49 protein-coding genes and 1 pseudogene (2 of these 50 running past the window's edge) are annotated in these 57671 nt (G+C 41.8%); 32 read left to right on the top strand and 18 right to left on the bottom strand.

The features are described from left to right. A protein-coding gene (locus tag KXD93_RS17000) for a family 20 glycosylhydrolase (RefSeq protein WP_258138486.1) crosses the window boundary here: on the bottom strand, positions 1 to 891 show its start. 1647 nt of this gene lie to the left of the window's left edge; the window shows 891 of its 2538 coding nt (coding positions 1–891); the start codon lies at positions 889 to 891; the stop codon falls past the left edge of the window. Between the two features lie 370 nt (positions 892 to 1261). Between KXD93_RS17000 and KXD93_RS16995 the strand changes: the two genes are divergently transcribed. From KXD93_RS16995 to KXD93_RS16985, 3 genes are all read left to right on the top strand, one after another. Next, positions 1262 to 1870 carry a GIN domain-containing protein gene (locus KXD93_RS16995; protein ID WP_258138485.1) on the top strand — a complete coding sequence of 203 codons (609 nt, stop codon included), beginning with the start codon at positions 1262 to 1264 and terminating at the stop codon, positions 1868 to 1870. A gap of 244 nt (positions 1871 to 2114) precedes the next feature. Continuing rightward, the gene (locus KXD93_RS16990; protein ID WP_258138483.1) at positions 2115 to 5243 is read left to right on the top strand and encodes an AsmA family protein; all 3129 of its coding nucleotides are present in this window, start codon (positions 2115 to 2117) and stop codon (positions 5241 to 5243) included. A gap of 79 nt (positions 5244 to 5322) precedes the next feature. Then, positions 5323 to 5787 (top strand): response regulator, encoded by a 465-nt coding sequence (locus KXD93_RS16985; protein ID WP_258138482.1) that lies wholly within the window; start codon positions 5323 to 5325, stop codon positions 5785 to 5787. 4 nt (positions 5788 to 5791) lie between these two features. Here KXD93_RS16985 and KXD93_RS16980 read toward each other — a convergent pair whose 3' ends face one another. From KXD93_RS16980 to KXD93_RS16955, 6 genes are all read right to left on the bottom strand, one after another. Next, a complete protein-coding gene (locus tag KXD93_RS16980; RefSeq protein ID WP_258138481.1) occupies positions 5792 to 6217 on the bottom strand; it encodes a response regulator in 426 nt (141 codons plus the stop codon). Next, positions 6217 to 7302: a hybrid sensor histidine kinase/response regulator gene (locus tag KXD93_RS16975; protein WP_258138480.1), complete on the bottom strand. Its 1086-nt coding sequence runs from the start codon at positions 7300 to 7302 to the stop codon at positions 6217 to 6219. The genes KXD93_RS16980 and KXD93_RS16975 overlap by 1 nt, the downstream gene beginning before the upstream one ends. Positions 7303 to 7522: 220 nt before the next feature. Next, positions 7523 to 9664 carry a sensor histidine kinase gene (locus KXD93_RS16970; RefSeq protein ID WP_258138479.1) on the bottom strand — a complete coding sequence of 714 codons (2142 nt, stop codon included), beginning with the start codon at positions 9662 to 9664 and terminating at the stop codon, positions 7523 to 7525. 9 nt (positions 9665 to 9673) lie between these two features. After that, positions 9674 to 10438, bottom strand: a complete 765-nt coding sequence (locus KXD93_RS16965) for a methyltransferase domain-containing protein (RefSeq protein ID WP_258138478.1) — start codon at positions 10436 to 10438, stop codon at positions 9674 to 9676. Between the two features lie 20 nt (positions 10439 to 10458). Next, on the bottom strand, positions 10459 to 11265 hold the full coding sequence (locus tag KXD93_RS16960; protein ID WP_258138477.1) for a hypothetical protein: 807 nt from the start codon (positions 11263 to 11265) through the stop codon (positions 10459 to 10461). A 341-nt stretch (positions 11266 to 11606) separates the two neighbouring features. Further along, positions 11607 to 12533, bottom strand: a complete 927-nt coding sequence (locus KXD93_RS16955; protein ID WP_258138476.1) for a BtuF-related (seleno)protein — start codon at positions 12531 to 12533, stop codon at positions 11607 to 11609. Positions 12534 to 12642: 109 nt separating this feature from the next. On the opposite strand from KXD93_RS16955, the gene lepB reads away from it, so the two are divergent. Continuing rightward, the gene (gene lepB, locus KXD93_RS16950) at positions 12643 to 13752 is read left to right on the top strand and encodes a signal peptidase I (RefSeq protein ID WP_258138475.1); all 1110 of its coding nucleotides are present in this window, start codon (positions 12643 to 12645) and stop codon (positions 13750 to 13752) included. Positions 13753 to 13755: 3 nt separating this feature from the next. Here lepB and KXD93_RS16945 read toward each other — a convergent pair whose 3' ends face one another. Further along, positions 13756 to 14340: a DUF4142 domain-containing protein gene (locus KXD93_RS16945; RefSeq protein WP_258138474.1), complete on the bottom strand. Its 585-nt coding sequence runs from the start codon at positions 14338 to 14340 to the stop codon at positions 13756 to 13758. 152 nt (positions 14341 to 14492) lie between these two features. Here KXD93_RS16945 and gcvH point away from each other — a divergent pair, with 152 nt between their 5' ends. From gcvH to KXD93_RS16880, 13 genes are all read left to right on the top strand, one after another. After that, entirely contained in the window at positions 14493 to 14873 is a 381-nt protein-coding gene (gene gcvH, locus KXD93_RS16940) for a glycine cleavage system protein GcvH (RefSeq protein ID WP_258138472.1), read from the top strand. A 59-nt stretch (positions 14874 to 14932) separates the two neighbouring features. Further along, positions 14933 to 15268, top strand: a complete 336-nt coding sequence (locus KXD93_RS16935) for a VanZ family protein (RefSeq protein WP_258138471.1) — start codon at positions 14933 to 14935, stop codon at positions 15266 to 15268. A gap of 334 nt (positions 15269 to 15602) precedes the next feature. Continuing rightward, on the top strand, positions 15603 to 18431 hold the full coding sequence (locus tag KXD93_RS16930) for a TonB-dependent receptor (protein WP_258138470.1): 2829 nt from the start codon (positions 15603 to 15605) through the stop codon (positions 18429 to 18431). Between the two features lie 84 nt (positions 18432 to 18515). Continuing rightward, positions 18516 to 18731, top strand: coding sequence for a FeoA family protein (locus KXD93_RS16925; RefSeq protein ID WP_258138469.1), 216 nt, complete (start codon positions 18516 to 18518; stop codon positions 18729 to 18731). 10 nt (positions 18732 to 18741) lie between these two features. Then, on the top strand, positions 18742 to 20856 hold the full coding sequence (gene feoB, locus KXD93_RS16920; protein ID WP_258138468.1) for a ferrous iron transport protein B: 2115 nt from the start codon (positions 18742 to 18744) through the stop codon (positions 20854 to 20856). Between the two features lie 127 nt (positions 20857 to 20983). Next, entirely contained in the window at positions 20984 to 21595 is a 612-nt protein-coding gene (locus KXD93_RS16915; protein WP_258138467.1) for a SprT-like domain-containing protein, read from the top strand. A gap of 7 nt (positions 21596 to 21602) precedes the next feature. Then, positions 21603 to 22247 (top strand): HD domain-containing protein, encoded by a 645-nt coding sequence (locus KXD93_RS16910; protein WP_258138466.1) that lies wholly within the window; start codon positions 21603 to 21605, stop codon positions 22245 to 22247. A gap of 192 nt (positions 22248 to 22439) precedes the next feature. Beyond that, complete coding sequence (locus KXD93_RS16905) at positions 22440 to 23750, top strand: carbohydrate porin (RefSeq protein WP_258138464.1); 1311 nt, start codon at positions 22440 to 22442, stop codon at positions 23748 to 23750. 120 nt (positions 23751 to 23870) lie between these two features. Continuing rightward, positions 23871 to 24401, top strand: a complete 531-nt coding sequence (locus tag KXD93_RS16900; protein ID WP_258138463.1) for a YceI family protein — start codon at positions 23871 to 23873, stop codon at positions 24399 to 24401. A 484-nt stretch (positions 24402 to 24885) separates the two neighbouring features. Further along, the gene (locus KXD93_RS16895; protein ID WP_258138462.1) at positions 24886 to 25950 is read left to right on the top strand and encodes a sensor histidine kinase; all 1065 of its coding nucleotides are present in this window, start codon (positions 24886 to 24888) and stop codon (positions 25948 to 25950) included. A gap of 49 nt (positions 25951 to 25999) precedes the next feature. Continuing rightward, positions 26000 to 26650, top strand: a complete 651-nt coding sequence (locus KXD93_RS16890; RefSeq protein WP_258138461.1) for a DUF47 domain-containing protein — start codon at positions 26000 to 26002, stop codon at positions 26648 to 26650. A gap of 6 nt (positions 26651 to 26656) precedes the next feature. Continuing rightward, positions 26657 to 27670 (top strand): inorganic phosphate transporter, encoded by a 1014-nt coding sequence (locus KXD93_RS16885; protein WP_258138460.1) that lies wholly within the window; start codon positions 26657 to 26659, stop codon positions 27668 to 27670. A 77-nt stretch (positions 27671 to 27747) separates the two neighbouring features. Beyond that, on the top strand, positions 27748 to 28476 hold the full coding sequence (locus KXD93_RS16880; RefSeq protein WP_258138459.1) for a DUF4197 domain-containing protein: 729 nt from the start codon (positions 27748 to 27750) through the stop codon (positions 28474 to 28476). Here KXD93_RS16880 and KXD93_RS16875 read toward each other — a convergent pair whose 3' ends face one another. Together KXD93_RS16875 and KXD93_RS16870 are read right to left on the bottom strand one after the other, a co-directional pair. After that, on the bottom strand, positions 28477 to 29802 hold the full coding sequence (locus tag KXD93_RS16875; RefSeq protein ID WP_258138458.1) for a carboxypeptidase-like regulatory domain-containing protein: 1326 nt from the start codon (positions 29800 to 29802) through the stop codon (positions 28477 to 28479). Then, positions 29795 to 30364, bottom strand: coding sequence for an RNA polymerase sigma factor (locus tag KXD93_RS16870; protein WP_258138457.1), 570 nt, complete (start codon positions 30362 to 30364; stop codon positions 29795 to 29797). Before KXD93_RS16870 ends, KXD93_RS16875 begins: the two co-directional genes overlap by 8 nt. Before the next feature lie 34 nt (positions 30365 to 30398). Here KXD93_RS16870 and KXD93_RS16865 point away from each other — a divergent pair, with 34 nt between their 5' ends. The 3 genes from KXD93_RS16865 to KXD93_RS16855 all read left to right on the top strand — a co-directional run bounded on the left by KXD93_RS16865 (position 30399) and on the right by KXD93_RS16855 (position 32068). Then, positions 30399 to 30665, top strand: coding sequence for a hypothetical protein (locus KXD93_RS16865; protein ID WP_258138456.1), 267 nt, complete (start codon positions 30399 to 30401; stop codon positions 30663 to 30665). Between the two features lie 163 nt (positions 30666 to 30828). Continuing rightward, positions 30829 to 31251 carry a response regulator gene (locus tag KXD93_RS16860; RefSeq protein ID WP_258138455.1) on the top strand — a complete coding sequence of 141 codons (423 nt, stop codon included), beginning with the start codon at positions 30829 to 30831 and terminating at the stop codon, positions 31249 to 31251. Between the two features lie 64 nt (positions 31252 to 31315). Beyond that, positions 31316 to 32068 carry a UDP-2,3-diacylglucosamine diphosphatase gene (locus tag KXD93_RS16855; protein WP_258138454.1) on the top strand — a complete coding sequence of 251 codons (753 nt, stop codon included), beginning with the start codon at positions 31316 to 31318 and terminating at the stop codon, positions 32066 to 32068. 2 nt (positions 32069 to 32070) lie between these two features. Here the strand turns inward: KXD93_RS16855 and KXD93_RS16850 are convergent, their stop codons facing one another. Continuing rightward, entirely contained in the window at positions 32071 to 35766 is a 3696-nt protein-coding gene (locus KXD93_RS16850; RefSeq protein ID WP_258138453.1) for a carboxypeptidase regulatory-like domain-containing protein, read from the bottom strand. Positions 35767 to 35782: 16 nt separating this feature from the next. Next, positions 35783 to 39433 carry a carboxypeptidase-like regulatory domain-containing protein gene (locus KXD93_RS16845; RefSeq protein ID WP_258138452.1) on the bottom strand — a complete coding sequence of 1217 codons (3651 nt, stop codon included), beginning with the start codon at positions 39431 to 39433 and terminating at the stop codon, positions 35783 to 35785. 144 nt (positions 39434 to 39577) lie between these two features. On the opposite strand from KXD93_RS16845, the pseudogene KXD93_RS16840 reads away from it, so the two are divergent. Continuing rightward, positions 39578 to 40630: pseudogene (locus KXD93_RS16840) on the top strand (YifB family Mg chelatase-like AAA ATPase); the annotation flags it as partial. Here the strand turns inward: KXD93_RS16840 and KXD93_RS16835 are convergent. Continuing rightward, positions 40605 to 42104 (bottom strand): recombinase family protein, encoded by a 1500-nt coding sequence (locus KXD93_RS16835; RefSeq protein WP_258138451.1) that lies wholly within the window; start codon positions 42102 to 42104, stop codon positions 40605 to 40607. The pseudogene KXD93_RS16840 and the gene KXD93_RS16835 sit on opposite strands and share 26 nt — an antisense overlap. 226 nt (positions 42105 to 42330) lie before the next feature. Between KXD93_RS16835 and KXD93_RS16830 the strand changes: the two genes are divergently transcribed. Next, entirely contained in the window at positions 42331 to 43362 is a 1032-nt protein-coding gene (locus KXD93_RS16830; RefSeq protein WP_258138450.1) for a hypothetical protein, read from the top strand. Positions 43363 to 43421: 59 nt separating this feature from the next. Here the strand turns inward: KXD93_RS16830 and KXD93_RS16825 are convergent, their stop codons facing one another. The 3 genes from KXD93_RS16825 to KXD93_RS16815 form a co-directional block, all read right to left on the bottom strand. Next, positions 43422 to 43892, bottom strand: a complete 471-nt coding sequence (locus KXD93_RS16825) for a RuvC family protein (RefSeq protein ID WP_258138448.1) — start codon at positions 43890 to 43892, stop codon at positions 43422 to 43424. A 356-nt stretch (positions 43893 to 44248) separates the two neighbouring features. Continuing rightward, complete coding sequence (locus KXD93_RS16820; RefSeq protein WP_258138447.1) at positions 44249 to 44533, bottom strand: helix-turn-helix transcriptional regulator; 285 nt, start codon at positions 44531 to 44533, stop codon at positions 44249 to 44251. A 149-nt stretch (positions 44534 to 44682) separates the two neighbouring features. Next, positions 44683 to 45909, bottom strand: coding sequence for an alpha/beta hydrolase (locus tag KXD93_RS16815; RefSeq protein ID WP_258138446.1), 1227 nt, complete (start codon positions 45907 to 45909; stop codon positions 44683 to 44685). A 378-nt stretch (positions 45910 to 46287) separates the two neighbouring features. Here KXD93_RS16815 and KXD93_RS16810 point away from each other — a divergent pair, with 378 nt between their 5' ends. The 6 genes from KXD93_RS16810 to KXD93_RS16785 all read left to right on the top strand — a co-directional run bounded on the left by KXD93_RS16810 (position 46288) and on the right by KXD93_RS16785 (position 53675). Beyond that, the gene (locus tag KXD93_RS16810) at positions 46288 to 48525 is read left to right on the top strand and encodes an outer membrane beta-barrel family protein (protein WP_258138445.1); all 2238 of its coding nucleotides are present in this window, start codon (positions 46288 to 46290) and stop codon (positions 48523 to 48525) included. 160 nt (positions 48526 to 48685) lie between these two features. Further along, a complete protein-coding gene (locus KXD93_RS16805) occupies positions 48686 to 48913 on the top strand; it encodes a hypothetical protein (RefSeq protein WP_258138444.1) in 228 nt (75 codons plus the stop codon). A gap of 95 nt (positions 48914 to 49008) precedes the next feature. Next, on the top strand, positions 49009 to 49995 hold the full coding sequence (locus tag KXD93_RS16800) for an ATP-grasp domain-containing protein (protein ID WP_258138443.1): 987 nt from the start codon (positions 49009 to 49011) through the stop codon (positions 49993 to 49995). Positions 49996 to 50208: 213 nt separating this feature from the next. Next, positions 50209 to 51174, top strand: coding sequence for a hypothetical protein (locus tag KXD93_RS16795; protein ID WP_258138442.1), 966 nt, complete (start codon positions 50209 to 50211; stop codon positions 51172 to 51174). Then, a complete protein-coding gene (locus KXD93_RS16790) occupies positions 51161 to 53395 on the top strand; it encodes a peptidase domain-containing ABC transporter (RefSeq protein WP_258138441.1) in 2235 nt (744 codons plus the stop codon). The genes KXD93_RS16795 and KXD93_RS16790 overlap by 14 nt, the downstream gene beginning before the upstream one ends. A gap of 61 nt (positions 53396 to 53456) precedes the next feature. Next, positions 53457 to 53675 carry a hypothetical protein gene (locus KXD93_RS16785; RefSeq protein ID WP_258138440.1) on the top strand — a complete coding sequence of 73 codons (219 nt, stop codon included), beginning with the start codon at positions 53457 to 53459 and terminating at the stop codon, positions 53673 to 53675. A 134-nt stretch (positions 53676 to 53809) separates the two neighbouring features. Here the strand turns inward: KXD93_RS16785 and KXD93_RS16780 are convergent, their stop codons facing one another. Continuing rightward, on the bottom strand, positions 53810 to 53941 hold the full coding sequence (locus KXD93_RS16780; protein WP_258138439.1) for a hypothetical protein: 132 nt from the start codon (positions 53939 to 53941) through the stop codon (positions 53810 to 53812). Between the two features lie 446 nt (positions 53942 to 54387). On the opposite strand from KXD93_RS16780, the gene KXD93_RS16775 reads away from it, so the two are divergent. Next, complete coding sequence (locus KXD93_RS16775) at positions 54388 to 54864, top strand: hypothetical protein (protein ID WP_258138438.1); 477 nt, start codon at positions 54388 to 54390, stop codon at positions 54862 to 54864. On the opposite strand, the gene KXD93_RS16770 is transcribed toward KXD93_RS16775, so the two are convergent. After that, positions 54861 to 55064, bottom strand: a complete 204-nt coding sequence (locus KXD93_RS16770) for a hypothetical protein (protein ID WP_258138437.1) — start codon at positions 55062 to 55064, stop codon at positions 54861 to 54863. The genes KXD93_RS16775 and KXD93_RS16770 overlap by 4 nt on opposite strands. Positions 55065 to 55167: 103 nt before the next feature. Between KXD93_RS16770 and KXD93_RS16765 the strand changes: the two genes are divergently transcribed. The 3 genes from KXD93_RS16765 to KXD93_RS16755 form a co-directional block, all read left to right on the top strand. Continuing rightward, positions 55168 to 55422 carry a hypothetical protein gene (locus KXD93_RS16765; RefSeq protein ID WP_258138436.1) on the top strand — a complete coding sequence of 85 codons (255 nt, stop codon included), beginning with the start codon at positions 55168 to 55170 and terminating at the stop codon, positions 55420 to 55422. Positions 55423 to 55778: 356 nt separating this feature from the next. Then, the gene (locus tag KXD93_RS16760; protein ID WP_258138434.1) at positions 55779 to 56996 is read left to right on the top strand and encodes a hypothetical protein; all 1218 of its coding nucleotides are present in this window, start codon (positions 55779 to 55781) and stop codon (positions 56994 to 56996) included. 37 nt (positions 56997 to 57033) lie between these two features. After that, positions 57034 to 57671, top strand: partial view of a hypothetical protein gene (locus KXD93_RS16755; RefSeq protein WP_258138433.1) — the 5' portion only. It continues 91 nt past the right edge of the window; the window shows 638 of its 729 coding nt (coding positions 1–638); its start codon is at positions 57034 to 57036; the stop codon falls past the right edge of the window.

Below are 57671 nucleotides of genomic sequence, written 5' to 3'. Positions count from 1 at the left end.
TTGAATTTCTTTTTGCGGATGAGCCCAAGCGGAAGGTGAAATCAGTGTTTTGAGAGATTGAATTCCATAAAACATACCAGTGGAATCAGATGCATTGATGGTAATTCCCGTTGGAGATACATGTAACTCATAACCTCCTGGTTTTATTTCAGGGCCTATTTGTAAAAAAATATCGTAGCCAATTTTTGGTCTTTTTTTAATTTCAGATGGAGCGGGAAGAATCGATTTTCCAAATAATATTGCTAATTGTTCTGCAAGATAATCTGTTTGGTCAACCGAACTATGACTGGTAATCCATACTCTATTATGTAAGGTAAAAAATCCCCCCGTCTCCTTATAACTCACCGGCGTAGGAAATACCTTGGTTAACTGTGCTTCAGGTACATCGGTTATATTTTTATTCAGATCATAAATTATAGCAGGTGTTATCAGTCCTTTATAATTGGGTTTAAAAGGCTTGATGATAAATGCCCCTGTATTGTAGCCTTTGTCCGGTTGGGTATCCCAAACTACATAAAAACCCTCGGGGCCGTCTGTTACGGTAATTACCGGGTCCTCGTCAATAAACTCTACGCGCACGGATTGGCCAGGTTTGATATCGCCAAAAGTTGCGGTAGGTGTAAGGCTGAAAAGGTCACCGTTTACGAATTTGATGGTGGCGTTGCCCGTAACAGCTTGTTCTGCAATTAGTCGTGCCGAGTTGAAATACATTTTCCAGCCGGTAGCAGGAAAGGTTGTTTTTCCATTATTTGTAATGGTGATGGCATTCAGCGCCTGCGCCTTGCCCTGGTAATCATTTTGCAGCGCTTCCCAGGTTATACTAAGATCGTGCGTATTGAATTTTGGTTCGTCTTTGGGTTTGGCAGCGGTACTTAAACAAAATGCTGCCATAATAATAACAAGGAATTGCCGCATAGGATAAATTATCAGGTTGTTAATGAGGTAGTAAATATAAACTATTTATGAAAAATCAATAACTTTTTAAAATATTTTAAGAAGTTATTGATAAGATGCTTAACAGATGGAAATAGCTACTTATAGTCGATGTAGGGCGGTTTAGCGCCGATAAGTCGCGAATTTTAACCGATAAATCGAAATAAATCCGCTGTAAATCAACAAAATAGATTTTGTCGACTGTGGTTTATGGTTTGTCTATAACTCGCGTTCCGGGGTCTATTTCGTTTTTACACGCGGCAAAAAGGTTGTTGCTTTGAACATTGAAAACAACAAACACAAAATCAACCATTAAAATATTACGACAATGAAAACATCACTTTTAACCATCGCTATCGCTATCGCAACCACATTTGGTTTCAGTAAATCAACTTTTGCAGCAACTGGTAACAATACTGAAGAAAGTACTGTATTAACCAATGTAAATAATATCACTGAAATAGAAATTCACGGAAATGTTGAACTTTATTTATCAAGCGGCGATGCCGACCGGGTAAAGGTTTATAACAAATACTATTCAGACAATGCATTGGTGCAGGACGAGAACGGCGTATTGCGTATAACATCATACACCACACAAAAATTAAAAGTGTGGGTTACCGTAGCCCAGCTTCAAAAATTGAGCGTTTATGATAATGCCGATGTAAGATCATTCGGAAAGTTCTCAGCTATCGAACTTGACGTTAAATTATACAACACCGCATCGGCTAAGTTAAATATGGATGCCTTTACCGCCAGCGTTACCTTAAATGACAATACGAAAGCCGAGCTTATGGGCAACGTTAACGAAGGGGAACTAAAATACAGCCGCGCAGCATATGTTAATATCGATAATTTAAAGGCAGAGCACCTTGTTAAATCCGAAAAAATGCACAGGCCGGAATTTAACCATGCCGATGTGTTTGCTGTTATTTAATTCCTAGCCCCTATATATATCATTACCTGAAGGAGCGGCCTCTTGAGTTAATCAATGAGGTCGCTTGCTTTTATGCCGGTTTTTCAGCCTGATTAAAAAATGAAACTATAATTGTTTCACGGGTTAACCGAATGTTAAATATTGACGCTTTTTGCCGGGTTACCTTTCAAATCGTTATTTTAGCTGTGTTTAATCTTAAACATAAAGATTTCGCTAACCTTTTTTGCCGCTCACAATTAAGTCTATGAGTATATCCATCAGGAAAACCATTATTAAAACCCTAAAAATAACCGGTATAACCATCGGTACGCTGCTGATACTTTTATTCGCGCTGCCCATTTTATTCCCTCAAACAGTTAGTAATAAAATAAAACAGTGGGCTAACGGGAGTATAAATGGCCAGTTGGAGTTTTCTAAAACAGGATTATCGTTCTTTAAGCACTTCCCAAATCTTACGCTAACCCTGTACGACCTGGACTTAAAAGGCAGCGCCCCCTTTCAAAAAGACACGCTGGTGGCAGCCAAGGAAGTTTCGTTCGGGATTGATTTGAGTACATTGTTTGAGAAAAAGCTTACCATCAACAAGATCTTTTTGAGCAATGCCTTTATCAATATCCAATCGGACACTGCAGGGCATGTAAACTATAACGTTTATAAATCTGCTGCCAACAAAGGCGCGGGAGCTGCAGATACGAGCAGTGCATCGCTGGGGATAGACCAGATCCTGATTGAAAACAGCAGGTTTGTTTATAATGATCCGTCGATACCAGTGAAGTTTGTTGCCCGCGGTGTAAATTATACCGGCCAGGGTGATTTGACAAAGGACGTATTTGACCTCCACACCCACACCGAAATGCAGTCGGTTGATTTTTATTATAACGATGTTCCTTACGTGCTATCGAAAAAGCTGAATGCTGATCTGATAACGCAGATAAATACCAAATCGCTGGCATTTGTCTTCCAGAAAAACGACCTGCTGTTAAATACCCTGCCTGTTAATTTCATCGGAAAATTTGCTTTCCTGAAGAAGGGTTACAGCATGGATTTTAACATCAATTCAAAGGATAGCCAACTTCGTGACGTCATAAATGCTTTGCCGCCTGCCTATTTGAAAGGGCTTGATAAAACAGAAATAAAGGGCACCGGAAATATCAAGTTCCGCCTGGCCGGTTTATACAATGCTGCAGACAGCACACTGCCCGATCTGAGCCTGAATATCAAAGTTCGTAATGGTTATATCAATAGCCCAAAAACGCCAACTCCCATCAGTAATTTATATGTTGATTTTGATACCCAACTGCCCGGTCTCGATCCGGATAGCTTGAAGGTGAATCTTGATTCACTGCATTTTAATATGGGCAGGGATTATTTGAATTCGGTAGTAAAAGTTAAAGGGACAAAAGCTCCAATTGTTTACGCCAAACTGAATACAGAAATGGACCTGGAAAAATGGAATACGGCGTTTGGCAAAATGCCCGTAAGCCTGAAGGGACAGTATACTTTGCACTTATTAGCCCAGGGAAAATATGCAACTGTCATCCATCGCATAAAAAAACATAAGGCGGACACCGTTATTACGAGTATTCCAAAATTCAATGTACAGTCTACATTCAGGAACGGCTATATTAAATACGCAAGCGTGCCCGAAGCTGTAAAAAATATCAGCTTTGACATGAGCGTGGTTTGCCCGGATAATAATTACCAGCATACCAGTTTCTCAATAGATAATTTGAACGCCAACGTGCTTGAAAATTTTATAAAGGGACACTTTAAAATGAATGCCGAACCGGGTTTTCCGATGGATGCCGATTTAAAGGCAAAGTTCAATATGGCTGACATCAAAAAGGTTTACCCGATAGACAGTTTGGGCGTATCCCTTGCCGGAAACCTGAATGCTGATCTGCAAACCAAAGGCAAATACCTGCCCGCGAAAAAGATCTTTCCAACTACAAAAATTAACGTTCAGCTTAAAGACGGGGTAATCCAGACAAAGTATTATCCGCATCCTATTCAAAACATCCAGGTAAATACCAATATTGTAAATAACAATGGTTCACTGGCAGGAATGAAGGTTAGCATCAAGCCTGTTTCGTTTGTGTTTGAGGGCAAGCCCTTTACCTTTAGGGCCGACCTGAAGAATTTCAATAACATCGAGTACAACATTGCATCGCAAGGCACGCTTGACATAGGTAAAATTTACCAGGTATTTGCAGTTAAAGGCTACAATGTAAAAGGGCAGATAAAAACCAAACTCGCATTAAAAGGCAAGCAAAGCGATGCCGCAGCAGGTAATTACGCAAAACTGAATAACTCCGGCAGTATGCAGGTAAAGGAGCTTGCGGTTACATCTGACCTTTTCCCGAAGCCATTCCTGATTAAGAACGGTACGTTTAGCTTTAAGCAGGATAAGATGAACTTCGACGCATTTACCGCAACTTACGGCAAATCAATAATCACGTTAAACGGCGCATTGTCAAACGTAATTGAGTATGCAACCAAGCCGGGCGCTACGCTCAAAGGCGATCTAAATTTCGGTAGCCCGAACATTGTAGCGGATGATTTTATGGCTTTTGCCAGCTCCTCTCCAACCCAAAGCGGTCACCCGGGCTCAGCTTCAACCGGGGTGATCATGGTGCCTAAAATACTTGATCTGAACCTTACTGCCGATGTGAAGAAGGTAAAATATAACGGACTTGAATTAACTGATGCAAAAGGCCAGATGGCCATTACAAACGGCAACATCGTTTTGAAACAAACGGGCTTTACTATAATTGGCGCGCCCGTAATCATGGATGCAACCTACAGCAGCCAAAGCACGAAAAAGGCCACGTTTGACTACCACATCAGCGCGAAGGAGTTTGATATAAAAAGAGCCTATAACGAAATTAAGCTATTCCATGATATGGCCTCATCGGCCAAAAGTGCGGAGGGGTTGGTATCGCTTGATTACCAATTGAGCGGCAGGTTGAACAGCAATATGTACCCGGTTTATCCTTCCTTAAAGGGTGGTGGTGTGCTTTCGGTTAAAAAGGTATCAGTGCATGGGTTCCATCTTTTCGGCGCAGTAGGCAGTAAGACTGACCATAAAATTGACAGCGGCGATGTATCCAAGGTGAATATTGAAACTACCATCGCCAATAACATCATCACCATAAAGCAAACCAAAATGCGCATGGCCGGCTTTAGGTTAAAGTTTTCGGGGCAGGTAAGCTTTGATAATGTACTGAATTTGCAGTTCCGGTTAGGGCTGCCACCGTTCGGTATTTTCGGTATCCCGATGACCATCACGGGTACACAGGCAAATCCGAAGATCAGGCTGGGCAAAGCGAAAAAGGATGATGAGATAAAGGAGACGGAGGATAATGGGGAGTAAGCAAATATGTTCAAATAAATAAATGGAATAGGCTTATTTTTTATAACTTAGTGTACAGGATGTATTGCAGTTTAATAATATGCCGGCTGATAAAATAACTATACTTTATGTAGATGATGAAGAAAATAATTTATTTTCTTTCAAGGCTACTTTCAGGATAAAATATAATGTACTTACTGCGCTGAGCGGCGACGCGGCTTTAGAGATTTTGGGAAAAAGTTTGGTCCACATTATTATTACTGATCAGCGGATGCCGGAAATGACAGGCGTTGAATTTTTAGAGAAAGTATTAGAAAAGTACCCAGACCCGATGCGGCTCCTCTTAACGGGTTACGCCGATATGGAGGCTGTGGTAGATGCAGTTAATAAGGGAAAAATTTTTCATTACCTCTCCAAGCCATGGAATGAAGAAGAATTGGATCTAACTATACAAGCGGCATATGCAAAATATCTTGAAAGAGCCGAGTTAAAAGAAACAAATAAAAAACTGGAAGTATCTAATGATCAGTTAGAGTTTTTACTTCGACAAAAGCTGCTTTCTTAGGCCTTTATTTAATGCTCCCCATCCTCACTTCGTTGAGTAGCGAGTTTAGTTTATCTTTTGTGAGGGGTTTTTCCACGATGCTGTTTATTTTTCTATAGGTGAAAATTCCGTATAAATCTTTTGGGTCTCTTGAGGGTGATAATACAGTTAATATAATAATTATATAATTCTTTTGAATTTCAGGCGAAAGTTTTTCAAACTCTTCGACAAACTTAAAACCATTCATCCGCGGCATTTGCAAATCAAGTAAAATTATAGTGGGCAGATCTCCCTCCAAACTATGGTTTTTACCGATTGTATCCAGCGCATGTTCTGCATTATTAAAAATCTCAATAACGAAGTTTTTGTTGGTACGCTCCAAAAACTTTTTTGTAACAAAGCAATCAAGCTCACTATCATCAATAATTATAAAAGAAAATTCTGCTTTCATCACGTGGAGGGGATTGTTACTTTAAAAGTTGTTCCCTGGTGCAAAACAGAGTCGACTTCAATATGACCATTTAATTTTACTAATGCACTTTTTACATTGTATAACCCAAAACCAGACCCTACTTCGAGCGAATTTGAGCGGAAGAAAAGGTTAAATATTTCTCCAAGGTGACTTGCTAAAATGCCTATCCCGGTATCTCTTATATAAATTACCGCCTCGCTTTTCTTTATCTCAATGTCTACCTCAACAGATTTATTTTTACTGCTTTTATCCTGGTATTTAAACGCATTTGATAAAAGATTATTTAAAATAAGCCTTAATGGAGCTTTATCGCTGAAAAAAACTTCGTCCTGCTTAACATTCACTTTAAACGTAACATGATTTATTTTTGAGTTTACAGAATATATGGCTTTTAGTTCATCCATAATGTTATTAAAATCAATTTCTGTTATCTTTAACTCTCCTCTTTGCAAGCTATAATAGTCATGCATGCTTAAAACATAGGTATTCAGTTTTGTCACCGATTTTTCCATTAAAAACAGCATCTCTTTCATCTCATCAACATCGTCTACATCCCTTGCAAGATTAATGGCCCCCAAAATCCCCGACAATGGGCCCCTGATATCGTGGCTAACGCTATAGGCAAACTTATTTAGTTCATTATATGCTTTTTGCAACTCATCGTTTTTAATTGCAAGCATTGAATTGGCCATGTAAAACTTATTGGCCTCGTCAATAGCCCAGATGATATCGGCTTCTATCCACGGCTTTCTTACATACCTGAATATGTGCCCTTTATTAATAGCGTCAATTATCGAATCAACATCCGTGTAAGCTGTGAGCATGATCCGTACGGGAAGAGGGTGGGTAATCCGGATTTCTTCAAAAAAATCAACCCCTGTTTTGCCCGGCATTCGCTGGTCACAAAAAATCACCCTTATTTCAGGATCTTTATCCAGGTAACGTATGGCTTCGGGTATATTTACTGCGGTGAAGATTTGATAATCAAGTCTTAATGATGCCTTAAAACCTACCAGGTTCTCAGGTTCATCATCCACATATAAAATTTTTATTTTTTCAGCCACAGTGTCTCAGTTTAGGTAACCCAATTCTAAAGCATTCATTTTATTTATTATCAAATGTAAGATACAATTTGGGGGTAAAAAATGATCGGTATCGGTAAATGAGTGATAGCTGTCAATAATGTAAATGACCGGTGTCACTTAATTGGCTGGTTGTCTGACCTTAACAGTGTTAATACATATTACACGAAAACAATACGTGCTTTATTCAACCCTTTAAAATTTATGTATTTATGGGTATTTGTAAAACAAACTCGGTTCCTTCTCCCGGCACACTATTAACACTTATAGTGCCATTATGTTTTTTAATGGTATTGTATGCAATTGACATCCCTAATCCAGTGCCTTCCCCTACATCTTTGGTGGTAAAAAATGGTTCAAAGATCTTTTTTTGAGTTTTAGCATCCATGCCGGTCCCGTTATCTTTAAATTTTATAAATACATTTTTTTCGTCATGGCTTGTCAGGACAGTTATTTCACCACCTTCATTTTCACCGAATTTTTTATGCACTGCATAAATTGCATTGGCAATAATATTTAAAAATACCTGGTTTAACTTTCCTGCATAGCATTCTACATTTGGCAGATCTCCATATTTTTTAATAACTTTTATTTTATTGTTTAGCATATTATTTGCTATAACCAGGGTTGAGTCAAGACCCTCATTGATATCAGTCTTTTTCAGGTTGTCTTCATCCAGGCGCGAGAAAATTTTCAGGCTTTTAACAATTTCAGCGGTGCGGGTGGCACCTTCATTAATCCCTTTTATAAGGTGCTTGATTTCTACTGTTAGATAATCAAAATCCAATTCTTCTTTGTATTCCCTTATTTGTTTTTGCTTATCAGCAGTGGTAGAATCGGAGAGCCCCACATTTTCAATAACGGTAAGCGCTTCCAATATTAATTCAATATCCCTGTTTAAGGGTTTTATGTTTGAAGTAACAAAGTTTATGGGGTTATTAATCTCATGCGCTATTCCTGCAGTTAACTGGCCAAGAGAAGCCATTTTTTCAGATTCAACCAACTGGCTTTGCGTTTGCTTTAAATCATCAAGCGTTTTATTCAGTTCAAGATTTGATTCGCTTAACTCAACGGTACGTTCATTTACCTTTAATTCCAATACCACATTTTGCTCCCTTATAATGCGTTCATTTTCCATGGCAATATTCAGGGCTTCTGCTTGCGATGCTGCTTTTTCTCTTTTTAAAATGTTTATCCTGTCGGCCAAACCAAAGGATAGCAATGCCATTTCTATTACAGAGGCTCCCTGCATGGAATAGCTGGTAAACGTATTATATGGCAAAATGCCGTTATCTTTTAGGGCAAAGATGATGGCCCCTATGAGTAAAACCGACCATGAAAAGAACACAAACTTTGCCGGCCGATATCCATTTCTCATTACAATAGCAGATCCTATGAGAATACTAAAAGCAAATAAGGTGGTTGACATCTGCATGAGCTGGAACCCAACCTGTACTTTGCCGGCAAGCGTAATTAAAAATGCTATGGCCTGAAGAATAATAACGATGATAAGAACTACGTCAAATTTTCTCGCTCTTTCCCGCGTTAAAAGAAATGACCTGGTAAACAGCGTAGCGGCTATTGCACCTAAGCACGCAAAAAGAATTACACTCTTTAATTCAAATGCCGGAAAGTTTCCCCATAGATACTGAAATGTAAATCCTTTTATGCCAATTTGTGTTAAACCAACAGAGGCTACGTAAACAACATAATATAAATAGCTTTTATCCCTAACTGTGAAAAAGATAAAGAGGTTATACAAAAACATAATTAACACCGCTCCGACAAAGATCCCCGTTAGCTGGTTTTCCTTACTTAGAAATTGCCATAAGTCCGTTTTTTGATTAACCGAAATAGGTAATATTAATTGTTCCGAACTTTTAATTCGCAGGTAATAAGTTTTAGTGGTATTATAAGGAACATTAAGATCAAAAATGTAATCAGGATGTTGGTATTTGCGGGCATTGAAATTCCTGATCTCGCCCATCAAAATACTATTATACTGATTTTGAGCATCCGGCGTAAAAAGTTCCACTTCATCAAGTATAGGGTATGCTATATCCAAAAGAAGATCCGGCGTTTGGGTTTGATTGGTTACAGTAAATCTGATCCAGGTACTAACTGCAGAAAATCCAAGATTAGGAACATCTTTATCATATTTTTTAAACCCTGCCGACGCTATTACATCTTTAAAGGCAAGCTCCTGTTTGCTTTGCAGTACCGAAATTTGCCTGCCGATCATAATTCTGCCTTGAGAATTACTGACAATCACATCAGCGCTTGCACCGGTGCTTAAAAAAAGGAAAGAAAAACAGATCAGTAACCTGAAAAAGTGTTTACACATATTGTTTATCTATTTAATGCATGACGCCAATACGAGATTGATGGAGCAGGCGAAATGGTTTTCATCATCGGCCTTTTGCAATGCTTTATAAAAAGCATGATATTCCTGCTCCTTAATATAGCCTTTTTCAACAGCCTCCTGTATCATCTTTTCAATCCAGAAATATTCATTTGCCTCTTTTAAAGTATTAACAACAAAAGGATGAATTTCGAACTTAATGTCCCTGAAATTGCTCAACTGCAAATAGTTAATAAGCTTTTCTGCAGCAAAGCCATTGTTTACTTTAACATTTGTTAAGTAGGTGTTCACGTTTTTTTGCGTCTCAACAAATTCAGTATAGAAGGATAAGCTGTTCCAATCCGTTTCAATAATTACCAAAGGTTGGTCCTTCTTCAGGATCCTGTTAATCTCGGCGATAACTTTTTCGGGATTCTTGAGATGCTGGATCAGGCGCTCGGTTCTAAGTCCTGATATTGTTCCATCTTCAAATGGCAATGGGCAGGCTTCCGATAGTATGAAATCAACATTGTTGATCTCCTTCGAATCTTCTTTTGCTTTTTGCAGCATAACGGGGTCATGATCAACCCCAATTATTTTAAGATCTTTTCCGGTTATTTTCGCCAGTTCAATAACGTCATTCCCGGCTCCGCATCCCAGGTCAATAATAGTTCCATTATTTATGCTTCTAAAAAACTTATAAGAATGCTCTTTTAAGTTTATCAGCAAACGTCTTGAGTTTTGCAGATAATTGATATCGTAGTGTTTGTTTTCCATGGTTTGATCAAGTAAATTTATTAAAAGCTATTGCTTTCTTCGTGAATTTCCGATTTAAAAAAATTGCTTTCTGCTGCTGCAATAGTCTGGGATAGATCCCATTTATCCAGGTGTGGGATACTAAGTTCAAAATCTATAGTTATCTCTTTTTCCTTTAATTCATGGATCTTTAAGCTATCGGGGTTAGCTCTCATTTGCAATATGGCAAGCTTATCCTCTTCAGCAGCCAGGCTCAAATCCGAAACATCTTTTAAGATCATTGCAGTTGCAATAAGGTCAAGTTTGGGGTAATAAAAGGTTCCATTATTGCCTACACTATCTATTAGCACCATCCCGCAATTTACAACAGGCTTTACCGTATAAGGCGCACATAATGCGAAGAGCGATTGCAAACCAATTTGTGATGAAATTGCAATTAGCGTACGGATCAGCAAAGGTGTTCCTATTCCATATCCGGCAAGTTCCTGCGAATTCCATAAACCGCAGATCTCGCCTGTACCTTGTTTTGAAAATTCCCAAACAAGTTCAAATATCCCCGGATCCATTGTCCCTGTAGCTTGCTCAATAGGTAATGGTTCTGACCCGCCGGCAACGTGTACCCTCGCGCCTCCATATAAAGTTTTTCCATCTATTGATTCTACAACTATTACAAAAACAGCGGGGTTTTTGGCCCATCCATTTTTAGAGGAGGTAACCTTTGTAACCCCTATACTGGTCAAAACAGCTGTATGCCCTTTAATAAATAACTCACAGGTTTCCGGCTCGTCAATTGCCCTGTAGGCCCGAAGCCTTAATTCGGGTCGGCCTTTTTTTACATAGTCTTCCATTTATCGGATTTTTTTCCCAATTCACGATCACCCTCCAAAATCAATAAAATAGACTGATAGACCAGAGTAGCCTCCGGTGCGAAAAAGTAAAATATAACCAGGAAATCTTTGCTTCAGGTTAAATCAACAATGCTATCAGTTAATCAAATCAGCTGTTTTCTTACTGGAAGTAAAAAAATCAGATTAAATCAACTATCAATTAGTTTTAAGTCTTCAATAAGTATTTCTTACGTAATTTGCCGGCAAATAGATATCATTATTTGTTTTGCAGCAAGCGTAGTTAATACCGATCAAATATCGGTAAAATATAACCGAACCAGGAGATAAACAAAACGGTTATTTTACACCCCAAACCTGATCCATCCATCACCCTCATAGCCAAAAATGAATTGCTTTGGATGAATGATCTCGGCAAGGATCTCGATGGAATCAACTATCCTCGGGCCGGGGCGGTTAAAATATTGGTTGCCATCAACAATATAAACGCGGTTGTTTTTTACGGCCTTTAGTTCATTGAAACCTGGTAATTGTAATAAAATATCAACTTCCTTTAATGTACGTTCTATGGAAAAGCCGCAAGGCATTACAAGTATCAGTTCCGGATCGTGCAACCGGATGTTGTCCCAATGTACATAAGGTGAATGTTTGCCGGCCTCGGTCAATATATTTGTCCCGCCGGCTAAACTTACCAGCTCAGGTACCCAATTGCCCGACAGCATCATCGGCTCCAGCCATTCTATGCAGGCAACCGTTGGCTTGCTGTCGCTGAATTTTAATTTATGGCGGATGATGTCGACACGCTCCTGTAACACTTCAATCACTTCATCACCTTGGTGGGTTACATTTAGAGCTGTGGCAACTGTTTTAATATCATTGAAAATATCATCCAGGCTATTGGGTTGCAGGGACACGATCTTTGCTTCTTTGTCCAGGTAATTTTCAAGTGCTTCTTCAACCTCCTGTAGAGACACAGCGCACACCTCGCACTGCGCCTGGGTAATTACTACATCGGGTTCAAGTTCTTTAATTACCTCACGCTTCACGGTATAAACGGATAGGGCATCGGCCAAAATCTCCTTCACCTTTACGTCAATAGCCGCGCTGCTTAAATTGTCAGGAAAATTTGCTTCCGAACATATCGGCAATTGCGTTACCGATTCAGGGAAATCACACTCATGCGACCGCCCCACCAGGTTTTGTTCAAGCCCCAAAAGGCAGACTATCTCGGTTGCCGAGGGAAGCAGGGAAACTATCTTTAACGTACTCATATTTAAAGGCGCTAAGTTATGGATTGTAAATAAAGGGTAGGGGAATAAAATAGCATACCCTGTAACAAAACTTCAATCTCAAAGTCAAATCTCCTACAAAACCCTGGATATGAACTGGAAACTTCCCTTCAAAAAGAAAACCGACAGTAACAAACCGAAAAAATCAAAGACTCGTGAATGGGCCGATGCTATTTTATTTGCACTGGTAGCATCGACTATTATCCGTGGTCTATTATTTTCTGCATATGCGATCCCGTCGGGATCAATGGAGGGTACGTTACTTACCGGCGATTATTTGTTCGTTAGTAAGATAAGTTATGGCCCCAGGATGCCTTTTACCCCGGTTTCGATACCTTTTTTGGAATCGACCATTACAAAATATAACATTAAAACTTACTGGGACGGCATTAAGCTACCTTACTTTCGCCTGCCCGGCCTAACCGAAATTAAGAAGGGCGATATTGTGGTTTTTAACAAACCGGAAGAGGCGGATCCATCGTACAACAGGCCGGTTGATGCCCGCACAAATCTTATTAAACGCTGCCAGGCAATACCGGGCGACAAGCTTACCATTGTAAACGGGCAAGTATTTATTAACGGTAAGGCCGCGCCCAATGCCGAAAAGGCGCAAACATCGTACGATGTGGTGACCAACGGTACTGAAATTAACCCGCAGATTTATCATGATTTGAGCATTGACCTACGGGGCCAGAAGGATGCTAACACTTATGAGATGATTATTCCTAAAGCGAATTTGGCAACCTTTAAAAGTTATTCAAATATAAAAAGCGTAACACCTGTTATTGAACCGGCAGGAAATTATGATGCTTCTGTATTTCCGCATAATGAGAAATTCAAATGGAACCAGGATAACTTTGGTCCCCTGGTGATGCCAAAACGCGGCATGACCGTCCCTCTAAATGATTCGACCATGGCGCTGTACCGCAGAGCGATTGAATTGTATGAGAACAATAAGGTAGCTATAAACGGTAAGGATGTTTTAATAAACGGGAAAAAGGCTGAAAACTATACCTTTAAAATGAACTACTACTGGATGATGGGCGACAATCGCCATAATTCACTCGATTCACGTTTTTGGGGATATGTGCCTGAAGACCATGTAGTGGGTAAGGCGATGATCACCTGGATGAGTATTGATTCAACCGGAACGTTCCTTGACAAGATCAGGTGGAACCGGATCTTAAAACCAATCAATTAAAACTTAATCCATACTTTCTTTTATAGTATTTATAGCATCAAGGTGCGTCTGTAAAATAGGCAGCATTTTTTTAGCGAATGCTTTTATTTCCGGGTCCTGGCAATTTTTTGATGCCGCATCAAATGTGCTGATATCCTTTTCATGATTGGCGATCATGTTTTTAATATACGCTTTGTCAAATTCGCCCCCTGTTTTCCTTGAAAGTTCGATGATTGTTCTTTGTTCATCGGTATTCGGGGCAATTGGGATTGCGATTTTCTTTGTTGCTGCAAGAACTTTTATTCCATCGGTTAATTTGGAATGATTTGCAGCCATCATTTTACCGAAATTTTTAATCCGGAGATCAGTGGCTTTTTGTTGTGCGAGTTTCCCCAGCGCTACTTCTTCCATACCACTGCCGGCGGCATCAACTATAAATTGAGCGTCGCCTTTTTCAACAGCAATATTAAGTTTCGGTGCGGTATCATTTAATGCACTGGCACTGCTGTCAATATCAACCATATCGTCATCATGGCTGGAACTTCTATTACAAGCCTGCGTTGCCAGCATAACCGGTATTACGATTGTCAAAAGCGTTGCTTTATTCATAATTATATTATTCGGAGGTGCCTGATTAACAAACTATATACGGTTTAGTTTCGGATGCCGGATGTTACCATCATTCAATGGAATTTTTATAAGCTGTTATTTATTGCGTTAGCTCAAAGTTTTATTATTTTTGGGCCATAAATTAAAAAACTATGGAGTTTCCTGCAGGATTAAAATACACCAAAGACCACGAGTGGATTAAAGTTGAAGGCGATATCGCTTATATTGGCATCACTGAGTTTGCACAGCGCGAATTAGGAGATATTGTTTACATAGATATCTCTTCGTTAGGAAAGGAAGTTGCCAAAGACGAAGTTTTTGGTACCGTTGAGGCAGTTAAAACTGTTTCAGATCTGTTTATGCCGGTTACCGGGACTATAACTGAGCTTAATCCAGCGCTGGACAAACAGCCTGAATTGGTAAACTCCGACCCTTATGGCGAAGGATGGATGGTTAAAGTTACACTATCAGATGCCTCTGCTGTTGATTCTTTATTATCCGCAGATAGTTATCAATCGCTTGTTGGGGCTTAATGAGTACATTTATTAAATATTACTGGCCCGCTCTTTTGTGGGCCTTATTTATTTTAATAATGTGCACTGCGAAACTGGGAGAGATTTCTGAATCGCCTTTATTTTTTCCTGGTTTTGACAAGCTGGTACATTGCGGTTTCTTTTTTGTAATGATAGTCTTTATTGCCGCCGGTTATATAAGGCAACAATCGGCCTACACGGTGTCGTATAAAACGTTATTGCTGATAACCATTATTGCCATTGTTTACGGCGGGCTCATAGAAATTTTGCAAAAATATTTCTTTACCTGGCGCAGTGCCGAATGGAACGATCTGTTTGCTGATGTTATAGGAACATTAATGGCGGCTTTTAGTATATTTATAACGGTAAACGCTTTAAGTTATGAAAAGAAGTAAACTAATACTAATAGGGCTTTTGGCAACGCTTGCCCTTTCATCATGCGGTATTTTTCATAAAGGCTGCGGCTGTCCTACATTTGGGCAAATAAAATCTCATCCACCCGTACAATCCCCCGAGCTTATTTCGTAAACGTATTGCAGCAATGCACTGCCTTCCTGGTCGCCGCACGGCGGCTGTGCCCCTTTCGGCGTTAAATTCCCGGTCATTTCTTAGTTCATTTTGTTAAAAAATGTTAAAACAAGCATTTTTTACTACGAAATAATCGTAGATATACGATAATTTCGTAATTTAGTTGCTGTTATTTCGCTGCTGAATTTAGTTTTAACATTTATGACAAAAAACCTTTACGCCACAGTTACCGTTCTTGCAATCATTCTATTATCATTCACGACATCTGCCCAACAAATAAAACGGCAGGTAAAGGGAAAACTTGTTGATGAAGCAGGCAAAGCCATTGATTACGCAACAATATCCGTAGTAAACGCCGCAGACTCCTTGCTGGAAAAGAGCGCGGTATCTGATAAGAATGGAGCATTTGAAATAAGCGATCTTAAGAATGGGAGTTACCGCCTTATCGCTTCGCGACTCGGCTTAAAAAACTATGTACGTGCGTTCACTATTACAACAGCCAAGCCAGCTATTGATTTCGGGGCATTAACAATGGTTAAGGATATTCGTAATTTGAACGAGGTTGCTGTTAAGGGCGAAAAGGCGCCTGTCACCATAAAAAAAGATACGGTGGAATTCAACGCGGGCTCGTTTAAAACACAAGCCAACGATAATTTGGAGCAATTGCTTAAAAAGATCCCCGGGATGGACGTTGACAAGGACGGCAAAGTAACCACGGGCGGAAAGGATGTAAAGAAGGTGATGGTTGATGGGCGTGAGTTTTTCGGGAACGACCCTAAAGCGGCAACCAAAAATTTGCCCGCTGATGCAATTGATAAAGTGCAGGTAATTGATGACAAAACCGATAAAACAAAAAACACAGGCATTGACGATGGTCAGCGCGATAAGGTAGTAAACGTTACGTTAAAGGCCGATAAAAAGAAGGGCTGGTTCGGCAATGCGACGGCTGCCGGCGGCACGCAGGATCGTTACCTTGGGCAATTTAACCTCAATCACTTTGATAATAAAAAACAATTGTCGTTCCTGTTCCTGAGCAATAATGTCAACGAATCGGGTTTTAGCTTTGACGACCTGAATAATTTTACCGGCGGTAATGTATTTGATGCGTTCTCAAGTGGAAACGGAAGTACCTCTATTTCGATTAACAGCAGCGGGCGGGCAAATGTAAATGGAGCGTTCTCAGGTGTTAATGACGGCTTGATCACCAACCATAGCGGGGGTATCAACTACTCTGATATTTACGGGAAGAAGGAACAGCTTAAATTTAACGTCAATCTTATTTCAGTGATCTCTTCAAACAAGCTGGTAAAGCTTTCAGATCTGCAGGATAATCCAAATAACCTGTTCACCAAACAACTGACAGGCGGAAACAACACCCTTAACAGCTACCGCTTGAATTTTAGCTTTGATTACAAGATGGATAGTTTAACCAATCTTAAATTTAAGCCAAGCATAAGCACCACACTTAATAAAAATAACTCATCGCTGTTTTCAAATACATTAAATGGGTCCATGGATAGCGTGAATAATATAAGCCAGATGTTGAATGGCCGGAAAACCAGTCCCGCTTATGGCGGCCAGTTCTCTGTAAATCACAAACTACATAACGGAAAGGGCTCGGTAAACTTTTTTGCAAATGGCAATTATTCGAAGTCAGATTACGACTATACCAATATATCTTCCTCGCGGTATTTTGCAAGCGGGCAGCCAAATTCAGATCTTAACCAGCAGGCAAGCCAGGATAATAACGCCACCTTTTTTTCGGGAACGGCATCATACGTGAGGCAATTAAGTGCGAAGCAAAAAGTAAACCTTACGCTTAGCCAAAGCTTTGATTATCGCAAGCAAATTGCCGATCAATATACGCTGGATTATAATGGAGCAACCGGAAAGTACGAAATTATCGACCCCTTGCTTAGCGGCAATTTCAATAACCGCAACTGGCGCTACACAACCACGGCGGGATTAAATAAATCAACAGATAATATTACCGTAAACGTGAACTTTGCCGTTGCTGATCTGGGTTTGCAGGGCGATTTTACAAGCAATAATAAATTCAGCACCGTGAAAAGGGATGCTTTTGCACTGGTGCCAAACGCTACCTTTTCGTACCGCAAACAGAACGGGCCAAATTTGTATTTAAGTGTCGGCACGGATGTTACCCTGCCATCAGCTACTGACCTGCAGCCGGTATTTAATAACACTGACCCGCTTTATATCAAACAGGGAAACCCTAACCTGGTGATGTCACGGTCGTTAAACACCAATGTTAATTACAACTACTTCGACCTGAAGAACAACTACTACTTTAATTTCTACGGAAATTTCACACCCACGTGGAACGGATTTTCTACAGCAAGTACTATTGACGCTAATGGTATAACCACATCAAAACCGATCAACACGGATGGTAATTACAGTTCCAATTTTGGCTTTAATTTTGGCAAGCCTACAAAAATAAAGGGACTGAAGTTAAACATAGGATTAAATGGCAGTGTTAACAGGTTTGTAAATTTCATAAACGATAATGAAAATGCTGTACGCCGTTTCTCGCCCGGCCTAAGCCTTGGAAGTAATTACGATAATGATGTTTGGCAATTGACCTTACGCACATATTCCACCTATAGCAGCGCGAAGAATTCCTTCCAATCGATGGCCGACCAGCATTATTTTACCTATAACAACTCGTTTACTGCAAGTGTAAAACCGATAAAAGATTGGCGGATCTTTAGCGACGTTACCCAGCGCCTGTTCAGGGGAACCCCGGCGAGCGCTAATACTTCGTTCTATATCTGGAATGCCGGGCTGGAGCGTACCTTCCTTAAAAAACAAAACCTTACCTTCTCGCTAAACGCTTTTGATATCCTGAACCAAAACTCCGGGATTCAACGCAACATAACTACTACCGGCATCGTACAAAACGACCAGACCAATACCATAGGACGGTATTTTTATGTGAAGCTTATTTACAAGATAACCAAGGTGGGAGCACCTGCTAAAAGCACCCCCGGCATAATTATCATAAAATAAGTATTCCTCATGTAAATTTCGCTTCTTCTTATTTGGATTTAATTTAAATAAGCAATACATTTGGCCTAAGTTTTAAATAAAGATATGACGCTTTCAGAACTTGTACCAGGCGAAATTGGGATTGTAAAGGAATTTACCGACTTAGAAATGTCAGTAAAATTGATGGAAATGGGATGTTTACCGGGTGAACCGATCACCGTATCGCGTATTGCGCCAATGGGCGACCCTATTGCTATCAATGTTTCCGGCTACCAGCTTAGCCTGCGCAAATTTGAAGCTTCTACAATAATTCTGCAGTAGCACTTTAACATTGAAAGCCGATATAAGAGTTGCACTTGTAGGAAATCCAAACACCGGTAAATCAACTCTCTTTAATACATTAACCGGTTTAAATCAAAAAATAGGAAATTTTCCTGGGGTTACGGTTGACAAAAAAACCGGTTATTGCTCCCTGCCCGATGGCCGCACCGCCGAAATTATAGATCTTCCCGGTACTTACAGCCTATATCCTAAAAGCCAGGATGAGTCTATCGTATTTTCTGTATTGGCCGACAGGTCCAACGCGCACACGCCTGACCTGGTTGTTGTGATTATCGACGCAACAAATCTAAAAAGAAACTTACTGCTCTATACCCAGGTAGCCGATCTGAAGATCCCGGTCATTATTGCACTGAATATGATCGACCTGTCGAAAAAGGCAGGCATTACCATAGATATCGATCTGTTTGCCAAAAAGCTGGGCGTACCGGTGGTTCCTATTTCGGCCCGTAAGGTTGAGGGAATTGATAAGTTAAAACAGACAATAACCTTTGCCAACAAAATTGCCCTGCAAGAGCCATCCATTGATGTGGAAGCTATTGCACCGCAGCTGATAGCTCAGATAAGTGAAGACTTAAAACTTGATAATCCGTACTTTGCCCTGCAGCTTGCCCATCAGCATGAAACCGTAAAGTTTTTAACCCCCGCTGAAAGCGACCGGATAGAAGAACTGGAACATGAATTTTCATTCCATTCGCAGAAATCCCAAGCTACGGAAACCATTGCCAGGTATAACTTTATTAATGACCTGCTTTACGATACGGTGAAAATTCCTGAAACAGCACAGGACGAATCCATAAGCAACAAGATAGATAAGGTACTTACGCATAAGATCTTTGGCTTTGTCATATTCCTCGGAATACTGTTGTTTATGTTCCAGTCGATATTTTCATGGTCGGCTTACCCAATGGAGAAGATTGGCGACCTGTTTGCATGGACGCAAAACTCATTACATCAAATTTTACCCGCCGGCCCGTTAGTGTGCTTGCTGGTTGACGGCGTAATCGGCGGATTGAGCGGCGTAATGGTTTTCATCCCGCAGATCGCTATTCTTTTTGCTTTTATTTCGATATTGGAAGATACAGGCTACATGTCGCGCGTTACGTTTATGATGGATAAGTTGATGCGCAAGGTTGGCCTTAACGGCAAATCAGTAGTGCCGCTTATCGGCGGCTTTGCCTGCGCAGTGCCGTCTATCATGAGTACACGTACCATCGAGAATTGGAAGGACAGGATGATCACCATAATGGTTACGCCATTGGTGACCTGCTCGGCGCGATTGCCTATTTATGTGCTGCTGATTGGCCTGGTAGTGCCTAACAGGAATGTATGGTGGGTATTTAACCTGCAAGGCCTGGCGCTTACCGGGATGTATATCTTCAGCCTGATCTCGGCCATAATAGTAGCGTTTGCATTTAAGCTGATCCTAAAGGGCCGCGAGCGTGGTTACTTTATAATGGAACTGCCGGTTTACCGCATGCCAAGATGGAATAATGTTGCCTTCAGCATGTATGACCGGTCGAAGGCATTTGTTTTACAGGCGGGTAAGGTTATTATAGCCGTATCGGTAATACTTTGGGTATTGGCATCTTACGGCCCCGGCGACCGCTTTGCCCGAATTGAACAAAAATATCAGCAACCCGAGTATACCAAACAGCTTAAGCCGGATGAGCTTACCAAAGCCATCAACTCCGAAAAGCTTGAAAACTCATACGCAGGGGTATTGGGTCATGTAATTGAGCCGGTGATTAAGCCCCTGGGTTTCGACTGGAAGATAGGGATCGCTTTAATCACGTCCTTTGCAGCACGCGAAGTGTTTGTAGGCACTATGGCCACTATTTATAGTGTTGATGGCAATGCCGACAAAATAGAATCGGTACAAAAGAAAATGGGTTCGGCTAAAAACCCGGAAACAGGGAAACCTGTATTTTCATTGGCGGTTGCATTTTCATTGATGATGTTTTATGCCTTCGCTATGCAGTGCGCCAGCACAGTGGCAGTAGTTTACCGCGAAACCAAGAACTGGCGCTGGCCGGCTATCCAGTTTGCTTACATGACGGTGTTGGCCTATGCGGCGAGCTTGTTAGCGTATAATTTGCTGAAGTAAGCTGAAAGCAAAAAGCCTAAGCTTTCCCGTTGCTCTTATAATCAAGTATCTAACTTTTCGCATTTTGCTTTACGCTTTCAGCTTTCGTCTTTCTGCTTTTTCCCCTATCTTTGCAACGAGGTAAAAATTGGATAAAGTAAAAGTTTTAGAAAGGTACCTTCCACCTGATGCTGCCCCGCTCATTGGCCGCTGGATCGACTACTTTAAATGCGAATTTAAAATTTCGCGCAATCGCAACACCAAGTTTGGCGACTACAGGCCACCGCACTCCGGCAAAGGCCACCGCATCTCGGTAAATTTTGATCTGAACCCTTATGCATTCCTGGTTACCACAGTGCACGAATTTGCGCACCTGCATACCTGGAACGAGCATAAACATAAGGCCAAACCGCATGGCACTGAATGGAAGTTGAACTTTAAGCGGATGATGCAGCCTTTTTTTGAAAAGGAGATCTTTCCGGCGGATGTAAAACGCGCCATTGTTAGCTATTTGGATAACCCGGCCGCATCCAGTTGTTCCGATTTGAATCTATACCGTTCACTCCGGCAATATGATGCGCCAAAAGAATCGGCAATTACAGTTGAGAAGCTGCCCATGAAGGCAATGTTCAAGTTAAAAGATGGTCGCATTTTTAGCAAGGAAGAGAAGCTGCGGAAGCGCTATAAATGCATCGAGGTAAGTTCAAAACGTGTATATTTATTTAGTCCGGTTGCTGAAGTTGAAATTATAGCCAATTAATATAAGGATGAATCACGAGGAGATTATTGATAAAACGGTGGCGTTTGTTCGCCAAACGCTTAAAGATGCAGAAGGCGGGCATGACTGGTGGCATATTCAACGTGTTTGGACAAACGCAAAGCTTATCGCCCAGGCGGAGCAGGCTGACTTATTAACCGTTGAACTTGCTGCATTATTACATGATATTGCCGACAGTAAATTCAATAATGGTGACGAAGAGATAGGGCCGAAATTGGCCGGAGATTTCCTGGAAGGTATTAATATTGATGAAGAACGTATTCGGCACGTTCAACAAATAATCAGGCATATCTCCTTTAAATCCAGCTTTGATAAAGCCGCTTTTAAATCAATGGAGCTTGATATCGTGCAGGATGCCGATCGCCTGGATGCGCTTGGCGCCATAGGTATAGCACGCGCCTTTAATTACGGCGGTTTTAAAGGGAGGGAGATTTATAACCCGGAGATTGAGCCGAATCTAACCATGACCAAGGAGGAATACAAAAATACCAATGCGCCATCCATCAATCATTTTTACGAAAAACTGCTATTGCTTAAGGACAAAATGAATACGGCCACAGGTAAAAAGCTGGCTGAACAGCGCCATAACTTTATGCTGGGCTATTTGGAACAGTTTTATTCGGAGTGCCGCTAAGCCTTTTCTTAATTATTTATAAAGAACAATTTGGCTGCAATACAGTTACTTACAGCTGTCGGCACGTTTTTTAAAATAATAAATTTAGACTTGTCTAAATTTATTATTAGATTTGCTTAAATAATTGCAATCGTGTTGCCTTTACATTAATTAAATATCTGCTTTATATCAAAAACTTACTTTTGCCCTTTTATGAAAAAACACATACTATTCTTTTTACTGCTAATTGCTATTGTTAAACTTTCAGCCGCGCAGGATACAGTAAAACAGGAGCGTTTCAGCTTCCACTTTCAGCAGACAATTATAACCCAGTACAAACCCGGGTTTAGCGCCGATTACAGCGGACTTAACAGTTTATCAACTAAAGAGGAAACACAAAGCTCCATAACCTCCACCTTTTTTGGTGCGGCAAGGTTGTGGAAGGGAGCTGAGGCTTACTTTAATCCGGAGATCTCCGGTGGCGCAGGTTTAAGCAAAACTTTGGGTATTGCCGGCTTTCCAAATGGCGAAACTTTCAGGGTTGGGGCCGCCGAACCAAAAATTTATATAGCCCGGCTTTACTTTAAACAAAACTTTGAATGGGGAACTGAAAAAGATACCATAAAAAGTGATGCAAACGTTTTAGGCGGATTTAAAAGCAAGCGTTATTTTTCAATAGCCGCCGGCAAGTTTGGAATGGCTGATTTTTTTGACGGCAATAACTTCAGCCATGACCCGCGTACACAATTTATGAACTGGGCGTTGATGGATAATGGCGCATGGGATTATCCAGCTAATACCCGGGGCTATACGATGGGCGTGGTAACGGAGTTGGGACAGCCCACCTGGACATTGCGATTTGCCTTAACAATGGTGGTTACGCAGGCCAATTCATCTATTTGGGATGCCAAGGTCGGCAAGGCTAATACCCAAACTCTCGAATATGAAAAGCGATATACCCTTAACGGGCAACAGGGCACTGTGCGAATTTTAGGGTTCAGGAACAATGGAAAGTTTGGTAATTATAACCTTGCTATCGCCCAAAACCCTACCGCGCCAAATGTTGACACTACACAAGCATACGGCAGGCACAAATACGGATTCGGCATAAGTGCAGATCAATATTTAAGTAAAGATTTTGGTGTGTTTGCCAAAGCAAGCTATAATGACGGGCACACCCAAACATGGTTCTTTACCGAAATTGACAGATCTGTATCCTTTGGCGGTGTGTTAAAAGGTTCTTCGTGGAAACGAAGCGATGATGAGGTTGGCCTGGCATTTATTGGCAACGGCTTATCAGGGCCGCACCGTAATTATTTAGCAGCTGGTGGTTACGGTTTTTTAATAGGAGACGGGAAACTAAACTACGCTCCCGAAATGATAGCCGAGCTTTATTATAAAGTTAACGCATTTCAAAATAAATTCTTTTTAACGCCTGATTACCAGTTTATTCTTAATCCTGCTTATAACAAGGACCGGGGGCCTGTCAATGTGTTTTCTATAAGAGCGCATGTGGAGTTTTGATTGAGATTTTGCTTTTTGATTTGTTTAATGATCAACTAAACCTTTCTGTTTTTTCATGATCCAACTGTAAAAATCACCTGCGTTTATAATCATTCTAAACAAAATGCGTTAATTAGTACAATGAAAAAATTACTGCTGCCCATATTGCTTATTATAATAACCGCGAGTGCCTTTACTAGTTCAAACAATACGGTTACCCGTTCAGCGATTACTTTTAAAACCAGGAATATGGGGATAGGAGTAGACGGAACTATTGGGGGATTGCAGGCCGATGTGCATTTTGATGCTGCAGATCCTGCGGCAAGCACTATTGAAGCTTCTGTTGATGTCAACACGATTAATACCGACAACTCCAGCAGGGACGAGCATTTAAAAGGCGAAGATTTTTTTGATATAGCACATTACCCGAAGATTACCCTAAAATCAATTTCAATTAAGCACAAGAGCGGCGATAATTATACCGGAAAATTTAACCTCACGCTAAAGGGTAAAACTAAACAGGTTGACATTCCTTTTTCGTTTACTCAAACAGCAACCGGAACAACATTTAAGGGCGGCTTTAAAATAAATCGTCTCGATTATGGGGTGGGCACCAGCAGCCTGGTATTATCTGATGAAGTTACTGTTAATGTTGAAGCGGAGGTCAAGTAACAGGATAATCTTTGGGCTATCTTTATAGAGATTGGATACCTAATGCATCGGTCTGCAATCCTCGCTCTATCATATAAACATATTATTGTTTGGCGTATGGGTTTTTTATATATTTGCCATAAATATTAAAGATATTATTCATCATTCTATTCATTGTTGCAACAATAATAATATTATGAAAAAACCTTTACATTTATTTAAGTCTCTTTTTAAAAAGGAGTTCCGTCTTATCCTCGCCTTTGTACTTTTGCTTGTTTTGCTTTGTTTGGCTGGTAGCATTTAACAATAATAGTTAACCGAACAGGTAATTTGAATAAAACTTTGAGGGATGCCACGCGCCATTAATGTAGTTTAATTGGTGATACACTGACATGTATCTAATTTCTCCTTGCACCTATCGGCCCCCGGCCTCAACCCCGCCTTAACAATTTAATAACCACCTGCTAATTGTCAACCTCGCATCACGAATCGTATCTTTACGATTATGAAACTTCGTATCCTTGTTTTAATCAATGCAGCGGCCGTTGCCGTTACACTTTCGGCTGTAAATTATTATTTTCAGCACAGTTGGTATAATGTTGCCTTAACCTTTTTTATTACCATTATTACCAGCTTCCTGGTTTTCTATTACCTGATAGAAAAATACGTTTATTCCAAGATAAAGCTCATCTATAAGCTGATCCACAATTTAAAGCTTGGCCGCGACCTGCGCGATGCTCTTGGTGAACATGTGAGCGCCGATCCTATCAACGATGTGGAAACCGAAGTAAAGGAGTGGGCCAAGGAGAAAAAGAGCGAGATTGATGAGTTGCGCAAGCAGGAGAAGTTCCGCCGGGATTTTTTATCCAATATTTCGCACGAATTTAAAACCCCATTGTTTGCCATACAGGGGTATATAGAGGCGCTTCAGGACGACGACTTCGAGGACAAGGACATGGCTAAGCAGTTTTTAGCCAAGGCAGCAAAAAATGTAGACAGGTTAAGCTACCTAATCAAGGATCTGGACGAGATCTCCAAGCTGGAATCAGGCGAAATCCCAATAAACCTTACGCGCTTTAAAATAAACGACCTGATCAAGGAGGTTTTTGAATCACTGGAGCTTAAAGCCAGGCAGCATAATATTAAATTAATATTTAAGCAAAAATACGACGAGCCGATATTGGTAAATGCCGATCGTGAAAAGATAAGGCAAGTGTTGGTTAACCTGATCGACAATTCGTTTAAATATGGAAACGAGGGAGGGAACACCTCGGTAAGTTTATTTGAGTTGCATGACCAGGTGCTGGTTGAAGTAACTGACGATGGTATCGGCATTGAGGAAAAGTTTCTTCCAAGGCTGTTTGAACGCTTTTTTAGGACAGACACCAGCCGGTCCAGGCAGATTGGAGGATCAGGTTTGGGGCTTGCAATAGTAAAGCATATTATCGAGGCGCATGAACAAACCATTAACGTACGCAGCACCGAAGGTTTGGGGTCTACATTTGGCTTTACGCTGCAGCGTTCAAAGCAGACTTTACATTTACCTAACATACCAAATCTAAAAAGTTAACATTAACTTAACATTGCAAAGTTACCTTTGCCCAAATTCATAATAAATTATGTCACTAAACAGCATCTTTCAATATTTTGTTCCGAAGGATAAGAAGGTATTTTTCCCGCTATTTGAACAGGCTGCAGCCAACGTTGTAGCCATGGCAACTATACTGGTCGAGGCCGTAAATTCAAATATTCCGGACACCCGCGAAGAGTTGTTTAAACAAATTGATAAATTGGAGAACAAGGGCGACGAAATTACCCACCAGGTACATTTGGAGCTCGGTAAAAACTTTATTACCCCGTTTGACCGTGAGGATATCCACGCGTTATCATCAGCGATTGATGACGTAGCCGATTATATCCAGGGTGCGGCAAACCGCATGAGCCTTTACCGTATTGATGATTATAACGAACACATCCGCAAGCTTTCTGAACTTACCCTGCAGGCCAGCATCGATCTTGAAAAAGCAGTGCGCGAATTGAAGGATTTGAAAAATGTGCGTAATATTGCTGATTCCTGCATCAGGATAAACAGTGTTGAAAACCAGGCCGATTATGTTTTTGATCGTGCGGTCGCTGATCTTTTCCTATATGAAAAAGACGCGATCCGTCTTATTAAGTATAAGGAGATCCTCTCTGCACTTGAAACGGCAACTGATATGTGTGAGGACGCAGCTGATGTTATGGAATCAATTCTGGTTAAAAACGCATAAGCTCCTATGGTTACACCTATACTTATTGTTGTAGTTTGTTTGGCGTTGATATTTGATTATACCAACGGGTTTCATGATGCAGCAAACTCCATCGCTACTATTGTTTCAACCAAGGTATTAACGCCGTTCCAGGCTGTTTTATGGGCGGCTTTTTTTAACTTCCTGGTTTTCTTTTTTATAAAGGAGCATAAAGTTGCCAATACCGTTTCAAAAATTGTTCAGGAAAACTTTATCACCATGCATGTGATACTGGCCGGCTTAATTGCAGCCATAACCTGGAATCTCATAACCTGGTGGTTTGGTATTCCGTCCAGTTCATCACATACGCTTATCGGCGGATTTGCGGGGGCCGGTATTACCAATGCTATTTATATGGGAGCCAGCCCCATGAGCGCTATAAACAGCACCTATATATTTACAATTTTGGCTTATATAGTGCTCGCACCTGTGATAGGCCTGGTTGTGGCTTATATAGTTACGGTGGTGATATTACACATCTGCAAAAACGCCCGCCCTGCGGTAGCTGAACGGTGGTTTAAACGCTTGCAACTTGTTTCATCAGCGGCATTGAGTTTTGCACATGGCGGCAACGATGCACAAAAAGTAATGGGAATTTTATATGTAGCGGTGTTTACGTCGCACATTATAAAACCGGGCGACCCAATGCCTGAATGGATCCCGCTGGCATGTTATTCGGCCATTGCGTTAGGCACCATGTCGGGCGGATGGAGAATTGTAAAAACTATGGGGTCCAAAATTACCAAAATAACGCCGCTTGAAGGTGTAAGCGCTGAAACAGCCGGTGCGCTAACCTTGTTCTTCACCCAGCAATTTGGTATACCGGTTTCAACAACGCACACTATTACCGGGTCAATTATAGGTGTTGGCCTAACCAAGCGTTTATCGGCTGTTAGATGGGGCCTAACCATCAATATTATCTGGGCCTGGATAATTACTATTCCTATCTCTGCTGTTATAGCTGCGGGCATGTTTGCCTTATTAAGAGTTTTAGTTAAATAATTTTTCTGCTGGAAATTTTGTTTATTTTGGTGGCGATAAATTAATCGCTCAAACTACTCTATTTAAAGCTAAGCGTTATGAAAAAAACATTATTATTAATCCCGGTCCTTGTTATATTCGTTACATTATCAAGTTTTGCCCCGGCCCGTCTGGTTGCCGCAGGTACCATTCAAATAAGCATTCCCTCTAGTTTGGATATGGGCACTGCGTTAAAACAAGCGCTGCAAAAGGGTACTTCTAAAAGTTCCGACCAGCTTTCAGCTGTAAACGGTTATTTTGGAAACCCAATGGTAAAAATACTTTTCCCTCCACAGGCTCAAAAAGCTGAAAAAACATTACGTAGTATTGGTTTAGGTAAGTTGTGCGATAACGTAATACTTTCATTAAACCGTGCTGCCGAAGATGCTGCAAAGCAGGCAAAGCCCATATTTATTAAAGCAATTACCCATATGACTTTGCAGGATGTTGAAAGCATACTGTTGGGCGGCCAGGATTCTGCCACACAGTATTTTAAAAGGACCACTACTGTTGATTTAACAGCCTCATTTAAGCCTGTTGTACAGGGGAGCCTGGATAAGGTAGGCGCAACAAAGTACTATGGCCAGGCTGCGGGCGAGTACAATAAAATTCCGTTTGTAAGCCACATGAACCCCGATATCAGCGCGTATGTAACTCAGAAAGCTATTGACGGGTTGTTTTTAGAAATTGCGCAGGAGGAATTGAATATCCGTAAAAATTTAGGTGCGCGCACTACACCTGTAATGCAAAAGGTATTTGCTTTTGCCGAGAAAAATGTAAAGCACTAATTATTTAGTGAATTTAATTCGGATAGTTACCTTTTCGGGTTGTCTGTTTGAATTGCCAAGCCATTCAGGGCCATCACTTATCAAGTCGATGGCCTTTTTATCTGTAGCGGGGCTGAGACTTTTTGCAACAGCTATATCGCTGACCTCACCATAGCGGTCAACAGTAAACGAGAGTTTTAAAGTACCGGTTTTGCCATCGGGCGATTTGGCATTTTCTTTTAGGTATTTTCTTAAACTTCCCCAGCCATCCTTAGGGCGTGCAGCAATGATTGCCACTTCATCATCCGTTTTTTTAGTGCCGTATCCTACAACCACAACTTCGTTCAACGATTTGTTGCTCGGTACCATCGCTATAGTTTTAAGCGAATCGCGTTTGGTTATGTTTACATTTTGCGACTCATAGCCAATAAAGCCAATATTTAGCCTGGTTTTATTACTGTCGACCGGGAGTTTGAAATGGCCTTCAGCATCTGTCAGGGTTCCTGTATTTGAGCCCGCAATCCTTACCGATACACCAGGCAAAGGCAAGCCATCTGTTTTATCAACCACCCGACCCTCTATTCTTCTTCTTAACGATGAATCAAAAAAGCCGGTAAGCGGCTTACCTTCAGCAGGCTTTACCTGTACACCCGCCACTCTTCCGGCCAGGGCGGTATTTATATTGGGCTGATGAAAGGTGTGGTTTTTATTTACTGTATCCATCAGTTTGCTTTGCGCAGCGTCCTTGTTTTTTTTCGTCATATCCACCACCACCATTTCGGCTAATGAAGTGTTATCAGTATCGGCGCTGGCAGGTTCTTCTGCGCTTACATCCGCACTGGTTAAAGGATTGGCATGGGGGCGCTCGTCTGCTACACTCTTGTAGGCTTTAATGACCGGGCGGGGGGGCTCTAAGGCTTGCTTATGAGAGGGCGGGGGTAAGGAGGCAATAACGTTGTCCTGTACAACAGAATCACGGGAGGCTGTAACTGTTGCAGGCTTTGGTTTTTGTTTATACAATTGGGCCATTTTCAAAGCAACGGGTTCCCTGTCCCTGTAAAGCCATAACCCGCCTATTGTAAAAAACACCAATATTGATGCCGCTATGCCTAATATCCTCCACGGAATTACCCGCGTTTCCCTTTTAGTGATTCGTTGTTGTAAATCTTTCGTCAGGCTATCCAAATTTACGCGCTGATCATTTTTCGCCTTTTCATATCCCTCGATGGCATCCATTAAAAAAGGATCATCCTGGGCGCGCCGCTCAAGCCGGTGCATAGCAGGGCCGTCAAGTTCCCCGTTCAGGTACTTCCTTATCAGCAATATGTCGGCCTCTTGTTTACTCACTATCTTTTTCCAAACAGATCCTTAAATTTCTTTTACCATTCTGTATATAGCTTTTAACCTCGTTAAGGCTAAAGCCGGTAAGTTCGTTGATCTCTTTATAACACTTTTCATTTAAATAAAACAAGCTTATGCTTTGTTTTTGATTTGCCGGCAATTTATCCATACATCTTTCCAACGCCTGCATTGCGGCTTCCCGGTTGTTATCATCAGGATGCAGAATTGGTGTAAATTCCATAAAATCATCCAAATTAACTGTTTCCGTCTTTTTCCCCGACCGCAGCTGCATCAAGCAATAATTGCGGCTTAATACATACAGCCAACTCCTGAACTGTTTAATATCGTGCTGCTTAGCCTTAACAACCAATTCTTCAAATATGCTCATCACGGCATCTTTGGCCTGGTCCTCATCCTTCAGGTATTTCAAACAAACTCCATAAACCAATGGCATTTGCTTTTCAAAAAGCTTTCCTAAAACCAGCAGATCACCGCTTTGGCGGTAATTGTTTAGCAGTTTACTGTCGTCTGCATCGGTTTGTTTAACTGGTTTATTAAAAAAATTCATTCGGGGCGACTAAAATAAATGTTTTTAGTGGGTTATGGAAATGCATACTGCCGGCGGGCTGGGATTAAAATCCGGTCCGGGTATTTTTCTGACCGGCTGTTTGCAAGGCCTTATGCACCTTTTAGCACTTTACCTTATGCCGGAAAAACTATACGCTGGTGAGTTTGGCACAACTTTAAGATGCCTATTGGGACTAACCGCGCCACATCATGCGCCAATTTTTCCACAGTTTTATAAAGTCGATTTCCCCTCATGTTTGTATTTATTAATCGCGGGTAAAAATATTGTTCTACAACAATAATAAGTGCACACATTCACCCCAAAATGTATGTGGCACACCTATTGAACTTTATTATCCGGCATTATTTCATTATCGTTTTGTAATGCTTTTTTTACAAAAAAATTATTGGTAACACGTTAGTTTTAAAATACTTATATTAGCCATTATTTTAACCCATCTGTTTATGTGCAAACTTGTAGTAATTGATGATAACCCAACGGATCACTATATTATGCAACGCTTATTGCATAATAATTACAACTGCCAGCAGGCAACCTATACGTTCGACGGCAGGTTGGTATTAGATTACCTGGAGGAAAATAAGGACGGCGGCACGATGCCCGACGTTATTTTGCTGGACCTTGACATGCCACAGCTTACCGGCTGGGAATTTCTTGATAAGCTTGAGGTGTTTAATGCCGATACAAAAAAGAATGTAAGGGTACATATCATGAGTTCATCTATTCGTACAGCGGATGTTTTTCAGTCGAAAAAATATGCCTGCGTTAATTCATTTATGACCAAGCCCCTGTCCCGCGATTTGGTGAACCAGGTATGTGAGCAGGCCAATCCGTTTAATAACCAGCAATTAAATACAGCATCGTAACAAAACTCGCTACAGTTTTCCGATTTGCACATCTGCACATTATTAGCTTATTTTTACGGCAATAATGGCAATCCGCAATAAATTATACTTCGCTTCCGATTTTCATTTGGGTACAGGTACTTACGCACGCAGCAGGGAACGTGAGGACCGGTTGGTACGCTGGCTCGACTCTATCAAGGCGGATGCCACCGAGGTTTTTTTAATGGGCGATGTATTTGATTTTTGGTTTGAGTATAAAACCGTTGTTCCGAAGGGATACATTCGCTTTTTAGGCAAGCTTGCCGAATTATCTGACGCAGGTATAAAGCTTTGGTTTTTTAAAGGGAACCATGATATGTGGATGTTTGATTACTTTGAACGCGAGTTGGGCGCAACCATCATCAGCGACGAACTCGAAATTGAGCGAAGCGGTAAAAAATTCTACTTGCATCATGGCGATGGGTTAGGGCCGGGCGATACGTTCTACAAAATGTTAAAAGGATTTTTCAGAAGCCGCCTTTGCCAATGGCTGTTTGCCCGCATTCATCCTAATTTCGGTGTAGGCATAGCCAACTATTGGTCAACACACAGCAGGATAGCCAACGATAAAAAGGAAGATCATAAACCCGGGGAGCAGGAGTGGCTGGTAACCTATTGTAAAGATGTATTGAAAACCCAATTTTATGATTACCTGATATTTGGGCATCGCCACTTGCCTCTTGACATTAAGCTGTCGGACAGAAGCCACTATATTAATTTAGGCGAGTGGGTAAATGCTTATAGCTACGCTGTGTTTGACGGCGAAAGGGTTAGCCTTAAGTTTTTTGAAAAGGGATAGCGTCATTCAACTTTATAATGATAAACCTGCCTGCCCAAATTACCTTCAGCATCTATCCCTTCAACAACCACGCGATAGTTGCCTGTTCCATCGGCGTTGTAGTAGTTGAATGAAGCATTTCCATTGCTGTCAGTCATCAATTCAGGATTCCAGTAAATGGTAGTTCTTAAATCCTGCATACTATTGTTCGTTGGATGGTCGTATTGCGGTTTGTAAAACTCACGGGCCTTATAAAAACCGTTGGTCTTATAAATAATTACTCCTGGCGCATCACGGTAATAATTGTTCACCATCCTTGCCTTTTTCTTCATGGTGATGATCAGTACGCCACCGGCAGCCCTGCTGCCATATATTGCTGCATAGTGTAAGTTCCCAAATTCTACGCTCGCTACATTGTTTACATCAATTCCCTCTATAAAATTGGGAAAACCTTCTTTATATGGTTGCCCAATAGGCACGCCGTCAACTATTATTTCCACAAGGTCCTGCATTGGGGCCTTACCGTCATTAGGTTCTTCCGTATCCCACGGTTTTAATTGCATAGCTTGCAGATGGGGGACTGATCGCCGCGAAACTATCTGGTGTTTAAAATTAAATTCTACACCGGTAAGCTTAGCCTTTAACGCATCCCACAAACTCGAAAAACCCGAATTTTCGAACCAATCCGAGGTTATTACCTGGTCAGCGTGGCCTGCGCCATTCAGGTTTTCAGATTCCTGTATTGGGTCATTATTCTTTTTTTTGTCCTTTATCACCACCTCCTTGAGCATAAGCGCATGCTTATTTATTCCATATTTTGCCTGCTCGTTAAAAAACTCTTTACTGCGCAGGGTATATACGTTCACATTTTCGTTTTGAAGTGCATAGTATGCCATTTTAGCATTTACTGCCGGCCCCGGGCCCATTGAATCCAACAACACATCTACGTCTTTTTCCCCTTTTGCGGTTCGCGCCTGTATTACAAATTTTGTGGTATCATCATAAATGAGCCTGTCAAAAATGAACTTGCCATTTTTATCGGTGAGTGTGTCCAGCATTATCCCATTTACCCCTTTGCTAAATAACTTTATTTTGCCCTTTTCAACAGGCTTTCTATTAAACTTAACGGTACCACTAATAGTAAAATCCTTCTCAGGTTGGTAGGTTATTTTAGAAGGACCATTGTTGTCTAGTATTTGTTTCCATTCATATTTCCTGTAACCATGAGTAAGCATTACCAGGTCAAGATCGGCAGCAGTTTTCTCATTGCTATTTGTGAAATAATAGTTGGGCTGTTCAATATAACCCTTCAAATCGGAAGTTAGCAGCAGGTTATTGATGATGGTTGATTCGGTATTTTCATCAACAGGCACCTTGCTCTCGTTAATAACCGCTACAGAAAAATGGCCGGGCACAGGTTGGCCAGTTGCCTTGCTTACATTTAGTTTAATGCTTGTGTTTGATCGGGCAGCGTAGCTGTTTTTATCGGTGTTGATGTCTAATTTAAGCTGATCATTATTTTGAACGAACAGTAAGCGCTCACATAGCGGTTCGCCTGCAGCAGAAAATAGGGTAGCTGTTGTAATACCCGAATGCAAGTCTTTTTTAGGGATCTCAATGGTTACTTCCTGGTTTTCAAGTTTTACTGTGTAACTACTTGGCACGCCGCCCGAATAGATCACCAGCGTATAGAGTTTGTTCCTGTATTGCTGATATGTCTGTTTACCTGCACTTATTTTTACACTATAAACCCTGCCGGCGTCCGTAAAGCTTGCAGTAATCCCGTCTGCGATTCCTTTTGGCATCTCAATAGCACTGCTTGTTCCGTCGGGATAGCTTACTTTAGCAGTATAAGTTTTTGTTTCAGACGGTGTAATAGTAAAATACCCCATCCCCAGATGTGTTGATGTAAAGGTGGCAATTTGGTTGTTTTCATTGTCTGTCACTACGCCCTTAACAGCTACTCCAAGTCCGTTTGCTGCGATAGCCTTAAAAGCTATCTTGCTTTTGATCCCTGCAACGAGATTTCCGCTTTCGGGGAAGAATTTAAGATCGGGTTTTAAGCCAGGTTGCTTACTTGCCGGAATACCGCTTTCCGGAACGCGGATAGCAGCAGTGGAGCCTATTTGTATGGTTTTGTCAAAAAAAGCCTCATCGCCTTCGTTTCTCATCAATTGGGTATAGGCCCTAACCCTATAATCGCCTTTTAACAGCGCCGGGTCAAGTGCAAAATCGCCCCAACCTACCCCGTCGGTAACCTGTAGTTTTTCTGAGTCAATTACTTTATTGGCCGGGTCTATTAACTCAATATGTAATATGCCGCTTAAATGGTTTAACTTATGATCATCTCCCTGGGTTAAATAAGCTTTAAAATACATGGTGTCGCCGGCGGCATAATAAGGCTTATCAAAATGCAGGTAAGTTTTTTCTGTAACGTGCTGAGCCGCATAGCTGTTCATTTTATCGGTTAACTTTTTTACCACTGCACTGTCAACCTCCTGGCCTGTGATCTGTTGCGGTTCGTAATCCACAGGTAGCAATGTAGCCAGTCGGCCCCTCATCCAAACACCGTCGAACGTTAACCCACCGGGGTTGATAAATGAACCATTTTTATCAAACAACAACCGATCATAATCGAAGCTTACAAGCGTATTGTCTTTATTATCCGGATCGGAAAGTTTGCCAGGGGCGCTCCTGTTAAAATGATGATACTTGTTATAAGAGATAAATAAAGCATCCCCATTAAACAGCAGGGAATAAAGCCCTTGTTTGTTCGGCCCCTTCAACAGATCTTCCCTTTGTAACGGTACTGGGTTTAGCTTGCCGGATGTTTTAGGCAGCGCCGCCTTTTTTGACCAGTATTTTAACGAGTCGCGAAAAGTCTTATCATTCTTAAACGCTCCAAAAATGCGAATTTTCTCCTGCACAACACTGTCTGCGGGGCGCATCGGGTTAGCGGGTAAACGAAGAATCCTAAACCCATCCCGGTCGATGGTACCGGCAATTAGTGATTGAAAAAAGTGCGTCTGTGACCCTTCGTATATTTCCTGTCTGCGCCGCTGCCATTGCTGTTGTTCGGCAGGGCTGCCTTTCATCGCTTCAAAAAATACCGAACCTGAATAGTTAAAGGTGTGGGTTCCGTCTTCTGCATAATTGAGGGTAAAATCTTTAAGCATATATTTTATCCTGTAGCCCAGGGCATCATTCTGAATCACTAAAAAATCAACCGACGAAGCTTTGAGGATGTTATTTGCCGCATCGTAATTAAAATCTATCAATTCGGGGTTCAGGATCCTGCATTCTTTCGCGATATCAGAGTTGCCTAAAAACTCGCCGGTAAACTGTGCCATGTAGCGGGGGCGCTCCGGATCGGCACCTTTGGTGCCTGTTATTTTCACTTCGGCAAGTCCAATTGATTTTGGATATATGGTAATGGTTTGCAGATCTACGTCTCCATTGCTTACCGTTACCGGTTGTGTATAGGTATCAAACCCAACTATTGAGATCACCAGTTGGTATTTACCCGGCTTTACACCGGCAAGGTTAAATGAGCCGCTTGCCGTTGTATGATCGCCAATTGTGGCATTACTTAAAAATACGCTTGCGTTGGCAACAGGTTTTGTATCAGCCTGGCTAATAATATGCCCCTTGATGCTAAATTGAGCGCAACAGCATAGAGTAGCTAAAACTAACAAGAAGGTGAAGGTAAATCGACTCATTTTTTGTAATGTTTTTTTATTCAACTTTATAATAATAAACCTGTCTGCCTAAATTCCCTTCGGTATCAATGCCTTCAATAACTACCCGATAGTTCCCTGCACCATCGGCGTTATAGTAATTAAACGAAGCATTGCCGGCACTATCCGTTGTTATTTCGGAGTTCCAGTAAATGGTTGTCCGCAGATCTTTTTTCGGATCAATCGTTTCGGGATGATCATATTTCGGTGCGTAAAATTGCCTGGCTTTATAAAAGCCGCCAGGTTTTACCGTTATTACGCCCGGTGCCTCCTTGTAGTAATTATTAGCTCTCCTGCCTTGTTTGGTGGTAACAATTATGGCCCCACCGCTGGCTATGTTGCCGTAAATGGCTCCGTAATGCGGGCCTATAAGTACTTCAACGCTTTCTATATCGTTTGCATCGTAATAATCTAAAACGCCACGCTCCATGTTATTCTTAGGGTCGTCAAGCATAAGTTGAGGACTACCGTCCACTATCACAGTCAGATAATCTGCCGTTTCTGTGTTTGTTAATACGGTTCGGTTTGCGCGCAATTTGTGAGTTTTGGTGAAAGTTACAAAAGTTAACTTGGCCCTTAATGCATCATAAAGGCTGGTGTATCCCGAGTTTTCCAGCCATTCTGCGGTAACGGTTTGATCTGCATTACCCGCCCCGTTTAAGTTTTGGGAATGCACAAAGGGGTTTATCTTTTTGTCTTTAATAATTACCTCCTGTAGCTGTACTTCATTTTTGTTGATACCGTATTTTCGCTGTTCTTCAAAAAATTGTTTGCTGCTGTGTTCATAAATTGCCAGGCTATTGCCAGCATCAGGACCAGGGGTGCCTTTGCCGGTAACAACAGCTTCTGCTGCTAACGAATCAGGTTTTACATCTACTTCCTTCTGATCCTTCGCTGTGCGCGCCTGCACTACAAATTTTGTAGTATCATAATAGGCGAGTTTATTAAAGATAAACCGTCCGTTTTGATCTGTCACCGTATCCAGCATCAAGCCTCCCGAGGCCTTACCGAACAGCTTCACCCTACCCTTGTCAACTGGTTTGCCATTAAACTTGACAATGCCGCTAACTGTTAAACCTATTTCAGGTTTGTAGGCCATAACCTGGTTGTCGTCATTATTTAATATTTGCTCCCACTCGTATTTTCTATAGCCATGTGTAAGCATTACCAGGTCAAGATCGGCGGCAGTTTTTTCATTGCTGTTGGTAAAGTAATAATTGGGCTGTTCAACAAATCCCTTCAAATCCGAAGTAAGCAGCAGATCATTAATGATTGTCGACTCGGAATTGTCGTCAACCGGCACCTTGCTCTCATCAATAACAGCAACCGAGAAATGTCCCGAAGCGGGTTCACCTGTAGCTTTGCTTACATTTAGTTTGATGGCGGTGTTTGCGCGCGCAGTGTAGATGCTCTTGTCAGCATTAATGTCTAACTTAAGCTGTTCGCAGTTTTGTACAAATAGCAAACGTTCGCACAACGGTTCCCCGGTTGCCGAAAATAGCGTTGCGGTGGCTATGCCGGCATGAAGGTCTTTTTTTGAAACGTCAAGGCTAACGTCCTGGCTCTCGAGTTTTACCGAGTAGCTTTGCGGTACGCCACCTGAGTAAATTATAAGCGTGTATATCTTGCCCTTATTTTGCTGATACCATTGTTTTCCGCTGTTTATCCTTACGCTCCATAACCGGTTATTATCGGTGAAGGCAATCTTTATCTCATTTGAATTGCCGTTTGGGATTTCAATGGCATCAGTTGTTCCGTCTGAGTAAGTTACCCGGGCAGTATAAGTTTTTGCTTCGGAGGGGATAATATAAAAATAGCCCATTCCTAAATGTACCGAGGTAAAAGTGGCTACCTGCTTGTTTTCGTTATCAATTACTACACCCTTAACGTCAACCCCCAATCCGCTTGAAGCGATAGCCTTAAAGGCGATCTTGTTTTTTACGCCGGTAACCAGGTTGCCGCTCTCGGGGAAAAATTTAAGATCAGGTTTTAAGTGGGATTGTTTATTTGCGGGAGTGCCGCTTTCAGGAATACGAACGGCAGCAGTTGAGCCGATCTGTATGGTTTTATCAAAAAAGGCATTATCTCCTGCGTTGCGCATCCATTGGGTATAAGCCCTGATTCTGTAACTTCCCTTTAGCAAGGCCGACGACAGAGCAAAATCACCCCAACCCACGCCGTCAGTAACCTGTAATTTTTCCGACTTAATTATTTTATTGAACGAGTCCACCAGGTCAACATATAACACCCCGCTTAAATGGTTAAGTTTATGATCTTCGCCCTGGGTTAAATAGGCTTTAAAATATACGGTGTCGCCAGCGGCATAGTATGGTTTGTCAAAGTGCAGGTACGCTTTTTCTGTAACATGTGCAGCCGAGTAAGTATCCATTTTAGCGGTTACTTTTTTCACCACCTCACTGTCGATCTCCATACCTGTTATTTGTTGCGGTTCATAATCCACTGGCAGCAATGTTGCCAGCCGTCCCCGCATCCAAACCCCGTCGAACGATAAACCATCAGGATTAATAAAAGAGCCGTTCTTATCAAATAACAACCTTTCATGATTGAAAGTTACCAGCGTATTGTCCTTGTTTTCCGGGTCGGAAACCTTGCTTGGGGCACTCCTGTTAAAATGATGATATTTGTTGTAGCAGATAAATAAGGCATCATTGTTAAATAGCAACGAATATAGGCCCTGCTTGTCCGGGCCTTTAATTATGTCCTCTTTTTTTAAAGGTGTGAGGTTCACCTTATCTGATATTCTGGGAAGCCCCGCTTTTTTTGTCCAGTATTTTAACGAATCGCCAAAAAGCTTATCATTTTTTAATGCAGCAAACATTCGGATTTTTTCCTGTACCACGCTATCTGCCGGGCGAAGCGGATTTGCCGGTACGCGCAATACCCTAAATCCATCTTTATCAATTGTGCCGTTAATTAATGATTGAAAGAAATGGGTTTGCGAGCCTTCATAAACTTCCTGCCTGCGCTGCTGCCAATTCCGCTGTTGCGCGGGGCTACCCTGCATCGCTTCGAAAAAAACTGAACCGGAATAACTAAAGGTATGAGTGCCATCTTCAGCATAGTCGAGTGTGAAATCTTTGAGCAGGTATTTTATTTTGTAGCCCAGGGCGTCGTTCTGAATTACCAGGAAATCAACCGATGATGCCTTGAGGATATTATTTGCGCTGTCATAATCAAAATCAATCAGTTCCGGGTTTAATATCCGGCACTCCTTTGCAACATCTGTAGTGCCTAAAAACTCGCCGGTAAATTGTGTCATGTAGCGGGCGCGATCCGGGTCGGGACCCTTGGTTGCCTTTATCTTCACCTCGCCAAGTGCAATTGATTTTGTAAAGATGGTTATGGTTTGCAGGTCGATGTTGTTGTTTGTTACCGTTACAGGTTGCAGGTAAGTATCAAACCCTACCACGGATATTACCAAATCATATTTGCCCGGTTTTACATCGTGTAGTGTAAAGGAGCCGTCGGCTGCCGTGTGGCTGCCAATTGTTGCGTTGCTTAAAAATACCCCCGCATTCGCTACAGTTTTTGTATCCGCCTGGCTTATTACCCGCCCGGTTATACTATACTGTGCAAAGCAGCAAAGCGAAAGTAAAATAAACGCAATGGTAAAGGCAAGGTTTTTCATTAACTAAAGTTATCAAAAAAGCGCTGTTAACGCAACTGAGTGGCATTTTTTTTGAAAAATATTCGCGTCGTATTAATAAAACACAACTTTTTTTATCACTCAATTAATTTGTATTAACTTTCGCTCTGTGATTAAACTTTATCAATGTTAGTTAAGACTTTTGGGAGCGCCGTTTACGGGATTGAGGCAATAACTATTACCATTGAGGTAAATATACTGGCGGGCACCAAATATTTTGTTGTTGGCCTTGCCGATGCCGCAATTAAGGAAAGCTATTTTCGTATTGAGTCAGCCTTGAAAAATTGTGGCTTCAGAATGCCACGGCAGCAAGTTGTGGTAAACATGGCGCCTGCCGATATCAGAAAGGAAGGGTCTGCATATGATCTTACGATAGCTATCGGTGTGCTTTCCGCATCAGGCCAGGTAGAGAATGAAAACCTTGATAAATATATCATAATGGGTGAGCTTTCACTTGATGGAAGTCTGCAACCTATAAAAGGTGCGCTGCCTATTGCCATACAAGCCCGCAAAGAAGGCTTTAAGGGTTTTATATTGCCCAAACAAAATGCCCGTGAGGCGGCTATTGTAAACGAACTGGAGGTTTATGGCGTTGAAACTATAAAAGAGGTAGTAGATTTTTTTAATGGCGATAACCAACTTACTGCCGAAGTTGTAAATACACGCGATGAGTTTTACAAAAGCCTTACCAATTACGACAGCGATTTTAGCGAAGTCCGCGGGCAGGAAAATATTAAACGGGCGCTGGAAATTGCTGCAGCCGGCGGGCATAATGTAATACTGATCGGTCCGCCGGGAGCGGGAAAAACTATGCTGGCGCGCAGGCTGCCATCTATTTTACCCCCGCTAAGCTTATACGAATCATTGGAAACCACCAAGATCCATTCCGTAGCGGGTAAGCTGTCTGCTGCTGATGCATTGGTTACTACCAGGCCGTTCCGCTCACCGCACCATACCATCAGCGATGTGGCCCTTGTTGGCGGCGGCAGTAATCCGCAGCCGGGCGAAATATCTCTGGCTCATAACGGGGTATTGTTTCTTGATGAATTGCCCGAGTTTAAACGTTCAGCCCTTGAAGTAATGCGCCAACCCCTTGAAGAGCGACGGGTAACTATTTCGAGGGCTAAATTTACTGTTGATTACCCGAGTTCGTTTATGTTGGTGGCGAGTATGAATCCATGAAGTGGTGAGAAGTATTCTTTGGATTTTGAGGAAGCGGGGGCGCGTATGCCAAATTAATCGTGATGTCGGATTGGCCGACTTCGATTGAGGTGGTTATTGTTTCCACGATGCCCCGGCGTTGCTCAAATGCCAAGTTGTTCCATTCGTCATGCAGGGTCCGTACTTCCGTTAATACCGAATCACTCGACATGAGGCTGATGGTGCGCACGTCAATTTCCGCTTCCAGTCGCGGCAGTTCTGCGTCAATCTGTTGCAGTTGCGCTTCAAGCGGTACGTACGTTTCCATGTACCGTTCCTTTGAGAGGGAGCCGTCAAGGCGCAGTTCCAACAGGTCGTTGATGCGCTTGGATAGTTTTTGCCGTTCCTTTCGGGAGGTATCCAATAGTATTTTGCATTCCCGCAACTGGGTGTCGCACTGCGCCATGTAATCCGCATGGTTGATGCTCACCAGATACTCCTTCAAGTACTGCTGGTATATCTCATCGAGGTCGGCGACCGCGATACGCACCTTGCACTTCCTGCATGAATAGACTTTTGAGGAATGCTGGACGTACATAGGAGTACCACAGGTGCAGAACGCGAAGCCGGACAGCAGGTACACTGCTTTCTTTCCAACCGGTGTTCTTCGTTTGGTTTGCGCATCCAGTATTGCATTGCACTCGTTCCACGTTTCCTCCGACACGATTGCGTCACAGGGAATGTATATCCATTCGCTTTCGGGCTTGATTGTCCAGTTCTTGTCCTTGCCGGGACTCTTGGTGTAGTTGGAGCGGCGCAGCCCCTTTGCGGTGCTGTCGCGCAGCAGCCGGTCGATAGTGGTTGCGGTGAACTTGGTTCCATTTCGGGGACGAAAACCCCGCTGGTACAGTTCCTCGGCTACGGCGTACTTGCGCTGGTGCTTCAAAAATAGTTCATACATCAGCTTGCGAATGGGTGCTTCCGTTGGATGGATTGCAAAGTCGTTGCCGTTCCATTGATAGCCAAATGACGCCTGTCCGCCGAGCGGCTTGCCAAGCTTTGCCCTGATGGGAACGGATGCCTGCACGCGGGACGCGATCTCCTCTCGTTCCCATTCCGCCATGGCGGAAATGACCGTAAAGAATAGCCTGCCTGCGGGAGAACTGGTGTCGATGTTTTCGGCAAGGGAGATGAGGTCAGCGTTTTCTTTCCGGAAGATGTCCGCGAACTCCAAGAGTTCCCTGGTGCTTCGGGCAAGGCGGGCAAGTTTTGAGAATACCAAGCCGGTGATGCGCCCGCTTCTGATATCAGAAAGCATTCGCTTCGCCTCGGGGTGGTTGATGACCGACTTTCCGCTCACGGCGTCTAGCCGGTACACCTCGCAGACCGTCCATCCTTTTTTTGATTCGACGTAGTGGCGGGCACGCTGTTCGTGATGTTCGGGGCTTTCTTCTTTTACCTGCTGGTCGGTGGATACCCTGATCCAAATACCGATGTGCTTGGATTGTTCCATAATTGGGTGGTTTTTATTTGGTTGTGAAAGGAATTGGGTTATTTATGTTAAATATAGCGAATTTATTGAACAAGAAATAGTTAAGCAAAGGAGTGGGTTTACCCAGTGTTTGCAAAGGCCCCAAGGCGTTAAGGTACAGCTGATTAAATTAAAAAAAAGCCGAAAAGTATTCTTTTTTCTGATTTGGTTTTAGTATATTGCAATTGAATCTAACAAACCTTGACACATGAAAACATCACTCAAACCTTTATCGACCATTTTTTTGGCTTTCGTACTAATTTGTCCCGCCTTTGGCTTCAAGGGCGGCCCGGGCACGAAAAGCAGTCCAAGGGCCATCAGCCTTGATTTAGCCATACCGGTCGTTTCCAACACAATTTTTGTGAAGAATGGCGAATATATTTCCATCGGTATTAAAAACATGCTTCCCTCCGGCCAATATTCAATTGCGCAGGATCTTCAACCCAATATTCCGCCGGTACTCACGTCTCCGCCTGTACACGCGTTAGCTGCTCCCCCTGCTGCCGCCTGCGCTGCTCTTGAGGCACAATTGGCCGCCGCAGCGAGCGAAGCTAACTTTGGACTGCTTATGGATAAGGCGAAGTCCATCCCGTGCAATGACCTGTACAATAACTACTCGGCGGTGTCAACCAAAGACTTGGGAACCTTTACCCTGAACAATCAGACGCTCACCGTCACAATCACCAATGTGGTTTCAAAGACTGTGTGGACCTTTGCATTCAAGACGCCGGAACAAGGCAAATGGCTGACAACATACGGCTTCACGTTCATCCCGCTTGCCTGGGGAAAGTCGCACAAGTACTTCGCGCAGCAAAGCCAGGATTCGACCATGCCGGGGAAATACAATATAGTTGAATCGAGAAACGAATCACATTGGATGTTTGCGCCCACTGTTATGTTTCACTATATAGCGTATTCAGAGGGAGCGGTAAGTATCAGCCCCACAGGAGGACTGGGGATCAATATTACCAATACTGCCGATAACGGCATTTCCCCATTAGTTTTTTTCGGAGTTTCATTTCTATATCGAGCCAATCTGGGGTTGAATTTTGGAATAGCCGGTCATCAGGTTGACAATTTAAAAGGCAATTATAGTACTTCTGTCCCGATTGCCACCAACCTGGATTCAACTGATCTGAATCAAAAGGTAATAGTGCTAAATCCCTTTGTCTCCCTAACGTTGAGATTTGGCGGCTCGCACCCTTACGCTTCTGCCACGACGACTACCGGAACTAACTGACGTTCTTATCCTATGGACAGCAGCATATGAATCAAATTCAACAAACATAAAAGAGCGGTTTACCCGCTCTTTGTATTCTGTATATGTGCAGCTAATACCGCCTCAAATACTTTTGCATGATATTGATTTTTATGTTTTTGTGCTTGCTCGTGTTTTTGCATTAATGATGGATAGTGGCTTGCGACGTATCGCATCATATCCGCCGTATTTCTGGCACCGACGATATGGCGCTTTAACTCTGACTTTGTGCAGGTCTTCACAATGCAGCCGTGATAGTTGCATTGTTCCGTTAGCTTGGCTATAAGCGCACGTACCGATTCCGGTTGGTGTGATCGTGGTGGTAATTTAATGACCACCAATTGTATATGATAATGAACAAGGTATTTTAAAAGACGCTTAACAATATAATCTGCCTTTTGCGCTGTCCACGGTGCCCGGAATGAGTGAACATTTTCGAGTATCAACTCCTTTCCGTTTATAATTGCAATCCCGCTAGACGTTGTTCCGAGGCTAATTCCGAGCGTACCCATTGGTATCTCGGAAGTTATTCACTCTGTTAACGAAGATCGCCGCTCTTGAAGTTATGATTTGACTTGCAGGTATTGCACAGGCGATATCTAGTGACTTCTTAAGAAAGTCATGCGGGTATTGTTTTGCAAAGCGCAAGAACTGGGTTAATGATCCTGGGTCGTCCAGTCGCTCTGCAATTTCATGAGCCAATTGGATGTTATCGGGCGAGTATATGTCAGTATAATTTTGAATGTGCTTCATAATAATTTCTATTACTATTAATAGAACCGTTCGTTCGCTCGATTTTTTTTATTTTTCTCGTTTGATCGTATGCTTTTTTAATTACTTTTCACCCATACACTCCTAACGGACACTGCTAAAGGACATCACTTCGTTTTTCAAAAAAGTGCAGTTCAACTTTGTCCAATGCGTATTTTATTTCCTTGAAATATTCCGGATATAGTTCGTTAGGATAGGTGCGATACAGGATGCTCAGCTTAATGAGGTTCAGTGTGCTTGGTAATGCCTTACCTTGCTCCCAAGTGCGGAGCGTTACGGGGTCATATAAGCCTAGCAACACAGCCACTTCCTTTTGCCTGTATCCTCGCAGTCGACGATGTGAGAGTAATCTATTTGGAATAGGGCGAATTCCTGGTTCCATGTAGATTATTTTAACGGCGATATTGAAATTAGAGTAGTAAAGTAAAAGGGTGTGAATAACCCATAAAAAATTTTAGAGTTTCCTTAGGTCTTTTCTTAACAACATACTTCAATAGTGCATACATTTTTATCGATGAGAAATTCCCAAGATTATTGATCAACGTCAACAACAATTGAAGCGACCCATAGAGCTTTTTTGTCGTAATTTTTTAAAAACTGACTAACGGTGAAGTCGTTGCTTGCCACCACTTTTTTACGATAGACCAGCTTCCCGTTTACGGTTATTGAGACTTCCCTATTCAGGTCGACCATCATGGGATTGATGAGAATTTCAAACTTTGTGACCCGGGAAGTTTCAACGGCGAATGAATTGTCCTTGTAGCTTGCCTTAATCGCGGCGCTTTTATCGAGACCTATATAGTAGGGGTATGCCATATAGGTCTTTTGAACCTTGTTATAGGTTTTAACGTTTACCGTTCTATGCCATGCGGCGGCAGCTTCTTGTAGATCCCAACTGACAATGTGCATCCAGTCTATGCTTGCGCTGGTTGAATCGTTAGTCTCCCAATAGATAGACTTTGGAAAGGGATTTCTAACGGTTGTACCCAAAAATAGTACGCTATTCTTAAAGTCTTTCATTAGGTGGGCGTCCATATGTTTGTAGCCCGAATACTCCTTATATGTAACTGGAGCCTTGATGGAGTCAAGCGCGCGAACAATCAGTTCGGTTTGCTGGATCGGCCGGATGTCATCCAGGTCGGAGTGCACCAAGTACAGGGGGCGATTCAAGGTGTTTTTCAGGTAGATGTTGTAAGTGAAGAGGTTGGTGAGCATCGAATTGTATGCAACGAAGCCGGCAAATACGGATGATTTGTAAACATCTAACATGAATGTCCCATCCGAACCGTCGGAATGCCCGAAACTGAATACCCTGTTGTCGTCTACGTTTAGCACTGATTTTATCTGTTTTATCAGATTTGCCAATGAATTAAAGGTGGGGTTCGCGTGTCTGCCGTATTCAGCACTTGACCAGTTGAAATTCTTGCCGTTATCGCCGTACGGCATTACGACTATATAGCCCTGGGAGCGAAGGGCTTCAATAAAAGGATCACCCTCGACTTCGGAGTCCTTAGTCCTGTTAAAGGCGTCGTTGAAGCTTGCCAATTGCACCGCACCATGCAAGAGAAGAACCAGCGCGTTCGGCCTTGACGCATCATAAGAAGCTGGGATGAATATTTTAAAGGGTATCTTTTGGTACGTTGGGTCGGTGACATAAAAAATGCTGTCCCTCCGCAGCTCTGACGGATTTGCGTACTGGCTAAAGCTAGCGATCTTCTTCAGTAGCTCCTCGCTGGATATATGTTTCTTATCACCCAATTGGGCGACAAAGCTTCTGAACTGCCCTCCGGAGACATCCTCGAGGTTTCGGACTTGCGCCTCGCAATTAAATAGAGTGGCCGAAAAAAGAAGAAGTAAAAGTGTCCCACATTTTCGCGAAAATCTGTGACAAGTATGTCCATTGTGTGAGCTTTTAAAAATTGAATTCATGCATGCTGTTTAAGTTTCAGTGATCTGTCTAGGTCTGCCCGTCTTCAAAGCTAATTATTAATCTAAAATTAATATAAAAACCTCCACATTACTAAGGAATCTGCAAATGCCATGCACCAGTGCAAATTTTTGCTTTTAAAAACCCTGAAAATTATTTTAATGTAAAGCAAAAAGCATTATATTGCCGTCGAAATCTAAATCTTATCCATGCGCAGGATATTACAATTTACCGCCATATTTGCCATAATAGCGTTTTTTACATTTGCAAGTTCTGCCAGGGCAATCACTAACTGTAGGGCAGTGGCTGTCTTCCCAATTCAGACCGGGAAAAATGGCGATACCACCGCAAAACCGACAACACACCCTGATACCGGCAAATTAAAAACAAAAGTTCTAAAAGAGGTAACCGTCAACGGCAAGCGCGTACTGATCATCCAGCATGTTGACAGGGCGGTGATTAAGGTTGAAAACAACGATGTGTTCAAGGGGAGCAACCTTGAAGAGGTCCTGGAAAAAGTCCCCGGAATATCCTTTGACGGAAACAACAATCTGATGATCAACGGGTCGAGGTCCGTCAAGATACAGATAAACGGGAAAGACGTAATATTCGATTCCAGTTCGATTCCCGCATTACTGAAATCTATTCAGTCTGCTAGTATCAAGGACATCGAAATCATAAACCCGTCGGCGAAGCAGGACGCCCAAAGCTCAAACAAGATATTAAATATCAACACCGTCCACTCGACGACAAACGGATATTCCTTTAGTTCTGGGGCAAGTTACTCCCAGGGACATTATCCCCAATATGGCCTTAATTTGTTCGCCCAGGCGAAGATCAATAAATTGTCTCTCCAATTTTTTTCTTTCGCAAACCGATCAAATGAGTATTCCACCTCAAACTCGACGATAGACTATTTTAACCAGGGGGGCACCCTATCAAACAACGGGCATTCGCTGAACGACAAGAAATCGCTCTTTAACAAGTTTGACTTAACCTATAATCTAGACTCAAAAACCAGCCTGGGGCTCTCCGCCGGGGGGAATATGCTGCGGGCGGGCGACAACGGAACGTCGCTTTATCAGTTTCAAAAAAGCGGCCAGACAGACTCAACTTCCAGAAACACGAACGCTTCGAGAGTGGATTTCAGCTACTTTGTTTACAACTTTTACGTAAAACGGTCGCTTGATTCCTCCGGCCAGGCACTGGATTTTAACCTTGATTTCAACAGGGCGACAAATACCAAGGGTGACTACTACGACAATGTCATCACAAGCGAGAGCGTTGCGGCCCCGGTCCCCCTTTCTCAGGAGATTCTTAACTCGACAAAAAGATCAACTATCAGTATACCAGCAGTGCGGATAGACTATACCAAGCCCTTTGCTAAAAACAATGGAAAGATCGAAGCCGGGATAAAATACGCTCACCTGACGGACGACGAATCCAACGAATTTCTTAATAGTCCGGCGTCTTCGTTCAGATACAAGGAAGACATTTTCGCGCAATACATCTCCGTGCTCTATGAGAAAGGATTGTCAGGCATACAAGCCGGCCTGAGAGGAGAAAATACGAACGACGACGAGATGGTTAATTCGTCACAGTCGGCGAGGAAAAACTATTATGAACTGTTTCCCTCGATTTCCTTGCAGCAAAAGATCAGCAAGGACAAGGATATGACCGTCAGTTTGAATTATCGCCGCAGAATTCAGCGGCCCAACTTTTTGGCACTGAGTCCTTTCATATACTACACGTCGCCTTACGAGGCGTTCAGGGGCGACCAGGGAATCAAGCCAACGACGTACGACGATTTCTCAACGTCAATTAGCTGGAAAGCGCTGTATGTGAACTTCGCGTACAGTATTTTAAACAACGGAATATCTAGCGTTCCCCTATTGGTGGATTCCGGCCAGACCGTCCTTAATCAATATGTAAACATTGACAGGCAGGTGTACAAGTCGTTGAACATATCCTACAGATTTACCATACGGAATATCAATTTCGATCCGAACATATCTACGGAGTTCTCGAGTTACAAAACCATTATCAACAACCAAGCAGTTGAAAAGAATATTACAAATTTCGTCGCTAACCTGTCGGCATATTATAAAATCAACGACAATTCTCGGGTCGAAATGAGATCGTTTTACGAGCCCCACGTTCAAACCCTATCCTCGACGCTTAACCACAAAGAAAGCGTGACGCTTCGATACATCCGGACAATGTACAAGGGCCGGCTCAGTCTCCGTATCACCGCTGAAGATATATTTAACACCAATAAGGAATCTGGAACCTATCAGCTACTAAATTACAACGGCAGGTTTTCAAACTTTTTTGACAACAGAAAGATCGGTGTGTCATTAACGTATTCGATAAAAAAGGGACAGAAAGCCGCGTTACACAACAACAGCCAAGGGAACAGCGAGAATAGCGATAGGATAAACAATTAGCCGATTAATTTAACAACAATATCAACCAAAGACCAATGGTATGGAGGGCCTGAAAATGAGATAAATAACAATGAACTCTGGGTTTGCACCCTACAACGTTTGCACAAATGTGTAAAAACTAACTATTGAAACCATTTTTATTAACATTTAAATTAATAACATGAAAAAGCTAACATTAGAAAACTTAACATCATATAAAGAGTCTGTTGATGGAACATTGTACTTCACATACGGAGGATTTATATCGATCGACCATGACAATTCAACCACGTCCGATAGTTCTACCACTATCGACAATTCAACCTCGTCCGACAAATGTACTTCGTACGACAAATCTGACAACAACGATACGTCTGATAACAACGACAGTTCGGATAACAGCGACTAAGCAACTAGCTTGTTCCACTCTATAGCTAACGTTTTAGCTATAGAGTTTTAAACACGAAATTCTAACATCACAAAGCAAGTAATTTGTAGAAAAAAATGATTGTCATATTGTCATTTGATTATTTTGAACAAGGTACAGACCCGGTAATAGAATGGCTGCTTTACTACAACGTTCCGTTTGTGAAAATCGCCGTCGAAGACCTACTGCATAAGCGGCATAACTATTTTCTGGACGTCAACAAGGGGCGCTTGTTTGTCAACGGTGTCGATATCACCGACGATGTCGAGGTGATCTTCTACCGCCGGTTTTATCGGTATCTCCAATTTGAGCCAAAGGAAACGCTCGGGGACATTTCCAAAAAGATACACATTGAATCGAATAAGGAGCTGGAGGAAATAGTCGATTTTTTGTATGTCATGTTTCAGTCGAAAGTCTGGCTGCCCAAGCCAGCACGAGTGAACGTCAATAAACTGGAGATAAGCTTTATTGCGCACAGGCTGGGCATTAAGACCCCGTATTCAGTCATCACCAACAATAAGACCCAGCTACGGGAGTACTTTAATCAGACGAATAAAAACCTCATTACCAAGGCAATCAACAGATTGAGTTATTACACCTTTGGAAAATATACCTACAACACATACACGACCAAGATTACGGACGATATCATCGACTCCCTACCCGAGAAGTTCTTTCCAACTTTATTTCAGGAAGCAATTATTGCAAAATATGAAATCAGGGTGTTCTATCTTGACGGGATGTTTTACGCGACAGCCGCAGTCACCAGTAGTCGCAGGCGCGAAGTGGATATAAAGCGAAGCTTTAACAATAATGACCTCCATTGGATTCCATATTTGTTGCCTGACCAGTTAATGGATCAAATAAAAAAGCTGATGATCGAACTGGACTTAATAACCGGGTCGATGGATTTGATACTCGACAAAAGCAATACCTATCACTTCATCGAGGTTAATCCTGTGGGGCAATACTTAGCACCATCGTCCTATTGTAACTATTATATTGAAAAAATCATCGCAGAATGGCTAATAACAAAAAACAATCGTCAGAGAACAGCAATTTAGAATCTCCATTTTTGGAGGAGCTCTTGGTGAAATTGCCCATAGGATTCAGGTTTATGGTGAAAACCGAGACTGAATCCATAGGAGAACTCTACCGAAGAGTAAGGTTCAGTCAAAGCCGTTTGCATCAGAGCAAACAGTACATGAACTATGCCTCGTTCAAGCCGCTGTCTAATATCCTATTGCAGGAACAAGACCCAGAAACAGAACATACGCATGAATAAGTACCTAATTATGTACGCCCATTGCATCCCCGTCCAAGGGAGTGAGCGTGGCGCGATCTATGATCTTAACAAGGAAAAAATATTATACGTGCCCAAGTCGATGATTGACCTGATAGGCTATCTGAAAAAATTCACAATCAAGGAGTGCCGGGAGATGGTCGATTCGGATGAGTACTTCAATGAATACGTCGATTATCTCATCGAGCACGATATGGCGTTTAAAACCAACACGCCCATGCGTTTTCCCGATCTGGACTTGGCGTTTCACTCTCATGAAAGGATCAGTAACGCGGTAATTGAGTATACCGCCGGCGCGTATGATATTCGCGCACTCTTTCATGACCTCAATTTGTTGCGATGCAAGCACGTTGAATTACGACTTCCGAAACCGGACATGGATGGCATCCAGTTAAAACAGATGCTGAGAAATTCAAATAGCACCACAATTCGGTCAATTGACATTCACATGGTTTATTCAGAAATTGTCGGCGATAAGGACTTTCATGCACTGCTTGATGATAACAAAAAGGTTAGATCAATCACCGTGTACGGCTCGAAATCGCGGACGTCGGACTACACCCGCAACCTGCACTATGTGTTAAATGACCTCGAAATCGAAACTAGAAAGCACTTCCCTGCAAACGTATTTGTCGTTAACATGAAGTTCTTTACAGAGTCCCACCATCACAACGTCTACTATCACAAGAAAGTCTGCATAGACCGCACCGGCGCAATTAAGAACTGCCTTTTGCATTCGAAAAGTTTCGGTACATTTAGTGAGGCCAACAGGTTGCAGGACATCGACAAAGATCCTGAATTCACGAAGCTGTGGAATATAAGACCCGACGACATCGAGGAGGTGAGAGAGCTTGAAGCAAGGTACGCGATGCTTTTTAGCCAGGATATAAAGTGTGAAGACGGAAAGTACTACTTAATAGAACCGAGTGGAAAGATTTGACAAGTTTAAGCGGTTTCATCAGTTTGACGGGATGGACTGTGGCGCCACTTGCCTGAAGATGGTCGCAAACTTTTACGGTGCGAATTATGACGTGGCGTACTTGCGCGATCTGGTGGACACATCGCGCCAGGGGGCAAGCATCGCCGGGATATGCAACGCAGCGAACGCGATTAAGTTGAAGACGCTGGTTAGTACGGGAACAGTCGAAACTTTAGTCAACGAGCATCTTCTGCCCGCGATCCTGTACTGGAACCCGGACCATTACGTGGTCTTATACAAGATAAAATCCACCGTTAAAAAAGGTAAGGTGGTGAACGAGTTCTTCATTGCTGACCCCGCATTCGCCAAATTCAAATGCACGGAGCAGGAATTTCATAAAAGGTGGGTGTCAGCGAACGCCGATAGCAAAGGCATTATTGTGTTTTTTGAGCCAGAGGAGGATTTCGGCGATACCTTTAAAGGCTATCGAAGAGACTACGTTGCGCCGGCAAAGCATTTTTATTGGCAGTATTTCGACTTTCACAAGAAGTCATTTTTGACCATCGTGGCGATAACCGTGCTGTCGTCATTGCTAAACCTGTCGTTCCCAATACTGACCCAGAAAATCGTTGACTTCGGTATTCCCAAAAAAGACCTATCGTTTATCTCCTTGATTCTGACATTTCAGATTGTCGCATTTTTGGGCAGTTCGGTTCTCGAATTCATCAAAAGCAAGCTGCTCTTTACTGTGACGACGCGGCTGAACATAGATATCTTAACGAAGTTTCTGCTAAAACTTACCAAGCTTTCCATCCGGTACTTTGACAACAAGATGGTTTCGGATATCACCCAGCGGATCGCCGACCATACCAGGATCGAGCGCTTCCTCACCGGTAACATTATTAGCACTCTGTTTTCAATTTTCAATTTTTCACTGTTTGCCGTCCTGATCTTAAAATACGACTACAAGATATTCCTGATATTCTTAGCTGTTACCGCCTTTTCAATGATATGGATGGCGACCTTTGTTGGTAAGCGAAAGGCAATCGAATATAAGCGATTCGAAGCCTATAAGAACAGCTCAAATTCGGTATACGAGGTTGTCTACGGAATGAAAGAATTGAAGCTAAACAACGCCCAGGTGGCTAAGGTCGAGGACTGGCGGAAAGATCAAAATGTCATCCATGACATAACCAAGACTTCCCTCTTGTTGGAGCAAAAGCAAACCATAGGGAACGTGCTCATCAATCAGGTACGAAGCGCTGTGATAACATTTTACTGCGCCTATCTCGTAATTAATCATCAAATCAGCTTGGGTGAAATGATCAGCATCTCTTACATGCTGGGGCAACTGGCCTCGCCCTTTACCCAGTTTTTCGAATTCGTCCGTGGCTGGAATGAAGCAATATTTTCGTTTGAGCGGATTAACGAAGTTAATGAAAGGAAAGACGAGGATCAGGAGAATCTGCCCAAAGACTCCATATTGCGACCAATCAGCAATTTTCAATGCATCCAGATCGACAACATGAGCTTCAGCTACGACAGATTGACCCCAAAGTACGTCTTACAGGACGTAAATATCACAATCACCAAAGGTCAAAAGGTTGCGTTTGTCGGTAACAGCGGTAGTGGAAAGACGACCTTGCTCAAAATGCTGCTGAAGTTTTACACTCCCGTATTCGGAGATATTTTAATAGACGATCATCCCCTCTCTGAAGTAATAGCGGACGACTGGAGGAATCTCTGCGGTGCGGTACTGCAAGACGGCTACATATTTTCGAGTTCGATCCTGAAAAACATTGCGTTGAACTCCAAGGAGCTTGATCTGAAACGGGTAAAAGAGGCTTGCAGGCTGGCTAATATCGACAGCTTCATTGAAACATTGCCAAAGAAGTATGAGACCACCATTGGCGGTTCTGGAACGGGGTTGAGCGGCGGGCAATCACAAAGAATATTGATCGCGCGAGCGTTGTATAAAAATCCACAAATATTATTTTTTGACGAGGCCACGAGTTCTCTGGACACCGAAAACGAACGAATCATAATGAACAACATAACTGAGTTGTACAAGGATAAGACCCTAGTCGTCATCGCTCACAGGCTGAGTACGGTTAAGAATGCGGACGTGATCTATGTATTTGACAATGGGAGAATAGTCGAGGCAGGAAACCATGAGCAATTGCTTGAAAAGAAAGGCCATTATCTTAGACTAGTCAGCAACCAACTTGAGCTATCAAAATAATTTTCTTTTTTTAATAATAATATTTACCTTTAGTAAATTAACTTTTAAACCTTATTAACGCATGAAAAAAAAGCTAGTACTTCAAGATCTGAGCGAATTTCTCAAATCTAACGTTTCTGATGTAATGCTGTATGACACCTATGGTGGAATCATGTCGGTATCTTCGGACAAATCTACGACCGATGATACGTCAGATAATAACGATACGTCAGATAATAACGATACAAGTCAAAGAAATGATCATTCCGAAAGCTATGATACGTCTGGCATGGCTGACTAACATATTTTAATAAATAACTTACCTAAAAACTTATATAATATGAAAAAATTAACCTTAGAAAGCCTTAAAAATTTTGTTGGCCAAGACGAAAATTCCATCATTTACAACTGTTACGGAGGAATTGTATCAATAACTTATGACACTTCGGTCATTGGTGACCACTCAACGTCGTATGACAAGTCTTCAAATAGCGATGCATCGGAATCATTTGATTCTTCAGACTCGTACGATAACTCTGACAACAATGACGCCTGAGAAATCAGCATTTCTTAGAATATATTAAATCACCAGAAGTACCAGTACCAATAGAGGTGAATAGAATATGAGAGAGTCGGCTTTAAGCCGGCTTTTTCTATTTAGCTAAGGCAATTGCTTTTGATTCAAATCCAACGGAATTGATTAAGGGTGACAAATATATGTCGCTGCATTTTCTTGTTGAAACAATAAGCAAAGATTCAACAAATTACTATTTTTCTTTCGCCGTAGAATACAGTGACATTGCTGGAACAAGATTTAAGCAAGGGATATTTTGCAGAAATTATTATCAATTAGGAGAAGAGATAATGGCTTTTATGCCGGAAATAATTATCTAACTTGTTTAAAAATCAGATATCTAGTTTTGGACATTTGAACATCGCACATTTTTAATAAATTTGACCTAAGCCGGACAGGCCATAACTAAGCCCAATCACAATACCAACAAAGCGATTTCATGATAGGTAATTTAAGAATTTATGAATTAAAGCCCTTAAAAGGGCCTGATCGTTTATTGAGGATACATGTTTTAATTGACGATGCGCATGAAATGCTGGCAAATATTGAAATGCTTGGGGAGATCGTCCAGGCGTTGATATTCAAATATCATAAAATTGACATGGAGTTTCCAGTTTCCTCAATAATGGGCGCACTGCCTATTAATCCCCAGTTTCATGGAAATAAATATGGCGAGTTTTTAAACGGAGTTTTAGGTATTGAGATGCTGATTATGTACAAAAGTAATAGCATCTTCAAAATGCGTTATTATTCGGAACAATTGGAGTTTGAACGAAAGCTTATGAATATCGATACCCATATACTTATGAATGAAATTGACATGCAAGAGTTTCGGCCACAATTTACTGTTACCGATTTAAGAAATGGCATCGATGCGGAGCCTTTACAAATTAAAATAACCTATATCGCCACTTAAAAAAGTTCCTTGTGTAATTCAATGACCTTATCTCTTATTGATGAATCCAGTTCCTCACCATTCAAAAAAATCAATTTTGGGTCATCTGTCCATAGACTAAGGTTGATAGGCTTACTGAATTGAATTTCCAGTTCGCGTACTTTACTCTTAAATAACTGTTCTTTAGCTAATTCTGCATCTGTTAATATACGGGGTTCCATAAATTTATCTTTTACCTTTCAAAAACAACTTATCAAATATACCGATTATCTTAACTAAAAAATCTAAGAAAATTAGCATCTTTAAGAAATTAATAAACCAACCATGCTTGAGGGAAATATCGCACTATTAAATCGCACAAGAGCCATGTACGCCGTAAAACTTTCAGACGGAACTTATTCTGTGTTCGAGATGTCAGACTCTACGGAAATCAATTTGGGTGACGTCATATCTGGCCCATTGGATGAAGAGGGAGACTGCACGCTTAACAATGTGACCGAAGATGAAGAATTTGACGCAATTGTGCAAAATGCTGGGCTAAATCTAAAAGACGCCAATATTAGGATTTTGCGTAATTAAAACATTATTGTATCAATTATATAATGACCATGTTATTAATCGCGAATTCCGTCAGTTTCTATACCCCTGTTGTCGCAGGTGTAATCGGTTTATTCACGGGATTGTTTTTGGAAAAATTCAAAAACAGAACATTACCCATCATGCGGATCATTGTGACATTTATTCTGTTAGGCATTAGTACCTATTTATTGATTTATAGCAGCGAATCCAAAACCCTGCCCTGTTCCATTATCAGCGCAGTAACGGGGTGTTGGCTGAAATAACTCTTTCACATATGTGGTGTTGCGGAGGGGTTAAAAAAGTTACAAGCAGCATTTACAACTAATCAAATCAATTAATACAGATATTTAGAATAAATGAGGTCATTTAACGAATTAAGCATCACTGAAGCTACTGATAACTGGAAAAATCAAATCAAATCAGAGGTTGAAAGGCAGACCAAAGAATATATCCTAAAAGTTGACGAAAATGAATATCTAAAATATCTCCAAAACAGATATGCCCTAGAACCCTTAGTTATTGATTTATCCACTGAAAATATTGGCGAGCCGGTAAAGAAAAGAGAGTCTCGTGAAAGCCGTTTTCACGATGAAAGGTATGTGGTAGATGTTTACTATTTTACGATTAGTTACCAATTTACAGGGGCGTCCGACATATTCCGACTACGACCAAATCCATGGTCGATGACCTCATATGACATAAATGTCAACGAACATCGAGGCAGTGTGTCTTTCACTTTTGGCATTGATAAACAGGACGCTGGCGAATTCAACAGACAAAAGGAGCAAGCGAAAAGTGCGGCCTTTGCAAACCTGAACAACGCCAATACAAATATTAATGCCTGGAATAACCAATTATCTGGAATTATTGAACCAATTTTTCGCCAACGCAAAGCGAGCCTGTTAAAGGAAAACGAGTTCTTCGCAGCCATCAACTTAAAGGTGAACGATGACACAAATTCCCTATTTAGTGTTCCTGTGATTCAGCGAAAAATTCTACCGCAGCCCAATGTCGATAAAAAGAAAGTATTTTCAGCATCCCCATCAATCGCCCAAGAAACGTACGAGCACCTTTTAGAATTATTAAACGGGGTTGGAAGAGGGATGGAAAGAAAGCCGTCCCTTTACAAAGGAAAAGATGAAAACGGCATTAGGGACGTATTTTTAAGCCAACTCGAATTGCGTTATGATGGTGTAACTGCAACTGGTGAGACTTTTAACAGTGGAGGCAAGACAGACATAATTCTGAAATACGCCCCCGATGGCAGTAATCTCTTTGTTGCAGAATGCAAATTTTGGACAGGAGCCTCGGGTTTTCAAGCTACAATCACGCAGCTATTTGACCGTTATCTTACTTGGCGCGATTCAAAAGTAGCGGTTATGATGTTTGTAAAAGGGAATGACTTTACAAGCGTTCTAAATAATATCAGGACCGAAGCACGCCTTCATCCCTATTACGTTAGAACCAACGGTCAGCATGGCGAAACCTCATTTAGCTATATCTTCCGATTGAAGCAGGATGCGGAAAAAGAAGTGCAAATGGAAGTTATGGCATTTCACTTTGATAAGATTTGATTGAATACTTACTGAATTAATAATAAATCAAAGTAAAATGATGAGCATTCTATGTGACTTTTTAATACTTTTAAGTACCTTGATATTGGGTCTGCTAACGTTTAGCAAAGAAATTGCCCAAAAATTTAAACGCCCTTACCTTGATGAATTTGGGTTTAAAATTTTAATGTTAGTAGTTTGCGTAATAATTGGTGCATTAGCAACGAGACAAAAAGAACACATTAGTTCTAATGAAACCAAAGTTCAAGAAAAAAAAGTTGATTCACTTAAAAGTGAATTTATTGAAGAATTGAAAGGTGCAGATTTGCCAATTTTCACCGCATACGTATACCCTAAGACGCAAATATTGACATTTGTTTTGTCTAACAGACATCGATTACCCATTTATTCCCTGTCAGTTAATTTTATAGATTATTACGCGTATGCTAAGTCGAACAAATTAACATCTATTTCTAATGAAAGAGACTCCACATTTTTTTCATCGCTATTTATGAAGAATGAGTCGATATTAGTAATAAGTCCCAAACGCTATTATCATTTTTACTCTGCTGATATAGGTGATTCGAAATTGAGTTCATTTTTCTATAACATAAATGTTGCATGGAGAAATGGTCATTATAAATGTAAAGTTATCGTGGAAAAAAAGGATGGTCAATTTTTTATCAAATTAATTGA

This window comes from Mucilaginibacter phenanthrenivorans, assembly GCF_024721155.1.
Classification (GTDB): domain Bacteria; phylum Bacteroidota; class Bacteroidia; order Sphingobacteriales; family Sphingobacteriaceae; genus Mucilaginibacter; species Mucilaginibacter phenanthrenivorans.
Note: the sequence above shows the minus strand (reverse complement) of the source record. Positions and strands in the feature narration are given on the sequence as shown.

Bases quoted from the DNA above. Each gene is read 5' to 3' on its own strand.
- KXD93_RS16985 (WP_258138482.1), top strand. From the start codon at position 5,323: ATGCCGGCTGATAAAATAACTATACTTTATGTAGATGATGAAGAAAAT.
- KXD93_RS16770 (WP_258138437.1), bottom strand. From the start codon at position 55,064: ATGGAACCCCGTATATTAACAGATGCAGAATTAGCTAAAGAACAGTTA.
- KXD93_RS16810 (WP_258138445.1), top strand. From the start codon at position 46,288: ATGCGCAGGATATTACAATTTACCGCCATATTTGCCATAATAGCGTTT.
- KXD93_RS16845 (WP_258138452.1), bottom strand. From the start codon at position 39,433: ATGAAAAACCTTGCCTTTACCATTGCGTTTATTTTACTTTCGCTTTGC.
- KXD93_RS16990 (WP_258138483.1), top strand. From the start codon at position 2,115: ATGAGTATATCCATCAGGAAAACCATTATTAAAACCCTAAAAATAACC.
- KXD93_RS16895 (WP_258138462.1), top strand. From the start codon at position 24,886: ATGAAACTTCGTATCCTTGTTTTAATCAATGCAGCGGCCGTTGCCGTT.
- KXD93_RS16850 (WP_258138453.1), bottom strand. From the start codon at position 35,766: ATGAGTCGATTTACCTTCACCTTCTTGTTAGTTTTAGCTACTCTATGC.
- KXD93_RS16765 (WP_258138436.1), top strand. From the start codon at position 55,168: ATGCTTGAGGGAAATATCGCACTATTAAATCGCACAAGAGCCATGTAC.
- KXD93_RS16835 (WP_258138451.1), bottom strand. From the start codon at position 42,104: ATGGAACAATCCAAGCACATCGGTATTTGGATCAGGGTATCCACCGAC.
- KXD93_RS16865 (WP_258138456.1), top strand. From the start codon at position 30,399: ATGGAAATGCATACTGCCGGCGGGCTGGGATTAAAATCCGGTCCGGGT.
- KXD93_RS16805 (WP_258138444.1), top strand. From the start codon at position 48,686: ATGAAAAAGCTAACATTAGAAAACTTAACATCATATAAAGAGTCTGTT.
- KXD93_RS16965 (WP_258138478.1), bottom strand. From the start codon at position 10,438: ATGGAAAACAAACACTACGATATCAATTATCTGCAAAACTCAAGACGT.
- KXD93_RS16780 (WP_258138439.1), bottom strand. From the start codon at position 53,941: ATGCTGATTTCTCAGGCGTCATTGTTGTCAGAGTTATCGTACGAGTCT.
- KXD93_RS16825 (WP_258138448.1), bottom strand. From the start codon at position 43,892: ATGGGTACGCTCGGAATTAGCCTCGGAACAACGTCTAGCGGGATTGCA.
- KXD93_RS16855 (WP_258138454.1), top strand. From the start codon at position 31,316: ATGGCAATCCGCAATAAATTATACTTCGCTTCCGATTTTCATTTGGGT.
- KXD93_RS16760 (WP_258138434.1), top strand. From the start codon at position 55,779: ATGAGGTCATTTAACGAATTAAGCATCACTGAAGCTACTGATAACTGG.
- lepB (WP_258138475.1), top strand. From the start codon at position 12,643: ATGAACTGGAAACTTCCCTTCAAAAAGAAAACCGACAGTAACAAACCG.
- KXD93_RS16830 (WP_258138450.1), top strand. From the start codon at position 42,331: ATGAAAACATCACTCAAACCTTTATCGACCATTTTTTTGGCTTTCGTA.
- KXD93_RS16890 (WP_258138461.1), top strand. From the start codon at position 26,000: ATGTCACTAAACAGCATCTTTCAATATTTTGTTCCGAAGGATAAGAAG.
- KXD93_RS16800 (WP_258138443.1), top strand. From the start codon at position 49,009: ATGATTGTCATATTGTCATTTGATTATTTTGAACAAGGTACAGACCCG.
- KXD93_RS16930 (WP_258138470.1), top strand. From the start codon at position 15,603: ATGACAAAAAACCTTTACGCCACAGTTACCGTTCTTGCAATCATTCTA.
- KXD93_RS16860 (WP_258138455.1), top strand. From the start codon at position 30,829: ATGTGCAAACTTGTAGTAATTGATGATAACCCAACGGATCACTATATT.
- KXD93_RS16995 (WP_258138485.1), top strand. From the start codon at position 1,262: ATGAAAACATCACTTTTAACCATCGCTATCGCTATCGCAACCACATTT.
- KXD93_RS16955 (WP_258138476.1), bottom strand. From the start codon at position 12,533: ATGAGTACGTTAAAGATAGTTTCCCTGCTTCCCTCGGCAACCGAGATA.
- KXD93_RS16960 (WP_258138477.1), bottom strand. From the start codon at position 11,265: ATGGAAGACTATGTAAAAAAAGGCCGACCCGAATTAAGGCTTCGGGCC.
- KXD93_RS16980 (WP_258138481.1), bottom strand. From the start codon at position 6,217: ATGAAAGCAGAATTTTCTTTTATAATTATTGATGATAGTGAGCTTGAT.
- KXD93_RS16925 (WP_258138469.1), top strand. From the start codon at position 18,516: ATGACGCTTTCAGAACTTGTACCAGGCGAAATTGGGATTGTAAAGGAA.
- KXD93_RS16880 (WP_258138459.1), top strand. From the start codon at position 27,748: ATGAAAAAAACATTATTATTAATCCCGGTCCTTGTTATATTCGTTACA.
- KXD93_RS16775 (WP_258138438.1), top strand. From the start codon at position 54,388: ATGATAGGTAATTTAAGAATTTATGAATTAAAGCCCTTAAAAGGGCCT.
- KXD93_RS16885 (WP_258138460.1), top strand. From the start codon at position 26,657: ATGGTTACACCTATACTTATTGTTGTAGTTTGTTTGGCGTTGATATTT.
- KXD93_RS16935 (WP_258138471.1), top strand. From the start codon at position 14,933: ATGTGCACTGCGAAACTGGGAGAGATTTCTGAATCGCCTTTATTTTTT.
- KXD93_RS16870 (WP_258138457.1), bottom strand. From the start codon at position 30,364: ATGAATTTTTTTAATAAACCAGTTAAACAAACCGATGCAGACGACAGT.
- KXD93_RS16970 (WP_258138479.1), bottom strand. From the start codon at position 9,664: ATGTGTAAACACTTTTTCAGGTTACTGATCTGTTTTTCTTTCCTTTTT.
- gcvH (WP_258138472.1), top strand. From the start codon at position 14,493: ATGGAGTTTCCTGCAGGATTAAAATACACCAAAGACCACGAGTGGATT.
- KXD93_RS16795 (WP_258138442.1), top strand. From the start codon at position 50,209: ATGAATAAGTACCTAATTATGTACGCCCATTGCATCCCCGTCCAAGGG.
- KXD93_RS16900 (WP_258138463.1), top strand. From the start codon at position 23,871: ATGAAAAAATTACTGCTGCCCATATTGCTTATTATAATAACCGCGAGT.
- KXD93_RS16820 (WP_258138447.1), bottom strand. From the start codon at position 44,533: ATGGAACCAGGAATTCGCCCTATTCCAAATAGATTACTCTCACATCGT.
- KXD93_RS16910 (WP_258138466.1), top strand. From the start codon at position 21,603: ATGAATCACGAGGAGATTATTGATAAAACGGTGGCGTTTGTTCGCCAA.
- KXD93_RS16905 (WP_258138464.1), top strand. From the start codon at position 22,440: ATGAAAAAACACATACTATTCTTTTTACTGCTAATTGCTATTGTTAAA.
- KXD93_RS16785 (WP_258138440.1), top strand. From the start codon at position 53,457: ATGAAAAAAAAGCTAGTACTTCAAGATCTGAGCGAATTTCTCAAATCT.
- KXD93_RS16945 (WP_258138474.1), bottom strand. From the start codon at position 14,340: ATGAATAAAGCAACGCTTTTGACAATCGTAATACCGGTTATGCTGGCA.